Origin of the sequence: Superficieibacter electus (assembly GCF_002915575.1) — a bacterium.
GTDB classification, from domain to species: domain Bacteria; phylum Pseudomonadota; class Gammaproteobacteria; order Enterobacterales; family Enterobacteriaceae; genus Superficieibacter; species Superficieibacter electus.
In genome coordinates, this window is sequence record NZ_PQGD01000028.1 from 1 (window position 1) to 57671 (window position 57671).

At 43.2% G+C, this 57671-nt stretch carries 55 protein-coding genes (1 of these 55 running past the window's edge); 32 read left to right on the forward strand and 23 right to left on the reverse strand.

The window, feature by feature from the left end; translation table 11 throughout:
- Window positions 1-77: 77 nt before the first annotated feature.
- Entirely contained in the window at window positions 78-716 is a 639-nt protein-coding gene (locus CHU32_RS24235; RefSeq protein WP_012695436.1) for a hypothetical protein, read from the reverse strand.
- 11 nt (window positions 717-727) lie between these two features.
- Window positions 728-1765 (reverse strand): plasmid segregation protein ParM domain-containing protein, encoded by a 1038-nt coding sequence (gene parM / locus CHU32_RS24240; RefSeq protein WP_000818954.1) that lies wholly within the window; start codon window positions 1763-1765, stop codon window positions 728-730.
- Window positions 1766-2128: 363 nt separating this feature from the next.
- Between parM and CHU32_RS24245 the strand changes: the two genes are divergently transcribed.
- The 4 genes from CHU32_RS24245 to CHU32_RS24260 are packed head-to-tail and all read left to right on the forward strand — an operon-like array spanning window position 2129 to window position 4809.
- A complete protein-coding gene (locus CHU32_RS24245; RefSeq protein ID WP_000718595.1) occupies window positions 2129-3076 on the forward strand; it encodes a metallophosphoesterase in 948 nt (315 codons plus the stop codon).
- A complete protein-coding gene (locus tag CHU32_RS24250; protein ID WP_000700976.1) occupies window positions 3073-3909 on the forward strand; it encodes a hypothetical protein in 837 nt (278 codons plus the stop codon). Before CHU32_RS24245 ends, CHU32_RS24250 begins: the two co-directional genes overlap by 4 nt.
- Window positions 3902-4423 (forward strand): hypothetical protein, encoded by a 522-nt coding sequence (locus CHU32_RS24255; protein ID WP_000598517.1) that lies wholly within the window; start codon window positions 3902-3904, stop codon window positions 4421-4423. The genes CHU32_RS24250 and CHU32_RS24255 overlap by 8 nt, the downstream gene beginning before the upstream one ends.
- Complete coding sequence (locus CHU32_RS24260; RefSeq protein ID WP_000815011.1) at window positions 4420-4809, forward strand: hypothetical protein; 390 nt, start codon at window positions 4420-4422, stop codon at window positions 4807-4809. The genes CHU32_RS24255 and CHU32_RS24260 overlap by 4 nt, the downstream gene beginning before the upstream one ends.
- Window positions 4810-4870: 61 nt before the next feature.
- On the opposite strand, the gene CHU32_RS24265 is transcribed toward CHU32_RS24260, so the two are convergent.
- The 14 genes from CHU32_RS24265 to CHU32_RS24330 form a co-directional block, all read right to left on the reverse strand.
- The gene (locus tag CHU32_RS24265; protein ID WP_001278838.1) at window positions 4871-5875 is read right to left on the reverse strand and encodes a ParB family protein; all 1005 of its coding nucleotides are present in this window, start codon (window positions 5873-5875) and stop codon (window positions 4871-4873) included.
- Complete coding sequence (locus CHU32_RS24270; RefSeq protein ID WP_001050364.1) at window positions 5872-7125, reverse strand: ParA family protein; 1254 nt, start codon at window positions 7123-7125, stop codon at window positions 5872-5874. The genes CHU32_RS24265 and CHU32_RS24270 overlap by 4 nt, the downstream gene beginning before the upstream one ends.
- A gap of 1128 nt (window positions 7126-8253) precedes the next feature.
- The gene (locus CHU32_RS28340; protein ID WP_001371949.1) at window positions 8254-8415 is read right to left on the reverse strand and encodes a hypothetical protein; all 162 of its coding nucleotides are present in this window, start codon (window positions 8413-8415) and stop codon (window positions 8254-8256) included.
- Between the two features lie 2299 nt (window positions 8416-10714).
- Window positions 10715-13396: a TraC family protein gene (locus CHU32_RS24275; protein ID WP_000387412.1), complete on the reverse strand. Its 2682-nt coding sequence runs from the start codon at window positions 13394-13396 to the stop codon at window positions 10715-10717.
- Window positions 13397-13404: 8 nt separating this feature from the next.
- The gene (gene trhV / locus CHU32_RS24280; protein WP_001022588.1) at window positions 13405-14355 is read right to left on the reverse strand and encodes an IncHI-type conjugal transfer lipoprotein TrhV; all 951 of its coding nucleotides are present in this window, start codon (window positions 14353-14355) and stop codon (window positions 13405-13407) included.
- 9 nt (window positions 14356-14364) lie between these two features.
- Window positions 14365-15117, reverse strand: a complete 753-nt coding sequence (htdT, locus tag CHU32_RS24285; RefSeq protein WP_182911723.1) for a protein-disulfide isomerase HtdT — start codon at window positions 15115-15117, stop codon at window positions 14365-14367.
- Between the two features lie 118 nt (window positions 15118-15235).
- Complete coding sequence (locus CHU32_RS24290; protein ID WP_000377632.1) at window positions 15236-15718, reverse strand: hypothetical protein; 483 nt, start codon at window positions 15716-15718, stop codon at window positions 15236-15238.
- A 7-nt stretch (window positions 15719-15725) separates the two neighbouring features.
- On the reverse strand, window positions 15726-17081 hold the full coding sequence (trhB, locus tag CHU32_RS24295; protein WP_000351841.1) for an IncHI-type conjugal transfer protein TrhB: 1356 nt from the start codon (window positions 17079-17081) through the stop codon (window positions 15726-15728).
- The gene (gene htdO / locus CHU32_RS24300; RefSeq protein ID WP_000521242.1) at window positions 17071-17532 is read right to left on the reverse strand and encodes a plasmid transfer protein HtdO; all 462 of its coding nucleotides are present in this window, start codon (window positions 17530-17532) and stop codon (window positions 17071-17073) included. Before htdO ends, trhB begins: the two co-directional genes overlap by 11 nt.
- A 1-nt stretch (window position 17533) precedes the next feature.
- Window positions 17534-18805 carry a TraK domain-containing protein gene (locus CHU32_RS24305; protein WP_000592092.1) on the reverse strand — a complete coding sequence of 424 codons (1272 nt, stop codon included), beginning with the start codon at window positions 18803-18805 and terminating at the stop codon, window positions 17534-17536.
- Entirely contained in the window at window positions 18805-19593 is a 789-nt protein-coding gene (locus CHU32_RS24310; RefSeq protein ID WP_000783153.1) for a TraE/TraK family type IV conjugative transfer system protein, read from the reverse strand. Before CHU32_RS24310 ends, CHU32_RS24305 begins: the two co-directional genes overlap by 1 nt.
- Window positions 19594-19604: 11 nt before the next feature.
- The gene (locus tag CHU32_RS24315; RefSeq protein WP_001447770.1) at window positions 19605-19955 is read right to left on the reverse strand and encodes a type IV conjugative transfer system protein TraL; all 351 of its coding nucleotides are present in this window, start codon (window positions 19953-19955) and stop codon (window positions 19605-19607) included.
- Between the two features lie 17 nt (window positions 19956-19972).
- Window positions 19973-20326, reverse strand: coding sequence for a hypothetical protein (locus CHU32_RS24320; RefSeq protein WP_000423602.1), 354 nt, complete (start codon window positions 20324-20326; stop codon window positions 19973-19975).
- A gap of 1148 nt (window positions 20327-21474) precedes the next feature.
- Window positions 21475-22350 carry a RepB family plasmid replication initiator protein gene (locus tag CHU32_RS24330; protein ID WP_000594611.1) on the reverse strand — a complete coding sequence of 292 codons (876 nt, stop codon included), beginning with the start codon at window positions 22348-22350 and terminating at the stop codon, window positions 21475-21477.
- Between the two features lie 476 nt (window positions 22351-22826).
- On the opposite strand from CHU32_RS24330, the gene CHU32_RS24335 reads away from it, so the two are divergent.
- The 4 genes from CHU32_RS24335 (at window position 22827) to CHU32_RS24350 (ending at window position 25901) form a co-directional block, all read left to right on the forward strand.
- On the forward strand, window positions 22827-23879 hold the full coding sequence (locus CHU32_RS24335; RefSeq protein WP_001065778.1) for a hypothetical protein: 1053 nt from the start codon (window positions 22827-22829) through the stop codon (window positions 23877-23879).
- A 19-nt stretch (window positions 23880-23898) separates the two neighbouring features.
- Window positions 23899-24099 carry a hypothetical protein gene (locus CHU32_RS24340; RefSeq protein WP_000594930.1) on the forward strand — a complete coding sequence of 67 codons (201 nt, stop codon included), beginning with the start codon at window positions 23899-23901 and terminating at the stop codon, window positions 24097-24099.
- Entirely contained in the window at window positions 24096-24812 is a 717-nt protein-coding gene (locus CHU32_RS24345; RefSeq protein ID WP_000838219.1) for a DnaJ-like cysteine-rich domain-containing protein, read from the forward strand. The genes CHU32_RS24340 and CHU32_RS24345 overlap by 4 nt, the downstream gene beginning before the upstream one ends.
- 234 nt (window positions 24813-25046) lie before the next feature.
- Window positions 25047-25901 (forward strand): hypothetical protein, encoded by an 855-nt coding sequence (locus CHU32_RS24350; protein ID WP_000970401.1) that lies wholly within the window; start codon window positions 25047-25049, stop codon window positions 25899-25901.
- A gap of 8 nt (window positions 25902-25909) precedes the next feature.
- On the opposite strand, the gene CHU32_RS24355 is transcribed toward CHU32_RS24350, so the two are convergent.
- The gene (locus CHU32_RS24355) at window positions 25910-26722 is read right to left on the reverse strand and encodes a DNA adenine methylase (RefSeq protein WP_001121574.1); all 813 of its coding nucleotides are present in this window, start codon (window positions 26720-26722) and stop codon (window positions 25910-25912) included.
- Between the two features lie 369 nt (window positions 26723-27091).
- Here CHU32_RS24355 and CHU32_RS24360 point away from each other — a divergent pair, with 369 nt between their 5' ends.
- The 5 genes from CHU32_RS24360 (at window position 27092) to CHU32_RS24375 (ending at window position 31139) form a co-directional block, all read left to right on the forward strand.
- On the forward strand, window positions 27092-28255 hold the full coding sequence (locus CHU32_RS24360; RefSeq protein ID WP_000114860.1) for a hypothetical protein: 1164 nt from the start codon (window positions 27092-27094) through the stop codon (window positions 28253-28255).
- 247 nt (window positions 28256-28502) lie between these two features.
- Window positions 28503-30194 carry a DUF4942 domain-containing protein gene (locus CHU32_RS24365; RefSeq protein ID WP_000096325.1) on the forward strand — a complete coding sequence of 564 codons (1692 nt, stop codon included), beginning with the start codon at window positions 28503-28505 and terminating at the stop codon, window positions 30192-30194.
- Window positions 30191-30367 carry a hypothetical protein gene (locus CHU32_RS28345; RefSeq protein ID WP_000070862.1) on the forward strand — a complete coding sequence of 59 codons (177 nt, stop codon included), beginning with the start codon at window positions 30191-30193 and terminating at the stop codon, window positions 30365-30367. Before CHU32_RS24365 ends, CHU32_RS28345 begins: the two co-directional genes overlap by 4 nt.
- 60 nt (window positions 30368-30427) lie before the next feature.
- Window positions 30428-30871, forward strand: coding sequence for a hypothetical protein (locus CHU32_RS24370; RefSeq protein WP_001805248.1), 444 nt, complete (start codon window positions 30428-30430; stop codon window positions 30869-30871).
- Complete coding sequence (locus tag CHU32_RS24375) at window positions 30858-31139, forward strand: hypothetical protein (protein WP_000535423.1); 282 nt, start codon at window positions 30858-30860, stop codon at window positions 31137-31139. Before CHU32_RS24370 ends, CHU32_RS24375 begins: the two co-directional genes overlap by 14 nt.
- A gap of 57 nt (window positions 31140-31196) precedes the next feature.
- Here the strand turns inward: CHU32_RS24375 and CHU32_RS24380 are convergent, their stop codons facing one another.
- Window positions 31197-31823, reverse strand: coding sequence for a hypothetical protein (locus tag CHU32_RS24380; RefSeq protein ID WP_000966518.1), 627 nt, complete (start codon window positions 31821-31823; stop codon window positions 31197-31199).
- A 372-nt stretch (window positions 31824-32195) separates the two neighbouring features.
- Here CHU32_RS24380 and CHU32_RS24385 point away from each other — a divergent pair, with 372 nt between their 5' ends.
- Both CHU32_RS24385 and repHI2 read left to right on the forward strand, forming a co-directional pair.
- Window positions 32196-34652 carry an Ig-like domain-containing protein gene (locus tag CHU32_RS24385; RefSeq protein WP_001232713.1) on the forward strand — a complete coding sequence of 819 codons (2457 nt, stop codon included), beginning with the start codon at window positions 32196-32198 and terminating at the stop codon, window positions 34650-34652.
- A 1107-nt stretch (window positions 34653-35759) separates the two neighbouring features.
- Window positions 35760-36848, forward strand: a complete 1089-nt coding sequence (gene repHI2, locus CHU32_RS24390; RefSeq protein WP_000159528.1) for an IncHI-type plasmid replication initiator protein RepHI2 — start codon at window positions 35760-35762, stop codon at window positions 36846-36848.
- Between the two features lie 2077 nt (window positions 36849-38925).
- On the opposite strand, the gene CHU32_RS24400 is transcribed toward repHI2, so the two are convergent.
- The 5 genes from CHU32_RS24400 to CHU32_RS24420 all read right to left on the reverse strand — a co-directional run bounded on the left by CHU32_RS24400 (window position 38926) and on the right by CHU32_RS24420 (window position 44405).
- Window positions 38926-41346, reverse strand: coding sequence for an Ig-like domain-containing protein (locus tag CHU32_RS24400; RefSeq protein ID WP_000681217.1), 2421 nt, complete (start codon window positions 41344-41346; stop codon window positions 38926-38928).
- 464 nt (window positions 41347-41810) lie between these two features.
- Window positions 41811-42398, reverse strand: coding sequence for a hypothetical protein (locus CHU32_RS24405; protein WP_000491820.1), 588 nt, complete (start codon window positions 42396-42398; stop codon window positions 41811-41813).
- Window positions 42399-42441: 43 nt separating this feature from the next.
- Window positions 42442-42705 carry a hypothetical protein gene (locus CHU32_RS24410; protein WP_000149862.1) on the reverse strand — a complete coding sequence of 88 codons (264 nt, stop codon included), beginning with the start codon at window positions 42703-42705 and terminating at the stop codon, window positions 42442-42444.
- A gap of 93 nt (window positions 42706-42798) precedes the next feature.
- Window positions 42799-43560, reverse strand: a complete 762-nt coding sequence (locus CHU32_RS24415; protein WP_001447802.1) for a methyltransferase — start codon at window positions 43558-43560, stop codon at window positions 42799-42801.
- 80 nt (window positions 43561-43640) lie between these two features.
- Window positions 43641-44405, reverse strand: a complete 765-nt coding sequence (locus tag CHU32_RS24420; protein WP_000277498.1) for a hypothetical protein — start codon at window positions 44403-44405, stop codon at window positions 43641-43643.
- A 331-nt stretch (window positions 44406-44736) separates the two neighbouring features.
- On the opposite strand from CHU32_RS24420, the gene CHU32_RS24425 reads away from it, so the two are divergent.
- The 17 genes from CHU32_RS24425 to CHU32_RS24510 all read left to right on the forward strand — a co-directional run.
- Entirely contained in the window at window positions 44737-45252 is a 516-nt protein-coding gene (locus tag CHU32_RS24425; protein ID WP_012695482.1) for a hypothetical protein, read from the forward strand.
- 103 nt (window positions 45253-45355) lie between these two features.
- The gene (locus CHU32_RS24430) at window positions 45356-45787 is read left to right on the forward strand and encodes a hypothetical protein (RefSeq protein ID WP_001251242.1); all 432 of its coding nucleotides are present in this window, start codon (window positions 45356-45358) and stop codon (window positions 45785-45787) included.
- 221 nt (window positions 45788-46008) lie between these two features.
- Window positions 46009-46212, forward strand: a complete 204-nt coding sequence (locus tag CHU32_RS24440) for a hypothetical protein (RefSeq protein WP_012477421.1) — start codon at window positions 46009-46011, stop codon at window positions 46210-46212.
- Window positions 46213-46244: 32 nt separating this feature from the next.
- Complete coding sequence (locus CHU32_RS24445) at window positions 46245-46496, forward strand: hypothetical protein (RefSeq protein WP_000115760.1); 252 nt, start codon at window positions 46245-46247, stop codon at window positions 46494-46496.
- A gap of 401 nt (window positions 46497-46897) precedes the next feature.
- Window positions 46898-49288 (forward strand): Ig-like domain-containing protein, encoded by a 2391-nt coding sequence (locus CHU32_RS24450; protein ID WP_000694552.1) that lies wholly within the window; start codon window positions 46898-46900, stop codon window positions 49286-49288.
- Window positions 49289-49721: 433 nt separating this feature from the next.
- Window positions 49722-50192, forward strand: a complete 471-nt coding sequence (locus CHU32_RS24455; RefSeq protein ID WP_000170639.1) for a hypothetical protein — start codon at window positions 49722-49724, stop codon at window positions 50190-50192.
- 49 nt (window positions 50193-50241) lie between these two features.
- Entirely contained in the window at window positions 50242-50538 is a 297-nt protein-coding gene (locus CHU32_RS24460; RefSeq protein ID WP_000581857.1) for a type II toxin-antitoxin system RelE/ParE family toxin, read from the forward strand.
- Window positions 50539-50582: 44 nt separating this feature from the next.
- Window positions 50583-51728 (forward strand): hypothetical protein, encoded by a 1146-nt coding sequence (locus CHU32_RS24465; RefSeq protein ID WP_000339750.1) that lies wholly within the window; start codon window positions 50583-50585, stop codon window positions 51726-51728.
- 405 nt (window positions 51729-52133) lie between these two features.
- Window positions 52134-52511 carry a hypothetical protein gene (locus tag CHU32_RS24470; protein WP_000645320.1) on the forward strand — a complete coding sequence of 126 codons (378 nt, stop codon included), beginning with the start codon at window positions 52134-52136 and terminating at the stop codon, window positions 52509-52511.
- 91 nt (window positions 52512-52602) lie between these two features.
- Window positions 52603-53031 (forward strand): hypothetical protein, encoded by a 429-nt coding sequence (locus CHU32_RS24475; protein WP_000069824.1) that lies wholly within the window; start codon window positions 52603-52605, stop codon window positions 53029-53031.
- Window positions 53032-53095: 64 nt separating this feature from the next.
- Window positions 53096-53353, forward strand: coding sequence for a hypothetical protein (locus CHU32_RS24480; protein WP_001290639.1), 258 nt, complete (start codon window positions 53096-53098; stop codon window positions 53351-53353).
- A gap of 155 nt (window positions 53354-53508) precedes the next feature.
- Window positions 53509-54117, forward strand: coding sequence for a polyamine aminopropyltransferase (locus CHU32_RS24485; RefSeq protein ID WP_000833775.1), 609 nt, complete (start codon window positions 53509-53511; stop codon window positions 54115-54117).
- A 170-nt stretch (window positions 54118-54287) separates the two neighbouring features.
- Complete coding sequence (locus CHU32_RS24490; RefSeq protein ID WP_000104393.1) at window positions 54288-55538, forward strand: site-specific DNA-methyltransferase; 1251 nt, start codon at window positions 54288-54290, stop codon at window positions 55536-55538.
- Window positions 55539-55832: 294 nt separating this feature from the next.
- On the forward strand, window positions 55833-56153 hold the full coding sequence (locus tag CHU32_RS24495; RefSeq protein WP_000834113.1) for a hypothetical protein: 321 nt from the start codon (window positions 55833-55835) through the stop codon (window positions 56151-56153).
- Between the two features lie 242 nt (window positions 56154-56395).
- Window positions 56396-56722: a hypothetical protein gene (locus tag CHU32_RS24500; protein ID WP_000556022.1), complete on the forward strand. Its 327-nt coding sequence runs from the start codon at window positions 56396-56398 to the stop codon at window positions 56720-56722.
- A gap of 65 nt (window positions 56723-56787) precedes the next feature.
- Entirely contained in the window at window positions 56788-57045 is a 258-nt protein-coding gene (locus CHU32_RS24505; protein ID WP_001052325.1) for a hypothetical protein, read from the forward strand.
- A 229-nt stretch (window positions 57046-57274) separates the two neighbouring features.
- Window positions 57275-57671, forward strand: the 5' portion of a protein-coding gene (locus CHU32_RS24510; RefSeq protein WP_000774871.1) for a hypothetical protein. 395 nt of this gene lie beyond the right edge of the window; only the first 397 of its 792 coding nucleotides appear in the window; its start codon is at window positions 57275-57277; its stop codon lies off the right edge, out of view.

Genomic DNA, 57671 nt, shown 5'->3' on the forward strand with positions numbered 1-57671 from the left:
GAAAGCGTGCGTATTGCCTGAAAACACAACCCGCTACGGGGGAGACTTACCCGAAATCTGATTTATTCAACAAAGCCCTATCTTGCCAAAGTCGCTAGTCGCTTGTTTGCCTTAGCTTTAGATTTTATGCTTATGGAGGCGGTTTGATTTTCATCCGATACTTTTTCTAGCACTGGCACCACAGAGGAAATGGACTTTTCTTTTGAAATTTTGGATGCACCTGAAGAAAGTGGGCTTTCAGATGGTATAGAGGTATCGCTTCCCTCATTTTCAATCTTCACACCAAAGCAGGCATGTTCCTTTTGTACAAGGAAGGTTTCTTTTACAGAAACAGAATCCTGCTTTGAATTATCTAATTGTAGAGGTGTTAAATACTCCTTAAACTTTTGATCTAAGACATTCTCTAGCAATACATTAATAGGAGGCTTAGGTTCAGTATCTATAGTATTTCCATCATTCAGAAACCTATTAAGATCTGCAAGTGTTAATCTTTCGTTTAAACCATTTATAAAATTTGCCAAGTCAGGAAATAAATTATTTAATACCAACCCGGTACTAATAGCCGACCTAATTAAATCCAGTTGGTCACCCCTATGACAAAGTTCTGTTTTTTTCAAGAAACTATAAACATAGGGTGCTTTTCTTTCGGATATCCAGAAAGACCGGATCTGAATCCGGTCGTTATCTGCCTTATTTGAGATAGGGTATTTAGCCATGTTCTAGCTCATTATTCTGAATAAATAGTATCAGCAATTGCCAAAGATAATGCGAACTGCGGATTGTCTACCATGATAACTTTAGCCGTTTCAAAATGTTTACGAATAGCTGTTTCGATGAGATATGAACCTCCCCCAACAAGGAAAACATTATGAGGCCTCTCTTCGACTTGTGTAACCGCTCTGATTACTTTACTTTGCAACTTCTGTACCGCAGAGTTTACCGCATCAAAAACACCGTCACGCTTGTCCTCTGCAACCTTCAAAGCTGATTTATCATGACGATTATCAACAAGATGATGAATGTAAGCATTACTCGTATTCAGTTTCTCAGATTCAAGATACCTGCTGATCTCATCGTAAACAATAGAACAACCAATACGGTCAAAACCTTTTACTTTCGAAATCTGTTCTAATTGCCCAGTAATACTTGCAACATCAAGAGTAGTACCACCAAGATCAATTACCAAACTTGATTCAAATGAAGCAATATCCTCAATTTCATCTGCCCGGGTCACAGCTGGTAAAGATTCAGGGAAAACAGTCACAGACAAAACGTTAAAAGAATAGCGTTTACCGTCAAGATAACGCTCTACTGGTTTCATCAGATTATCTTTTTTTCTCTGAATATTTTCAATATTCGTTTCCCCTAAAGCAGTATAGAACTGGCTAAGTGGTAAAGTAACAAAGAGGTGAACATCCTGAGGAACTAAACCAGAAGCATGAAGTGCATGGTGAACATTTAACCGGCTAATTTCATCGTATTGGTGAGATACATCAGTCGATTCCAGTGAGTTACTAGATTCGCTGTGATGCGAAAACCTTTCCAGCCCATCAATAAGATAGTTAAAAGGATTGAGACCCTCATGGCGAACACGGAAATCTGGAACAAAACTATTTTGTGTAAGCAAGGGAACTAATTCGTTTCTTTCATTAAGACAAACCAGTTTTGCAGCTTTACTTCCATCATCGACAACGATTTTTAAAGCTTCAGTGATATCCTGCACTGATGGTGAAACAGGACTTTCAGATTTTAATAGTTCAGCCATAAAAACTCTCTTTTATTAATAGGACCATATTAGATATTAACTTTATACATTAATGGTGACCTATTATCAACATTAACACTATTAAAAAAATACGTAAGTCTATGTTATTTCAGCATCCTTCCATTTTAAATACCTTACCGTTAAATTTCCTGTATTCATGTATTAACCATGTTTATAAAGGAGCCAATTATAATCAGAAAGTTACTTTGCATCCTAAGTATGAACTGTTTGAGAGCCAGGACTGGGGCCTTTACCTGTAAGTAACAAAGGTCCTTAGGCTTAGAATCCAAAATGACGCCTTTTTGTAAAAAAATCATAGTTCGAAATACCGTATCATCGATGTAAACATACGTAGAGGAATTTATGGCAGCTGAGCACGTCCAAACTATAGACCTTACAAACTTCTCCGGAAGGATTTTCTTTCTGGCAGATCCTCATGGACATTACTCTGCGCTGTGCAACTTGATCCAATCAGTTACAAAGCCAGAAGAAGAGATAGTAATTTTCTCTACTGGAAATTTGTTTGACTATGGGCCGGAACCCATAGAATTGATGAAGGCGATAAACAGTGGCTTTTTCGATGGACGTTTTGTGAGGCATTTCTCAGCTGCCGGAGCCGGAGAAGAAATGTTAAAAAAATTGTTACCATTAAACAAAGACCGGAGAACATTTTACCCCAGCACATACCTCAATGAGAGATGGTGTGTAATGGGCGGAAAGTGGCATAAAGCTGTGAATCGTTACTATTTAGAGGAAGAGGTAAAAAAACTTCTTAATACCCAGCTTGGTACGATGATGCAGATTTTACTAAAAGGCGATATAAAAATTGGGGTTTGCCCTTCTGATTACGCCCCTATCCGCACATCATTCACTGATACTTATAATGCGCTTCAAGCATTCAACTATGCCAATGTGAATATTTTTCAGAGCCAGTTTCTATTCGGTATGGACCATGCCGTAATACCAATGATGATAAATGACGTCAACCTTATGGTCCTAGGTAGGAATCCTGTAAACAGCATTCGAAAAGCCCATGGTCGTACTCAAAACAATCTTCCAGTACTGATCGGTAATTGTTTGCATATAAATACTGGATCACTCTATATGTCAAAATTAGAAGACCAGGTAATAGTTGCTCCGGGTATACCGCAAACTGACTCACCAGCACTTACATTAGTAGAAATAATCATGAAGAACAATCCAGTTTTATTGTGTCATCAGCTAATACAAACAACAAACAAGTTTTATTCACTTAAAACCTATCCTTTAGAACTCGATTCGATTGAAAACAACATTGAGGTAACAAGATGAAGATAAATTGGAAGATTATCTCAATTTCAACATTACTTTTGCATCTTCACGCAGCAGCTGCACCACATCAAGAGAAAGAGCATAGAAAAGATGCTTTTTCTTCTGCCGCACAGAAAAGTGATTCACTTATATCTGCTAAAGCGGAGCTTATAAACGGAAGGTGGTTTATAAATGGTAAATATAGGCCTGTTCTAAAGACCAGCATGACCAAAACCAATTTCTTAGAAATCATGAATGTTTCAAATAAAGAATCACTTTTTATTGTGATACCAAAACTTGAGTATAATATCATTGCCAAAAATAAAATCTTACTAAATGAAAAAATTGCATTAAGCGAAGGCACATCCGGAAAAAGCATTGTTTGGGTCGAGCCAAAATCAAGTCTAACTATATCGTTTATAAATGACCTTGCTAATACGCCCCTTCAGGCTATCGTTTCGATCACAAGAAACAACAAAGATATAATTGCCATCTTTGGACCGGATCAGGGTAAAGGGTTTACTCTTCCCGGAAATACGTCTAATGATCAAGTGTCCGTTCCTGACTATTCTGACCTAAATATAAAAAAACTTAACATACCTCAAAGTGTTGGTAATCCAGTAACCATCAATCCTAAAGAGAAGAATTACCTCTTAGTTGGACAAGGAAAATATGAAATCTTATCTCTTCCTAAATATCAACATTTAGTATTTTCTGAACCCGTTTATATTGAGAAAAGAAAAAATATCCTCGGTGGTTATGGTTATTGGACGAAAGAAACAATTCTCTACCCCGGTGAATCATTATCTTTTATAACGAGCGCCAAAAACAATCTAAGGAAGCGGGATGATTAAAGTTATCACACTTTTATTGTTTGCATTACTGACTGGTTGTCAGTCAGTAGAAAGTAAAATCGAAGAACTCCCGACAGTTGGTTTTGACCCTATTCTATACAATAAAAGTGAGGCCTTTACTGACGGAAAAGTTACTTTACGTGTCGAAAGTTCAGGAACTGATGTTTGGCTTGTCGCCAAGAATGGAACCAGAAGTTTTATTGAGCTTTCAGGCCTAACGCTAGGTGGTAGTCGTTGTGCTTACAATGCCCGTAGTAAGCAACTTTTGCCCCCAGGCAGCGTAAGCACATTCGTAGTTCCTACGGTTGGAATGCTTGGACTTTGCTTCAACAATGAAGATCAACTTATGTTTATTAACCGTGCTTTTAGCAGAATCTCTCCCAAAGCAAAAGGAAAAGATTCGCTTTCGCTTTTATTTTCTGTTAGTTACGATTTTCCCGGAAAAGCGGACCTAATTACTAACCACGATTTTCAAGAGTTATATCTTTTATTTTTGAATGAGGATAATCTATGAAACAAACATTAATTGTTATTTTAATATGTTTTTGTCACACGGCTTTAGCATATCCATACCGTATCTATACTGTCCCGGAAGGGGCATTAGTAAAAAACATACTAACTAATGAATATCTAGGAAAAACCCCTGTGGTTGTGGACGTGAGCAATACCGAAGCTGGTTCTACTTTTGGGATTTCATTATTTAGACATGAAAATGTTGCTATAAAGATTTTTACAGTAATGCCTTCAGCAGAAAATAATTTTGCTGTTTCTGGACCTGACGTTGCAACTATGTCATTGCCGGGAAAAGCACCTTTAAACGTAGTAAATGATGGGAATGGCGCTTCTGTTCATATAGAACTAAGACCTTATATGTCTGAACCTGCGCACACCCCATATTAATATAACAAGAAATTAAAAATATAAATCATATGAACTGCATCATAAAGATGCAGTTCAATATTTATTCTGATACTTTTAATTTTTCTTTTATGAACTCCTCTAGTTCCTTAATAAAACCCGCATTTATCCTATTGAATTCAAAGCGAATTTTTCTACCAGTATTGTTTTTACTGATTCTTGCATACTTATCTTTGTTATCAAAAGTAATAAGATCACTTGTTTCCCATTTTGTGGAATAAGTTTTTTCACAAACACTTTCCACAGATTGTGTGATTTTTTCCATTACAACTTTTTGAGCAACCTGGAGATCTCCAATGTCTAAATCTTTTGTTTCCTCTTTAACATTATCTATTACTTCATCTAAAGGAAATAGATTTTTTTGCACATATTTCTGTAAACGAGACAAGCGACTATAATAGGAGTTCGGGATTCCTTCATAATCCGGGAATAAAGAGATTAATGTTTCGTCAATACGGGCCGCCTGGATTCTTTTGGCTACCGATACATGACTAATCCCAAGATATGCTGCGAGTTCTTCATTAGTAGAAAATCCTTTTTCTTCCATTTTTTTGATAAATTGAAACCCAACTTCTCTATATGAAAATTTTCGAGATGTTTGTGCTGCGGATATAATTGAATTTATATCATCTTCGGTTAGTTCATCCGGAAGAACCCACAGGGGGAGATCCTTTTCTGCCTTTATACAGCAGAAACGTCTGCGACTTCCTTCTATTAATAAATAAACCCCATCTCTTTTTACAGCGATCCCTTCGGTATCGACCCCTCTTTCTTCAATCTGCTTAAGAATATCTCTAACAGAATAATCTGTAAGGGCTTCTTGATTTCGTGGGTTCGCTGGATGGACTAAGGTCTCCTTCTCCACTCTCTGGGCTGGAACAATCACATGTTCCGCTTCAAGTCTCCGGCCCTTATGAAGAGTGAATAACTTTTTTATGCGAGGTGCTGTTTTCAAACCCGCAAGACCTGAACGGTGACCGACTTCTGTCCGCTTTGGTGCGTTTAAATATCGAGATTTATCATTCCCGATATGTTGCTCATCGCTCATGCGTTAACTCCTTGCTTAGCTGAAAAACTTTTTATTTCATTTATAAATTGCTGATATACCTGTAATACAGATTCTTCTGCGACATCAAGCTGCTTTGCGGAACAAAGTTCCTCTGATTTTTTGATATCAAGCACTGTACGCCCTTTGGAAGCAGCTGCCTTAAATGCTTCAGAATTTTTTATGTTAGCGGACATCAAAAGGTCCTGAACAGTTCTGATTAATTTATCCAAAACTATTCTTTCATATGGACTTTTGTCATCTACATTGACAGCAAGAACTTTGAACCATTTTAAATTGTCGCCCTTACTTGGTGATTGTTTAAACCTTTCACTTATTGTAAGCATGAAGTCTGTAGTAGAGGCGTAATCATATTCACGTGGTGACACTGCGACAAGAATCCCATCGGCCGCTTCGTCAGCAGCCCAGATCAAAGGTGAATCTTCAGGTGGAGTGTCTATAATAATCAAATCATAGTTCTGCTTCAGTACCGGTAAGATAACTTCCTTGAAACGTAGTAACAAAGACGTACGTTCTTCTCTAGAACATTGCCAGTATTTATCTTTAAAACGAGCATCTGTCGGAAAAGCCGTTATTACGTCCAAGTTTGGCAGATGCGTTGAAAAAGGCATATTAGTGATGATTTCTTCTTCAGAGAATCCTGAATCTAAATATTTTTTATACTCAGAATTTTCTTCATAAATTCCAAGGATTGCATCAATTGCTGTAAGGAAGACATCATCTTCTGAGACACTTTGAATCATGCTGCTTCCAATCGAACCTTGTGGGTCCCATTCGATCATTAATACACGTGCATTGAGTTGTAGATCTAAAGCAGCTGCTACTGCTAAAGCTACAGATGTAGTGCTTTTCCCTGTACCGCCTTTATGATTCTGAGTAACAATAGCTCTGCTAAAGTAATGATCGCGGTACTTGGGATAACCCAGGGCATCCATTATTTTTTGAACATCCCAGCGGGTGTAAAGATGATTTTTGTTTTGATAAATAGGTGCACCAACAAGTTCTTTTTCTTCTAAGTCCGAAAGTATTTTATTGAACGTTACTCGTGACTTCCCAAAAAAATCAGAGAGATTTTTTTTATTCAAACAGTGGTTATAGATCAGTCTATCAACACCATCAACACTATCATCAGAAACAGATACTCTTGATGAAGCCATCAGAGATTCCTTTAGAGAAATCTGCTCGCTTTTCATGCGCTGACCAACGAGGGCGATCTTTTCAAGTAAATTCATGGTTATGACCTTTTTGCACTGAAAACCGACTTTTACGCATATATGTAAACTTTACGTATAATGCGTCCATTTCCTTGTTATGCGTACAATTCTATCCTTAGTTTCAATCTTAAGCTAATGTTTGTTTACTTTTTTATGATTTTTTGTGAGCTTAACTTGCAGATGTGAGCTCAGACTCTCTAGTCCATACCTAATGCACAACCTGTTTAAACCACGATTCTTGTCTCCTTCTCTACGCTTTGAAGTTAAGAGCTCCATTAATGAATCTTCACGCCTACCCTATTTCTTGCTTAGACCCTAAAATCTATCTCACCGGTGTGCTGATATACGTTTCCTAACTGTGAACCGTTGTCGTCAGTCCAGTCTAAAGATATGAGGTGTTAATCTCTTGAGGAGGCACACTACGAATTATGGGAGCAGAGTTAGCAACCTCACCCCGAAATGAAACCCAACTTAAGGAGGCAACCCCAGTGTGGAGATTAAGGGGGTTAAATCTGCCAGCGGCTGACAGTGTCCCAGCTGCTGCTCAGTCACACCACGCCCTGATTTAATCCCCTGCCCGGTATTGTAATGACCGAAAAAAACCCGTGCACTGGTGTCGGCAGACCGGCATGCATGAATATGACGTTAATCTGTATCAGCAGGCACTTTTCGCATAATGGGAGCAAGTGATAGCAACGCCGCCCAGAACGGAATGCCAACATCAGGACTGAACCCAAGTTTGGCGATTAAGGGGGTTAAATTTGCAAGCGGATGACAGTGCCCCCAGCTGCTGCTCAGTCACACCACGCTTGATTAAATCTCTCGCCAGGTCTTGTTTTGACCGAAAATAGCCCAAGCACTGATGTCGGCAGACTGGCATATAGGAATATGACGTTAATCTGTATCAGCAGGTACATTTCGCATTATGTGAGCAAGTGATAGCAACCCAGCCCGGAACTGAAGGCCAGCATGAGGACAGAACCCCAGTTTGGCGATTAAGGGGGTTAAATCTCACAGCGGCTGACAGTGCCTTCAGATGCTGCTCAGGCATACTACTCTCCCTGATATAATCTCCCATATGTTCTTGAGATCGTCGGAAATCGCCCATGCACCGGTGTCGGCAGACCGGTATGCAGTAATGTGAATTTAATCTGCATCATCAAGCACATTTCGTATTATGGAAGTAAGTGTTAGTAAACCAAAGCCCGCCCAGAACGGAAGGTCAACATCAGAACAGAATCCCAGTTTGGCGATTAAGGGTGTTAAATCTGCAAGCTGCTGACAGTGCCCCAGTTGCTGCTCAGTCACACCACGCCCTGATAGAATCTCCTGCCCGGAAATGTGATGACCGAAAAAAGCCCGTGCACTGGTGTCGGCAGACCGGCACGCAGGAATATGACGTTAATCTGTATCAGGAGGCACATTTCGCATTATGGGAGCAAGCGATAGCAACCCAAGCCCAGAACTGAAGGCCAGCATCAGGACAGAACCCCAGTATGGCGATTAAGGGGGTTAAATCCGCCAGTGGCAATAAGATCCCGAGCGGTGTTTAAGAAATATTTCCCGAAGGACAATCTTCCGCTCGTACGATGAATATAGTGTTCAACCCGGGAGAGGGATCACTTAACCTGCTTAGCCTAAATCTTACGTCATTCTCTAAACGGAGTTTAAGCTTAATGGTCCTGAGAAAGTTAAAAGGACTACCCATAATGACGGTTTGAGATGGCGAATAAGGGTTTTTTCTGCCAGCGGCTGACATTGCCCCAGCTTCTGCTCAGTCACACCACGCCTGATTAAATCTTCCGCCAGGTCTTGTTATGACCGAAAATTGTCCGTGCACTAGAGTCGTAAGACCTGCATACAGGAATGAGGCGTAAATCTTTATCAGGTGGCAAGGTTCGCATCATGGGAGCAAGGGTCTTGAACTGGAGGTTAACATCATAAAATCCCAGATTGGCGATTAAGGGTGTTAAATCTGACAGCGACTGAAAGTGCCTTCAGATGCTGCTCAGGTATATTACACCCTGAAAAAATCAAGCATCTGTGCTTGCGAATATCGGAAAAGGCCATGCACCGGTGTCGGCAGACCGGCATGGGCAATGAGACGTTAATCTGTATCAGCTGGCGCATTTCGTATCATGGGAACAAGTGTTAGCAACCCTCTCCAGGACGGAAGGACACTATCAGGACTGATCCCAGTTTGGCGATTAAGGGGGTTAAATCTGCCAGCGGCTGACAGTGCCTTCTGATGCTGCTCAGACATACTATGCACAGATATAATCACCCGTCCGTCCTTGTGATTATCGGAAAAGGCCATGCACCGGAGTCGGCAAACCGGTATGCAGTGATGTGACTTTAATCTTTATCAGCAGGCGCATTTCGTATTAAGGGAGCAAGTGTTAGCAACCCTGCCCAGGACGGAAGGACACTATCAGGACTGAACGCCAGTTTGGCGATTAAGGGGGTTAAATCTGCCAGCGGCTGACAGTGCCCCAGCTGCTGCTCAGTCACACCACGTCCTGATAAAATCTCCTGCCCGGTAATGTGATGACCGAAAAAAGCCCGTGCACTGGTGTCGGCAGACCGGCACGCAGGAATATGACGTTAATCTGTATCAGCAGGTACATCTCGCATTAGGGAGCAAGTGATAGCAACCCCGCCCAGAACTGAAGGCCAGCATGAGGACAGAACCCCAGTTTGGCGATTAAGGGGGTTAAATCCGGCAGCGTGAGTAAGTGCCCGTGCTGTGTTAAAGAAATATTCCCTAAGGACAATCTTCCGCTCGGCCTTTTGTATAAAGTTGTCACCCCGGGAGCGGGGATCACTTTACCTGCTTAGCCTAAATCTTACGTCAATCGCTATCCGGAATTTTAGCTTAATGGTCCTGAGTAAGTTAAAAGGGCTACCCATAATGACGTCCCCAGATGGTGATAAAGGAGTTAATTCCGCCTTCGGCTTACAGTGCCGCAGCTGCTGCTCAGCAACACCACGCCCTGATTAAATCTCCCGCCTGTCCTTGTGATGACCAAAAATAGTCCGTGCACTGGCGTCGTAAGACCGGCATACAGGAATGAGGCGTTAATCTTTATTAGGTGGCAGGATTCGCATCATGGGAGCAAGGGCCCTAGAACTGTAGACTAACATTAGAAAATCACAGTTTGGCGATAAAGGGGGTTAAATAAGTTAAAAGTCTTCGGTGAGCAAATTGGATAAATTTTCAGAAACCAAACCGTTAATAATAAACTTTTAGAAGAATGATTAAAGGATATTAAGTTTTGTATGCAAAATGACACCAGTGATCTGTTTTCACTAATAATGCCGCGCTACTTTGATTACCTTTGGTAAACAAAAATGTAATTTACGTGATTTTCATCTTATAATGTCAGTATTGAAGTTATAAATTTTGTTTACTTAATGCGTACACAACCTAACTGCGATTTGTATTTATGTCACTGTTTTTACACCACATTAATTATAAAACCAAAATTTGCAGCACAGTGATGAACTCATTAAGTCACAACCTCATTTGTTTACTTAAGGCATACAATAAAAAACCAGATTCTTATGAGACATCTGGTTTAATTATTTTTGCTTGAAGATATTTACTCTACGCGGCCAAACCCGCTGCTACTTCTTGAGCATAGAGAATTTCTATTGCCTCGCCATAGCTACAATTCTCGCGGCTTTGAATTTCCCATAATTTACTCCTGTCAGCACTATCCGTAGTAAAACAAAGCTCCATTTTCCGGTCTACGTATAACCGACAGATCTCTTGGAAGTTTTCGAACCTGACTAACATCTCTGAAAACACCTTTTTGACTGTACGAATATTTTTCATACGTTCATATTCTGCATCTGAAGTAGAAAAATATTTATTAGCCTTCATTGCTTCAATGCTTTCTTTTTCTTGTTTCATGATTATCTTCCAAGGCGAGTTAGCAGTCAGGGCCCGGCCAACAGAAGAAGTAAAATAATCTTCAAACGACTGTGTGATACAGATGCCTGCGCAGTTTGTTTTCCTGAACCTACGCCATGCCGCTTCGAGGAAGGAAGAGAAGAATTGGTTTGATTGATTTCCGGCACCTGATGAATTATCAGGACGAATGTACTCCCATGCTTCATCAAGGATGAACAAGCGACGACGCCCATCTTTTTTGATGAACATTGCATGCTGAGCAGCCTGAATGATAGACATTAATACAACTGTCTGAAGGTGGGGGGTGCCTTTTAGCTCCTCCAGTTCCAAAACAATAAATCTGCTGTCGAAGTTGATTGGAGGCAACGTATCGGTAAACCGGTGCCCATAAATTCCACCTTCGCACCATGCTCCGAGTTGCTCCCCAATATCCTTTATACGTTTGTCTTCATGCTTCTTGCAACGCAGAGCAAAGCCGGTTATTGAACCGGTCCGACCTGATTTTCTGGATTCTTGGTACTCTTCTGCAATAAGCTGAAGCATCACTGATTGTTGATAATCATCGATAAGGCCTTTCTCTGAAGCCATAATTTTTAGCTGATTCAAAACCATTATGGTCTGAGCAACTTTGTCTTTTTCTGCATCGTTTGAAGTTGATTCACCGGTAAATTCAGGTGCTTCGTTAAATACATCGTCGTTAACAGTGATGTCAGTTAGGAAGGCAAAGGGATTTAGGGTGAAGTCAGGGGTTTTACCGAAATCAATAAATTGACTGTTTGTATATTGTTCCGCAATCCCCTGGTAAGAACGGCCCACGTCCACAACAAATACTTGAGCACCGTCAGGATCATCATCTGGGTATTCGTTTTCTAAAAAATGCTTAAATGTTGAGCGATAATGAACGAGGTTATTAGATCGCGGTCCAGCTCCAAGATAGTTATTGATTAGATATGCTGTCCAGAATGACTTCCCTGCACCTGACGTTGCACCAATAACCATGTTATAGCTTGCAGAAGTCTTGAAAATATCAAGTCCCATGAGTTGACCTTCACGAGAAACTAAACTCAGTACTGGTCTATCTGTATTACCTTTCCAGGGCCCAAAGATCGGTGTCATATGAGCCGCTCCGGTGTTGCTCACTACTTCGGAACGGTCAAGGTCGAAAATTGTCTTTGGGTCATTGCACATTGGCAGACATGACATAAATGACGGGAAAACGATAAAGGAATCATCTGCTACTTTGACCCGGCTTTCGAGGTAAAAGGATTTGAGATCGTTAGCTGCTGTCTGCACAGAATTGGCATTACTACCCATAACAGTGAAAGTAAGATACCCTCTTAAAAGCTTTGCGCCATCCTCAAGCTCGCGAGTTACGGCCATGTAGTCATTATCCATATCCCGCAGGCGAGGGCAGAATGTGACAACTGAAGGTATACTTGCCTGTTTATTAGTGATTGCTTTGTAGCGGACGTTTTCTTTTGACAACTTGAGCGGATCGGCAAACTGAACAGTCTGAGTGATCATAAATGGGCTGAAAATTGTCTTACGTCCATGCATCCAGTTAACTACTAACTCATACATACAACCGAAATTGACGTATTCAGGAAACTTTACAACGGAAAGTTGTTTGAAGTAACGATGCTCAGATTCGTCGTCACTTTGTGTGACTGATGAGAAATGATTTTCTGTGACTGTATACTTACGGCCGGGAACGTTAACTTGTTCATTAAGCCTTTTCATAGTGTTAACGTCTATGAAACCTTCAGCCCACCGGGAGTTCTTTCCGGGGTTTACGACCTTATCTATACAATAGAGCCAGTTTTCTGCATCGACCTTAAACGGATGCAATCCAATCGTAATTAACTTACTTACAAGTTCAGAGTAAAGTGAATCGATACGCGAATGTTCCAGCTCGGTAGGAAGGGCAGACTGTAAAGGAATCGATAGCGAGATCCATACCTGAAAATCCCTCAACATAAGGTTATCATGATCAGGTTTTAAAGGCTTATGCATACTTCTGTCGTAGTAGTCCAACTGATAACCATTAAGCAGATCTGCTTTAAGCTTATCGTTCCCAGTCATACGCCCACCTCGCACAGCTGACCAAGCACTAAGCTGTAAAGTCAGGTCTGGCAATGCAGTCAGAGATATTTGACAGACAGTATCTGTAGGGAAATCCATTTTGAACATTTCAGCAAGAACATCTTGCTGATTATCAAAAACTCCAGGGGATGGATTACAGATAAACATAAACCCTAATCTGTTGCCATCAATCAAAAAATAGTGAGTCCCTGCTAATTGATCGTAAACAGGGATAAACCCACCTAATTGATGGCGATTTAAACCGCTATTGTAATTATTGATAGCTTCCATATTTGACCTTACAGTTGTCTAACAATGCCGTTCGAAGAGACAGCTTTAGTTGCTTTTTGTTGCTGCTGCATATTTTCCCGGGCCGCATCCTGTACTTCTAAAGGAACTATGCGAGCTGGGTTTGAGGTCGAATTCTTGCCAGCAATCCATGTTTGCGGTTTTACGTTGACATAAACGTAGCCGGGAAGATTAAGCGCATCGTTATCATCGGTATAAGGTGCAAAAGTAATTCTCATTACTTTCCCCTGTTGCAGAACAGCAAGTGGTTCAGGAGCCACTACAGCTTGTTTATAACCTTGCGAACGGTATTGCTGGATCTGCCCAGGGTTGAGAGTCGGGTTAACGGGCTGGCCATTGTAAAGAGAGTACATATCCTTACCAGGGCTGATATCAGAATTAGGTGCAACGTAGCGTGGGGCATTTCCAGCAGAAACCGGATAGCTTGTTTGTTTAACGACTTCCGCAGCCGGATGAACGAAAGGGTTACCAGTTGAAGAGGCAGTGCTATAACTGCTAGTCATCCTTACGTTTGAATTAACCGGTACACCAGAAATAGGCCGTGGTCCAATGGATGAAGTAGGGGCACCCATTTTTAAAGTTTTATCGTACATGACAGGTAACTGACCAACTGGCTTAATTTCGGTTTTTGAATAAGCCACAGGCTGATTTTTAAGGGTAGTAGACTGTGGATATTTGACTTCCCCTGGAGGGCTAATTTCAGTTGGATAACGGCTGTCATTGACAGCCGATTTCTCCTTTCCCGATTCCGACTCTTCCCCCGCCAGTGCAGACAGATCATCTCGATTATTAGTTAACTCCATAACTTCGCGAGGACCTTTACAGATAACGCCCTTTTCAATGCCTGGACATTCGGATTCGGAACTACCGATGGAGCACCCCGTAAGATATGAGGATGTACCTACAACCAGAGCACTGAGTACCAATCTTTTGATGTTCATAAACTAGCCTTAATTTGTCTCAAATGGATTTTTTAAGAGAGGTTCAACGCTTTGGTTCAACCAGTAGTCGAAATCTTTTGGAATGCCATTACCAGCCAAACCATCCTGTCTGACAACTGAAGGTACACCCTGCAATTTATAAATTCCTGCGAGCATCAATGACGCTACCAAAGGTTCCGCCGGACATTCTTCTGCTTCTTTTTGAGAGAGCAATCTTTTTTCAATGTCGGATTTGCTTCCCATTAGCCAACGAAGAATATCGAGGTTGTTTATTTTTCCTTTTTCTTTACTACACCAGAGCCTTCTAAGCTCTTCTTTTGGCTCACCGGGTGAGGGAACTAAAACAATATCTATCCGATACTTGTCCCGATCTGCATAGAATTTCTTAACAAGTTCCATGCAACCGTCACAATCAAGTGTTATGAAAATGGCTGCTTGTCTTTTAAGCTTTGAATTTCCCAGAGGAATGGACGCTACAGTTTCCAGAGGGAAGGGGGCCTCATCAAGACTAATAAAATAGGAATTCCTGATTTCTTCTACAGTCAGAACAGGTTTACGTTTAATTACATCAACAAGGCTTCCCCCAGTAAGGGAGTATCGGCCATCGGTCGTTACTGCCATTAGCTGCGAACGTTCGTCCTGAAAGAGGTATAGCCCACCAGAAGGAATGTATATGGCATCCTTAGGTTTATATCCTTTCATTTTTGATAACACACCCGAGATCTGACTGGGTGAAACGCCACCTTCCTTTGCCTTTGCCATTAACGCAGCAGCATCACTATTAGTTAGGACCTGCTCTGAAGCATAAGTGACCGTATTCGCCATAATGGCGAAAGCCGCCATTAAAGGGAAAAGTAACTTTTTCACTATTGGGTGCCCTCTACTTCTTTGCATTATAAGAACTTGATTGTACCGCTTCAGAGCTATCTTCAAGTTCCATATAAGTGACGATTTCAACACTATCCGGTACAGTAACGGCAAGCGTTGCATCAATAATTAAATAGCCACGGTCACGGTAGATCTTCATTAATGTTCTGAAATATTCTTCGAATTGAGATCTATCATTGTCAGCAGTACGGCCTCCGTGATGCTTGAAAAATTCCTTACGTAATTCAGGCATGTCAAGCACTGCAATCTTGTACGAAGGCTGGGATTGTTTATTGAAGTAATCGTAAACATTCATAAAGCCTTTATAACCATAAATAATGACCAATACGGCAAAGGCGAAGAAAAATAAATACTTCAATATTTTTTCAATATCAATTTCGAAGGTAATTTTTTTTGTTGTCCTTTCTCGCACCATTTTTTTAGTGATTTCAGGTCCAGCTGATTCAGGCGATTCTTTTTTTTCTAAACTATCCATTTAAACCTCAGCGACTGGTCAGATTCGTTGGAATTGTAGTTCCGGTCTGAACGACAAATGTAATAGCTCGGCCAGGGCTAATTTCTACGATTGGCCACTGTTGTTCTGCAATTGCGGTGTAGTAATCGACGAGTCGATTAAGACCACCTTGAGCTGCACCAGCCCCGGCTAATGCCCCAAGTGCACCAAAATTAGGGGACTGATACTGAGCCTGTGAATTAGGGTCGATGTTAAGTGAAGATACCTTACTGGGACTTAAGCTACCGGCAAGTGAAGAAAGTCCACCGGCAAATGCAGCTCCTGCAATTGCGTTACCATTTCGGCTGATAAGCGTGCCTCGGATCCCATTTTTTCCGTCATTTTCACTTACAGCATATGCTTCCAGTTTTACGTCAAAAGCTTTCCCTTTTGAATTAACACAAGAGATAGAAGTGGCACGTATGTAAGCACGCTGTGACGCCAGATCACCAACAGCTGAACCCAGAAGGTTACAGTCACGCAAATCCATGGTGAAATTATTGGGCATGATGACATCTTTTTTAATACGCATCGTTACTGGCATTGGTTCTGATTTGGAAGAAAGGCTTGTAGGCGCTTCAAGCCCGGTAATCAGAACACCAGTGATAATAGATGTTGCCGGAAGAAACATTTCATCTTTTCGGGCAGCATGCCGCGCTTTGCTATCAACTGGCGCAGTACCATCACCTCGTACAGTCCGAGTTGGCGCTTTATCTCCTGCAATGACCTCTCTGCCTTCCTTGATTCTGTTTTCAGACACGGGCATAACCTGAATGACACCATCGGTACCATTAGTCTTAATGGAACTTTGTGTGATTGTTCTCATTGGGCTATTACGCGTAGGTGTGATAGAAGCGTAATTAGGGTTTACGCCATTAATCGGCGCATTAGCATTAAGCTGATAAGGAGCTGCCGGTGCCTGCTCATTAATCGTTTTACGCGAACTACCAGCATCCAAGTTACGATTGCCGTTTCGATTTGTCTGCATATCATTAATTTGCTGAGACAGCTGCTGAAGTTGAGAAGTTAAACTTGCAACTTGGGCTTTAGTTTCCTGTTGGGCTTTTTCTGCTTTTTCGCGGTCCTCTTTCGCCGCATTTTGGTCAAGTCGGTTTTGCTTAACCATTTCTTTATATACTTTCTGGCTTTCTTCATTACTCAATTTGTTCATTTGCGAATCATCTAACAACAAATTGGTCTGCATGTCTTTTTTCTGTGTTTTCTTTTCTTTCTTAACTGGTGTGGAAAAAATAGACTGGCTAATAATATAAACAATCACTACCAGCAGAGCGCCAATAACAGAAAGTCTGACGGTCTTATTTTCCCAGGCCTTTTTAATGTCCATGATTAGCTCCACTTGTAGGTTTCTGGAATCGTTTAATTTTTAGATTTCGTTCGCTGTCAGACATCTGAGGAACGATATAGGGTTCACCTGCTCTGGCCCAGTTTTCACGAACAGATGGATGATTCATTTCAGCTTTATCTATCTGGCTCGTTCTAGATATTTCATGTTTGTAATTAGGTTCCAAAACGTTACTTTTGTGATAGTCAAAAGCATTCTCCTCATTAATATTGCCCTCTCCTACAAATTTATCAATAAGAGTTGGATCGTTCATTATTACTGTCTGAACGGGAAAAGCGTTACTGCCATCTTCGATACTAATGGGTGCGTCCGGAACGATTAATACACTCCTTTTTGGTATATATTCTGACCTGTAGTAAAAGCTGGTTAAAGCAAATACGACAAAACCAATCACGGTGGCCCCAAGCAGAGCAGGCAAAGTAACTTTTCCCATATTATTTTCTGATTAGACTTGGTCTGGTTGTAACCCGGGCCTCGCGTTCCTTGAACAATTTATCCCGGACTATGTAAAGCTCTGTTTCTTCTCCCGGTTGCAGGTATGCTTTATCAAATAAAGCACTTGCAATAACGCCTTCTGCCATACACTGCTGATCAGCAACGATTTGACCGTATGGTTTATCGTTTTTCACAAGAATTACATCAATAAGTTCACGTGAGCCAACCAGTCTCTGACCGAGCTTTGCATACATATTAAAGTTACATGGTGACTGCTCTGGCGCAGGAATACGAGAAAGTCGGTCCTGTTGTAAACTGAATCCTGAAGGGACCTCACCAAGAGCCACAGGAGTCAATAAATCAATGATTCTTTGTTTATGATCGTCTTGTTTTGGATCCGTTGGAGCCAGTTCTTCTGACTGGGAGCGGGCCAACATTTCCTCATAGTTTTGCTTATCCAATGAGGTTTCACGTTTGGCTTGCATAGATGGGCTTAAAGATGTAGTAACTGAAATCATCGCACCGGGAACATCAAGCGGTACCAGGGTCAGGTTATAGGTCGATTCAGGTACCTGATCTTCAGACAACATAATCCCGATTGGTTTATCGGTATTAGTTGAAATAAAGACATCGCCACCATTAACAAATATGCTTGCCTCTTCAGCAGGGGTAGAAGTACTGACAGAAGCATTCTTGAAGCTGGTCGATATTCTGTTTTGAAGTCCTCGTGAAACTGGCAGTACCACATTCCCACCAGGCGGCACATTTACACGCTGAACTTCTTTATATCGGTTACGAGCTTCGACATAAAGTTCATCGGCTTTTGACGTGGCGGTCGCATTGGTTGCATTCTGCTGGGAAGAGGTACCTGTTGGTCTCCCATAGCTATCAATTGCACCAGATCGGGTCTGTGCGTCAAATCCGGGGAGACTAGGATTATTTGATAATGCTCCAGTAATAGCGCTTACCGCAGGCGAAGCATTGCTGGCTGGGGAAAGTTGCACGGTAGGGAGATCAGTTGTAGGTTTTTGTCCCTGCGCATTACCGGCTTCACTAAGGTTTGTTTGTGCACCTGACTGTTCAGAACCAGCTTGACCCGGAATAATGGCTTTTGCAGCTCCATTCTGAAATCCGTCAGCACCAACTGGCATTACAACCGGGTTATTAATTGTTGCTGGCAATTGGTATTCTTCAGCGATTACGCAGTTCGAAGTCGTGAGCATGATCAATGCTGTAATTGCGTTGAAGCCTAAGCCCTTTTTTTTAATCATCACTTGTTACCTGTAGACGGTGGCGGATTATCCAGCGTTGCCAGTTGCTCTTTGCCGTTTATCGTAATTTTTTTAATATTCGGTGTTCCGGAATATTGATTTACATATGCAATTCTTGGGCGACCATTTTTCATCCCGAGAACCCATTCATAAGTCCATTTCGATGATTCAGTTTTGTCCGGAACATTTACAAGTCGAGTCGTTTTGGTACCCCAGACATAGACCATGTCATTTTTTGGATCAAAGTAAATATCATTAGGCTTAAAGGTCTGCTCAACACCACGAGCCTGCATGATATTTATCTGCTCCTGTAAAGACTCACTCGTTTTAGCCTGTAGTTCAGGTGAAAGGGCATCGAGGACATAGGCCGTCACAAAGGAAATATTAGTTGGATTAATATTCCCTAAAAGGGTACTAAAAAAGAGAGCCCATTGTGTTTTATAAGATTCCGATGCTTTGTTACCAACAACCGTGATCTCTTCATTCATGTTTGGAGGGGTAACAATCGTCACTGGGTCAGTGAAAAAAAGAATCTTTGCAACCAATAACCCAATGACGGCTATTGAAACAGTATTAATGCGGATAAGTTTTGTATCACGATTAATCAGGGCGCTGTATGTAATTCCAGCACCTGACGCTTCAGCTTGTGGGCTAAATCGTTTTTTAATGTCCAAAAAACGTCCCTTAGCACTTTCATCTTTCTTTACGTATGACTGTTCAAGATCACCGTTTTCATCCTTTTTAGATTTTTTGAAAAAAGGGATGTTAATGCCACTTAGCATTTTCATTCATAGCTCCATCAAGAATACAAATCTCTGATAAATGGATCGTTGAAATAACGGCTACTAAAAACTGCTTTACCTGGCAAAAAACCGAGCCACCAGAGTTTGTGTTTTAGCAATCCTCTTATTCCTGACTCAGCTGCTTTGTTATACGCAATCCAATACACAACCGCTGCTACAACAGAAAACCCGAAGCATTCGAAGATATTCCCAAATGCAACCAGAATGAATGCAAGCCCTAATTTTTTGGCATCCCAAAACAAAATCAGTAGAGGCATGTTGATCCTGAAAGGGAATCTATAGGTATGCTGAGGAACGTCGTTCTGCTTACTCATTAAAAATCCAGAGAGGGGGATGAACCCCCTCATGCATGATTAACAATAAATTACAGCGGTACGCCAGCATCCATAAAGGTGCTGATAATTTTCTCGCCGTTGGCCATTACCAGCATCATGAATAATGAAACCAGTGCCAGGCCCGGGTTAGGCTTAAGGACAGAGAAATATACGCTTGAGATCAACATCGCGGCTGCCAGAATTTTGCCCGGAGCTCCAGTCATACTTTCACTCATGTATGACCAAATATCTCCCAGTGCCCCATCATCTGAACCCGCATATGCCAGACCGCAAAAAAGCACGGTCAGCAGAACAAACAAAATCACTTTTGCGCTTTTTGTTTTAAAAAGTGCAGCCGTGTTAGATTTCTTTTCACTAAGGCCAATATTTAAAGAAAGTTCCATAATTACTCCGTGTAGATTTGAGTTCACGTAAACGCGAATGAATAATACTTTTTTATTCCGATCCTTCCGTTCGCATAAACCCCCTTTTTTTAACGTTTAGCGATTGGTGAATTTTTAAGCAAAGGGCCTAAAGCATAATCTTTGAAAGGTACCAGTGAACGCTTAGTAAAAGTTTGAAAGAGGGGAGGGGGTAAGATTACGTTAAGCTCAATCCTGAAGCTGATGAGACTCCTCAAGCATAAAAGTCACTTTTGATGGTTTGAAAAGCTCTAACTAGATATCGGGCAGGTAACTAAGCTTCATATCTAATCTTTTTTGTTCCCTTATTATCTATCTCTTGATTCTGAGAAGGCCGCATATCACTGTGCTCCCTGGTTCGGCAACTATCAGTTGGAGAAACTACATACAATCCTCGGGCCGGTGCGTCATTCATCTAAATGCCTTTTACACCTCTGGGCGTGAGTGGGACTTTGTCTTGTCCATACGAACATCATTCATTCGAATGCTTTTGGCCAATGCTATTTAAGCAAATGCTTTCTGGCTGAGTCCTTTTGCGAATGAGTCTTTGATATAACTGCATGAATTTTGGGTTGTTTGGTGTACTAACAAAACAAAGGCATTTCTTTGAATGCCATTGGAGTTGTGATGCTTCTGATATTTTTTTGATCTCATATCAAGCACATAGTCCTTCTGATGCCCAATGTCATAGATGTCTTGGACCATTCTCGCTCTTAACAAAGCTGAACTGTGTGTCATTCGACCTAATGCCATTCACCAAAATGCCTTTTTATACCACTGCATAGCTATGCTCGGGATACAGTGGCAAACAAAAGCATTTCAATGAATGAATTTTTGGGATACCGACATCAAAAGCATTTGTATGAATGTAAGAGGCGTAATCCACAAAAGGCATTCACGTGAATAGAGTGCGCACGAAACCATCTTGCTCAACGGCATTTAATGAATGGGCTAGCATGTACGCTTGAGTCAGAAAGGCATACAGATGAATAGTCAGGAGTTCGTTTGAAAAGTTACTTTTTTGCACATTAAGCCGAGATGTAAGACCAGTAGTAAAAGAAGCACTAAGCATAGCACTGATAAATAACTTATTTTTCAGCAGGTTATAACCAGTGCATACCAGATAGCTTTCAACCTTGTTTGGCAAGGGCCAGCTTAGGGCTTCTTTTGAAGATCTGAAATTGTATGTCGCGACCTTTCTTAACTTCTTGATAATCGAGATATCCGATAGATTCAAGTTCCCGCATTGCTTTACGAATTATCTGGTTTTGCGTACGAATAGGGGTTGTAAGAAGCAACCTTTCCCTCAACCGTTTCATATTAACGAACAACGTACCAGCTGGCATTGCTTCAAAATAAATATAGAGAGATTGCGCAGCTTCTTTTTTAGCCAAAATGTATAGAACCTGAAGGCTTAACAATGTCTTATGGTCGTAACGATACAGTTCCCACATAGAAGGATCCCCAACCAGCTCAACAGTATCGCTTTTTGGATCAATCATAGCCTTCTGCACCAGATGCGTTACTGTGAACCGACCACTACGAGAGTCTGAGAAGGCAAGCACTACCGATGCAAGGTTCATTAATGACTCTTTAAAGCGCGCACGAGTTCGTTTGTTGATGTTTGTTGAACTGATACCACACATCTTCGCAAACTCGTTAAAAGTCAGGCTAATCTTCTCGGAAGTAAAACCATATTTACTGAAAGCCATGATGATCCCGAGCCAGCACTTAAAGTCGGTAGACATAGATAGTTTGACACCAGTTATCTTGATGTCGTCATAACCCTCCGATCTTGCAATTTCCATACACGAAAGCTCATCAGAGGCATCAACTTCAAAGTTTCGGTCGCGGTTTTCTTTTGTGCCGACAGGGGTAAATACACTCAATCTCAGCAGGGCCACGGGCTGAACCGACTTGGACGAGTTAGGCGTCAGTTGATAAGTCTTACCTGATTCATTACTGGTTACGTCAAAAGGATGGATTAACTCGTTGTTTTTAATCATTAACTTAACTCGTCGGTGATAAGATTTTCATTTGGCAAACTGTTTATAACATATTCTTGCAAATGCTTTTTACGCATTTACCTAAATGCCATAAGCATTCCAGTAAATGCCTTCCTTATTCATTCAAATGCTTTTCGCATGCATCCGAATGCCGGATCCTTTCATAAAGTTACTATAATCAATGAGTTAAAGATGCCGTGATCTTTACTTGAACTCTATTGATCTTTAGTGATCTAAAGAATTGATCTAACCTGTTGAAAACAATGATAAGTCCATATAAAACAAGGAATAGCGCTCCTTTATCAATATCTACAGATCGCAAACGGAAATGAAAGTGGGTTTACTATCATTGTTTTATTCAAGACAGTTTTTATTTTAATTTTATTAAGCAAATTTTTTGAGTTTACCTTTTAGATGTATCAGCCCTATTTGGCAAATTTGAGGTTCATGTATCATGTAGTAAACAGGAGGAAGATATGAACAACAGCAAACATACAGTCATTGAAGTGGATACTAATCTAGTTGAAATTGAAAAGGGATTTAATCCCCGAGAGGCGGTAATCGGAGATTTGTGTTACGAACAAGAACCTGTCAAATCGATGATTGTGTCAATCAAACAAGCCTTTAAGGAAGGAAGGCAGGTTGATATGATCAAGGTCGTAAAAAGAAAAGGTAAATATTTAGTTCGTCAAGGTCATACTCGTTTTCATGGCTTAAAATTAGCAATTTCTGAAGGTGCTAATATTCCAAAATTATCTGTTATCTTAATCGATTATAAAAACGAAATTGAAGAATACCTTGAGAACCTCGATGGTAACAGAAGCAATGGGCTAAATCCGGTTGGGCAAGCTCATGCATTAGCTCATGCTGTTAGTCTCGGGTATTCGGTTGAAGAACTAGCAATGCGATATCAACGATCAACTACCGCAATTCGTAATATGCTAAAAATCCTTGATATGCCATTAGAGCTTCAACGTTTGATTAGCCTAAATCTAATCAAAAAAACGCTCGCCATTGAAATAATGTTAAAATATTCCAACGATCACAAAATGGTTTTAAAACATATAGAAGGTTTCTTACCTGGCGTTAAGAATATTGAGACTACAACGAGCAAAATTGTAGGCATACCTGAACACAATGCAGCTGGAGCAGGACCAGACACCTTAAATAAAGGCGGACCAGAAAAGAAAAATTCGGCAGTCACACGTAAGACTTTGGGTATTAAGCGCCTCTCGCATAAGAAAACAGAACGGCTAAAATCTGAATTTCTTGAGCTTGTGGAAAGTACACATACGGAATCTATAACGAATACTCAAACAGAACTAAAATTTGGTAGAGATAGTGCACACTTGTTCAAAAATGTTGATAGTAAAAATGTAATATTTTCTGATGATGGTGTTCAAATAATCTTGAATGATGAAAAGCTAAATATTTTATTGTCTTTACTTAACGACGAAAATACAGCAATCATTCTTTCTAAACCAAAATTAGAAGAGCTTCTGGAAATTCGAGATCTCCTTAAGGAATAAAAAACCGAGGATTAGTTGAGTGATTAAACCTATAAAGCTGACTCTTATCGATAATTATAATGATTTGCTTCTAACTCATGAAGTCCTTAAACGCAACATGGAAGAGTTAGAACACGGTAAACGTTTTGACCAATTTCCTGAAGGGCATGACCACTATGAAAAAACTGTGAAAGAAGCTGTAGCAATCGTAGAGGCACGTTTGGAGGTGTTTCGAAAATGAAATCTCTTTTCTTTACTCTTGATGGTCATATGGTACCAGCCTCAGTGAATGTATCCCTTAACGGAGATGGAAATTATTATGCACCTATCGAAAGAGAATGTAACGAATGTGCGGGCACAGGCCACAAAGGGGCTGATGTATGTGAAAAGTGTCATGGGGTGCAAACAGTTGGACCCATTATTGAAAAATTAGTGGTACTAGAGCCAATTACCTTTCTCGATAACATTCCGGAACTGCGTGTTAACCCAACACTCGAAGCATGGAAATCCAGAAACCACGTACTTATTGAGAAAGCAAAAAAGGCTAACACTAAGTTTTCTAATAGTATATTGGCGCAACTAGACAATAACCGTTTTTTGACAGAACGCCAGCTGGATTGTTTCTTTACAACCTTTGATGTGATGTTGTCTGAAACTCCGGAAAATGAACAAGAAATTTTAAAACATAGCTACAATATCGGCCAGGTCATAAGCATTGAACTAACATTTACTGAAGTCAGGGCCGCGTACGCAAAAAGTAAAGGGAGTTATTTTTTTACATTTACTGGTAAAGTTAGAAATGACGGGATCGCTTTAACGGCCGATAAACAGGATCACATTTTATTGGGTGAACGTTATCATTTGACTGGAAAAGTCAGAAAATTCTATGATTTTGATTCGAAAAATTATGCTGCAATAACAGTTTTTAAGTTAAGTAAACTCCAAGACAGTTAAATGTTTTACTGCTTAAATATAGAGCCAAGACTTAAACTGTCGTTAGGACTCACTCACGTAATATTGTTGCTTACGCAATGGGTTTTATCCCTCATAAAGATCTGCGAGTATAAATCTTTTACATTTAAATTCCCCTCTATCACAACCTTTTCAATAGTAAAAAAATGATAATCTTATTAATTATAATTTTTAATTTTTTGTATACCAATACCATACAGTTAAGGCTAAAAGGTGATGATGGAGATGGACTTTAAAATGCACAATGATCTGGGTCTCGGTTTCATTTGTAAAAATGCAAGAACATCGTCAAAGCCAACGTTAAGAAAAGTTACTTTTCCGGTAAGCGCATATGAAACGTCTAAGCTTTCTTTAACCGGTTTTCAATGCCCCACAGCCTGCCGATTTCCTTTTTTTGTGCTATGCATGATAATCCATAACCATCTTTCGTCTGCATGCCCTATCAACCAAAATGAATGTTCAAATCATATATCGCAATTTTCTATCGACATTAAAGTACAAGATTGGCTTAGCCGTTCAAGAGTAGCGTTTATTGATTTCCATAATCTAAGAAATACAGATAAAACCACATTAATAACAGTGGAACATCTTGAAGCTTTACTTACTGTTATGTCAACTACTCTTGTCGCTTACGCTCCATATTCAAAAAAGAGACTTAACTTTAGCTTTCTAAATTCATTTACTTTGTCTAAAACTTCTCAAAGTTACACATTAACTTTCCCGGTAGTTCTCAGTCCGCTTTTAGATGCTCTTGGCGGTTTCATTCAGGAATGCATAACCGAAAAATTGTTAAAACGACGAAATTCGAATTTCATGGTTTACGAGTATCTTAAACGTTCAGGCCAGAGCTCTCATAAAGTGGAGGACATTAATAACGACTTACAGCTTAAAACTCTAAATATAAGACTTATGAGCGTCCTTACTGGGCTTTCTCAGCAAGGACTCATTTCATTTATTTGCGAAGGAAAGAGGGGCGACCGGAGAATAGAAGAGCTTCAGTTTATACCTTATGTTCAACGAACTCACCCTGAGGTATTAACTTTTCAGGAATGGATTAGCCCCGTTGATTAGAATTAACTCTATTTCAGCACGGCCAGTATTTCTGTTTCCGTTTTCCGTGTATTTGGCTTACTTCCTACGGATCGGTAAGCGCTGAGTCTGTGTATGACGAATCCACGCTCTTCATAGAGGCCCAAAGTGAATGGTGTCAGGCTATTTGATATCGCAACAGCAGCGCCTTTTCTGTGAGCGTCAACGAGCATATTTGCTAACAGCACGTGGTCGCTTTGGCTGAACGGTTTACCATCGTAACTGACAAAACTAGTTTTGCTTGTTTTGTCATATGGCGGATCACAATAAATCTGATCTCCTTCGCCGGTTGCGGCCAGAGTCTCCTCAAAACCAGCGGTGATCAGTTCAATACCTGAAAGACGAAATGAAAGGTAGTCTATTTTATTGAAGTCAAGCTTCAGTTCTGTATGTTTCCCCCAGGGCACTGAATAGATTCTTTCTGAGTTATAGCGGCACATACCGTTATAGCCCAGGCGATTCAGGGAGTAAAACAAAGCCGCTCTTTGAAGCGGTTGACCAGAAATACAGGTTTTGTTGAAACGGTCCCTCATCTCATAGTAGTCCTTTTCGACAAAGGTTTTATCCGCTAGGTTTTGGACCTGATTTATAAAGTTAGTTTTCTGTCTTTGAATAGTCCTGTATAGGTTGATCAAGTCTGGATTGCTATCTGCAAGCAATGCATTTTGTGCAAACATGTTCAGAAAAACGGCACCACCGCCTATAAAGGGTTCTACCCACCGGCAACTATGATCGTGTGGGTAGTGATGGCTGATGAAAGGCATCAGTTTCGTTTTTCCACCAGCCCATTTGATTATCGGCATGTGTCTGAGATGTCGAGTCAAAGTGTCTATACCTGAGAGAGAAATTTAGGTGCTGGTATCGTACCTAACCACGGGCTTTAACTAATAACTTAGGGAGCAAAAAAAAGTTGTTTAAGACGCACAGTTTTGACTTTCAGCATTGCGGATTTATAAGATTTTTCCTCACTGATACCTGAACTTTATGTTTTGGATTTATGTCTTTGTTTATGAAGCGATTTTGATGCCATCACAAGAAATGGGGAGCCCTCTTTTTTTGTGAAAAATCAGAATAGGCTCAAAAAGTACCTTTTTTGCGAAAAATTATGGATTTTTTTTTCGGTAGTATCCCCGCTACGCAGAAAGTAAGCAGAAAAATGTAACGGAGCCCCTATGAGTGTTTTACTGACAGAACCTACACAGCAAGCTAATGACAAGGTCTTTAAAACGGCCCATGTTGCCTTTTCAGTAGTTACTGGCACAGGTCGTTACGTCACTGGGCTTAAACAGTTCCGTGATGCAAACCCTGAACTTTGTACTGAAGTAAGTGACCAGAAAGCATGGGCTATCCACCCTTCAGTAATTCAGGTCACGCCAGGCTTCAACTCCCGCGAAATGGGAATGGGTGACGATTACTATAAGCTCCCTGAGGTTGAAGAACACATCTACAACATCAAGAATGCCTACATTCGAGGTGACTATGTAGACCCTATCCGAGTACGTGTCATTGATGGGGTACCTTTTGTTCGCCAGGGGCACTGCCGTTTAAAAGCCGCAATGATGGCATGTGATGAAGATCATGACATCACAATCCTTTGCGTTGAGATTAAAGAAGATGAAATTGGCTGTGAGCTCGCGACCATTGATGGTAACCGTGGTCTTGCGCTTTCTCCTGTTGCGCTTGGCGAGTCCTATCGTCGCCTACATTCTCTTGCTGGCTGGTCACTCGAACGAATTGCTCAACGTGAAAATAAAAGCCCGACGACCATCAGTTCTCTTATCCGCCTGACAACCTGTTCTGTTGTTATCAAGAAATGGATTCATGCTGACGCTATTTCGTATGTTAACGTGCTTTCACTGATCGATGAGCTCGGTGAAACAGAAGCAATTTCACGTATCAAGAAGATGATCGCGGAACTTGAGCAGGCCGATGCGAATGGCATCACGGTGAAAAAAACCCAACATGGTCAGGTACGAGTCAGACCTTCAGACTTCAAGCCAGCACGGATTCCGCCGGTTATTGCCACAAAAGCCGTAGAAGGCGTCAAACTCATCACCACCAGCTTATTACAGAAACTGGGGGATATTGAATTGCCGGAGATGACAGATTCAAGTGCTGACGAAGAAATCAACATTACGTTGAACCGCAGTACTCTGGAGATGCTGAGAAATCTTTCAAAAGAGATCACAGAATCAGAGAACAAGCAGCTTCGCCGTGCGGAGAATCGTCAGGCAAAACTTAATGGTGAGAAGCCAAAATACCCACGTAAAAAAAATGCTAAGAAGGCAGGGGAAGAGACCGATCAGGATACTGACCCACAGCCGGACGCAGAATAATTTACTTTTGGCAAAGTGTTGGTTTTGTCAGAGTCATTAAGGATTCAGGCTTTTTGCCCGCCTTTTTTAAACCTCCATGTATCGTTCTTGCCCCGTTTATGCGGGGCTTTTTTTTTGCTTCTTTCTATGAGTTGACATCTTTAAGTTTTATTCAGAGACATAAAAAACTTTTTCGTGTCACTGAACCTATTAGGTTACAGAGCGACGTTGCTATCCTGGTAAAAGTTTTTTCTAAAGGACCGGTAAAATGTCATCTCTTGATTCTGAAGCTAAACCCGATAATGCAGGTCACAGCGTACTGGCTTTAACAACCTCTCATAGCCTGGTGGTTAGCTCTTCTGAAACATTTCTTCCAGATATGCGCAAAGAGCTCGGCATTATCGCGGATCTTGTTGAGTCCTATAATGATGAACTCTGCTTGTTGAAACACATGGCTGTCCAGTTCAAAACCCACAATCACCAGAAACTTTATTCTTATCTCTCAGGCTACAACCACAGTATCTCTGAAGCGGATGCCTTGTTCGCGGAAAACGCTCTGAGATCTGAATACTGGAAACGCGTTATGGCACTCACTGATGTTTTGCCTATCATGTCGGATGCCAAACGTAACGAATGGGATAAGCAGTTTACGGCCGACCGCTATATTATGCCGCCTCAGGTGATCCCTGATTTCACAGCTGACGCTGTAGTAGGCACAGTCGTTGCTTTGCTTAATGACCGCAATCAATTTATTAAAGAAAGGGTTTACGACGTCTTCCAGTCTCTGAGCCGCAGTCATAAGACAAACAAAGCTTTTGGGTTCTCCACCCGCATGATCACTACCGGAGTTTGCGAGCCGTCTAAATACCCCTGGCAGAAATTAAGGGTGGATTTTAAAGAGTCTGGCATTTCACCACTGAGCGAGCTCCGCGTTATATGCGCATTCTTCCGTGGCGAACAGGTGAAGGCGATCCATAACACCAAATCATTGGTTGAGGCGTTGGTCGAACATGAGGGGTTCAGAAAATGGATCTGCATCGATGGCAACAGTATTCGTTTCAGGGTTTACAAAAATGGATCAATGCATATTGACGTCCACCCTGATATCGCCGAGCGGCTTAACAATATTTTATCAGCTATCGTACCGCTGGCATTACCTGCCGACCGCATGGCTCATAGCAAGAAATCTTTGGAGGCATTCCCTGTACTTAAGCAGTGCATCGACTTTGATACCCGGATGCAGCTTTCTGAACTAATGTTTAAAAATGACGGGGACAATAAATGGAGTTGCTGGACATCTTTAGGGTCTCTCGCCGAACGCAAATCTTCGAGTGTTGCCGCTGACACCCTTCGGTTCTTAGGGGCAACAGTAACAAAATACGATGTGACATTTTCCTATGATCCGTGTGAGGTTATTCGTTACATCGGCCAGATAGGGGAGATGCCTGATATTGTATCGCATCAGTTTTACCCTTCATCTTGCCGAATCAGCGAATATGTATATTCCCTGCTCGGTGCAGGGGAAGGGGATACCCTCCTGGAGCCTAATATTGGCCATGCGGATTTGCTTAAATCATTCCCTGCCGGTGTGATCGTTACTGGCATCGAGCTTGATACTTTGAATTGCCTTATCTCCCGGGCTAAGGGATACGATACGACAGAAGCTGACTTCCTCACATGGTCTAAGTCTAATCAACAGAAGAAGTTTGATTATGTCGTGATGAACCCACCTTTTGCCGATAACCGGGCCAGGCTGCATCTCCAGGCAGCTGCATCTCATCTCGCAGCCGGGGGATCTCTAGCAGCCGTTCTTCCATTATCTCTTCAGGGGCTCGATAACCTTCTGGGGGAAGAATTCCGGACGGAATGGATGGACGTTTTTGAGAACGAGTTTGAAAACACGACCGTTTCGGTTCGCATCCTGTACGCCGAACGTATTCAACAAGAGGAAGTCCTATGAGCAACCAACCCACCAGCCTGCCAGAAGAAGATATTGAGTTTGTTATGGATACCTTTCAGAGGAGCATGGGTAAATCCAAACCTGTCAGGGATACTCAAATAGAGGGCGAGAAACCGCAAAGTAAAGAGTCCGCAAACTCAACTGAAAACCCCGGTTATGAAGAATTCTTTTAATTACGCTCATGATATCCTGGTGCAGTTATTTAGAATGATATTTGAGGGATGGGGGACATTGTGATTAAAAGGCGTAACATTCGACGATCAGTTTATGGATTGCTTATTGTTCTTATCGCCGGAAATGTGTGGTTAGGCCTTAGAGCTGATAAAATTCATAAAGTGCGTTATCAGGATTTCTGGTCACCGGCAACTGTGATTAAAGTAACTGTAATGCCTTCAACGAATGAAATCCAGCTCAGTGGTAAAATCCCTAAATCGGTAAGAGTTTCAAACAATTATGTTGAGTACTCGTTACCGGGCACACTCTCGGACAAGACCATTTACCGAAGCGTGTTAGAAGATGAGATGCTCACTTTGCTTAATGCTGGAGGTCAACTTGAAGTTAAATACACTCTGGACAAGCAGACAAATCGAACTAAGGTATGCACTAAGTGCTTACGGGTGATTAAAGATATTAACCATCAATATTCAGCCACTGAGGTAAAGCATGGGCAGTCCTAAATTTGAAATTGCTGAGCAAATTAAAATGTGGATCGTTGTTTATCTAGTTTGCTTTTTAGCACTTTACTGTGTGTTAAGCGCTCTACATGCGCTTTATGATCCGCTAAATTTACCTGCCCTGACGTGGCCTATCAGCTGGTTCGTGGTGCCTGAAATGACAAGTTTTGGCAGTGCATTATTAGCTTTTGTCCTAACGCCAGGCCTTTGCTCTATAATTGCTGTTTTATTCGGTAAGTCTACCTTTAAAAAAGCTAAAACAAAAATATAGAGTTAATTAGATTGGTGGCTCAGGTTTATAAAACCTCTCACTAGAGAGGTTTATTTATTATTTTTGACTGAGATTAACAGCGTTTTCCATAAATGTATCAATAACAACCGTAAGAGACTGGCTGGTACCATGGCTATACTCAGGCCAAGGTAAAAAAGGATATGAAGAATACGCCATCAACATGATACTGGTTGGGCAACGCCAGTCCGTTGGAACACCTTTACTGTAATGGACAATCATAGCCGGGCGACTACAATCAATATCTCCAGCGTTTTTATCGAGTACGAAAGTAGCCAGAACGCCGGTGTCCTTCTGGGATACGAAAACAAGGCTGTCAGTAAAAATAAAGGCCATTAAGGAAGAGGCCAGGAAAGCGCCAGTAAATAAGGACTTCTTCTCTTTCCAAACGCGTCGAGCATATAACCCCATTAGCGCTACCGCTGAAACCATTCCGGACCACTGAGCACCCAAAGAAAAATCTGTTACTGTTTTAGATGTCATACTTTCATTAATAGTAATCATTGCGACAATGAATGGTGATGCAATTCCAAGTGTTGCTAGGACTATCAGCGATATTTCAGACCGGTTTTCTTTAGCGGATCCTTTACTTATTGCAGACATTGCTCTGAACATAACGAATGTACTGTTGAGCATCAGAAAACAGCATAAGAGCATGTATAACATTGGGTTTCCTCAACCTAGAAGTGATGGTTACCCTGTTATTTTACATAAATTTGACTCAACAGATGCTTTTAAAATCTCGCTTCCTTGAATTTAAAAACATATCAGCACAATTGGCAAACATAAAGGAGCAGCGTCTATCAAAAGTTACTTTTATGATTGGTTGAATACTCATTTTGAAGGCTAAAATCCAAAAAAGTGGGTACAAAAAGTTACTTTTGCGTCATCCAGATGCACTGCCGCCATTTTGCATTCTGTACGTTGGTTGCTTTCTCACTTGATGTCTCTTTTAACAGGCAAATTATCACTTTATCCGACCGGACCTTGTAGGCTGAATCCGTAGAATAAGGCTATAACCTATTCCCGGAGCATCATATGCGTAAAACTCTAATTGGCTGCATGGTTGCAACTGCCCTTGCTACTGTATCTTCGGCACATGCTCAGGTATTTAGCTACTCATTTACAGATACCAATAAGGCTGTTCGGAATATTAAGCCTGCAACACAAACATATCTTAATCCCGCTGGTGTTTTGACTCTGAACTTGATATCGGGTCTTGATCGGTACGAGCGAGTGACGGTCACACGAGACAGCGATAAAAAGGTTATGTATTCCTCCGTCTCGACCAAAACGAGCGTTGCAGATCGTATCGTTGCTGCCGATGGAACAGAATACTATGGAAAGGATATGGTTCTACCGGCGCTCGGAGAAGGGACCTTTACTGTAGTCAATGAAACTCTGGATATTCGCCAGACTGTAGTGAGCACATCTACTTATCATTTCATCGTTGATACAACTCCTCCACGCTATAAGAGTATTTATCCGAGTCAAAACGCAGGTTACGACATGGTACTTTCTGGGCCACTTTGGGAGTTGGGCCGAGGCGGTAGTGGCCAGTTTTCTATATTTGCAGACGGTATTGAGGATGCTAGTGGAATTGCCAAGATCCGTCTTGTCATTAAACGAAGTAATGGTTCTGTGGTCTCCGACAATAACCTGAGTTATGACACAGCCAATAAACGTGCGTTCTATCCGTGGATTAAAGATATGAACACCCAGGCTGGCATGCCCTCAAGTGATCTTGATGAAGAATTCACCTTCAATTTCATCGTTACGGACCTGGCAGGAAATACGCTTAACATTCCTCCCCAGCGGTTTTTATATGACGATCAAATGGGAGAATTTACGCCATTTGCAGTTCATGACTCACGTGTAAGCACCAGTGTTGTACCCGGCATTTCTTCGGGATACGTCCCGTTTAAACGAGGCCTTACAGTGCTGGAAAACCCCTACAAGTTGGTTATACGTATCCCAAGAACTAACTGGAAGCCATATCGAAATGGTGGCATGAGCATTACCAATAACTATGGCGGAGTACAGGTCCTTTCCGAAGATGCCACCTATGTCTACGTGGAAGTTAAGCTGCCACAGGGTGCCTTAGATGGAAACTACTATAGACCTGTGAATACATATCAATGGTCTGGAGGAGATCTTGGTCAGTATGCCAGCTGGCTCAACTGGGATCCTGCCTCTGTAAAGAGTCCGGCTTGGGGAAGTTCACCCATAGAACGACAAAAGGCTGATGGAACATGGTTCAACAGCGTAAACTGGAACCTGTTCAAGGCATCTGATATGCCTATAAAACTTACTAATATCCGGTTCAATGTACAGGCTAGGCCATATGATCAAAAAATCACTGGCGGAGCAACATGCAGTATTCCAGCTGGCTCAACAACCTGTACCGTCTCTTTGCCCCAGGATATTATAAATGGCACTACCGGCTATCTTCATAGTGGCTATGAAGTAAGGTCAACCACCGAAGCAACCTTCTTTGCCCCTATATGGGAGAATATAGCCTGGCATACACTGGGTCCCTCCGTCACTGGATTTGATTACATTGAAACCACCAACATTCTCCAGGTTTACGTGAATCAACCTGGAGATGGTTCATATTTCGACCATGTTTATGTAAATCGAGTTTGGTTGTCAGATAAAAACCGTAACAACGCAGAAATAAGCGTAACCGGCAAACAAACAGGTAGAAATATGGCGTCTGGGAACTACACGTATGAGTTCAACATGAAAGAGGTACCAGAAGGCAGTTATAACGTGGTAATTAATGCCCAAGATACATTCAACAATACCGGTAACCTCCCTTATCAAACTGTTGTCGTTGATAATACAGCACCATCTGTAAGTATTAGCTACGAAGGAAAACCGATCAGCAAAAACGTAACAGTATATGGGCTGGAGAACGTCCGTATACAGCTCACCGATGCTCTAACTAAACCATCCTTAAGCCGTATGACTCTTCGCGGTGGCCCTGTTTCTGATGCGGTGGAATTGTCTTGGGTGAATCTGGGAAACAACCTGTATGCACCTAATTATCCCAAGATCTTTCCGTCTCTTAATGAAGGCGAAACATACACTCTCACAGTTCAGGCCAAAGATGAGATGAACAACGTTAAAGAAAGCTCAGTCGAATTTAACTACCTTCCAAACAATCTCGTCAGGCTAGAGAATCTGAAAACCTTAGCTGTCAATGCTTCTCTCAAAACATCTGACAATACTCCTCTGGCTGTTCTGTATGCCAGCCAGCTGCGTAAAAAGGATGGTTCAATCGCTACAGGGCTTCAGGACGCAGTGCTTACTGTCCGTAAGGACGCTGCATTCGGCGTGACTGTAAATGGTGTTTCTGCGATGCCAGGTGAAAGCAAAGAGCTTCAACTGGATTTGGGGCTCGGGGACAGCCGTAGCTTTCCTATTTTCCCTGCTGTATCCGGCCTTACAGGCAGATCTGAGTTCATGATTAACATTGAAGAATTAAAATAAAGCAGGGCTGTTTTGCTGAAGCACAACGGCCGTCTTCTGATGCGCCGTAGCCCATGTTGTTGCAAATCAGTCCGACGTTCATTGCGTAAGTAACGCTTACTGCGGACCATGGTAGTGATTAGACTCACTACCATGGTCATTTCACCACATATCTTCTCTGCATTGCTCTTGTTGGGCAGACTAGTAACTCGTCACTAAATTGCAGCTTTTGTCTTGCTAAGTCGCTGGTATAACTGCACTACGAAATCGTCAAAAGATTTTATCCCTCATGTAGATCCAATAAATGATCCCAAAGGTGCCAGAGAGTACAAAGAAGATCCCGGTACGCTGTAGGCCGCATGGTTACTGGGCTGGAGCATTGTCACTGACAACAGTAGCGACATAAGTGACAACGGGAGTGACTTAAAAGACAATGGTAGAGACTATTTCGACGTTGGTAATGATTTTAAGTGACAATGGTAGTGAGGTTAGACTTAAACTTCCACTGTAAGGTAAGGTGACTCGCATTATTTAAATAAATTATTACTTTCAATTACTTGCGACACGAGTCTGCATGTATGCTTCTATTTCTCAAAAATTTATCCACCGAAAATGCCTGTGGCTGTGATTTAGCTTTGACGACAGTTTTTATCAGGGAGGCAAGTTGAGACCTGTATAAGAACTAAGCATTTATTTATCCCCATTTTCCACAAGGTAGTTCCAATAATTAGTACCTTAGTGTTCCTGATAGATCAAAAGAGATCCCCGCTGCCTCCAGGCCAGACGGCACAAGGCCTGAGACGTGATCAGTGACAACAGTAGTGATTATTTTGACATTGGTAGTGATTATTATAACGTTGGTAATGAGTTTTTTGACATCAGTAGTGATCAGAGCGACAATAGTAGTGACTTTTCATTAGATCTTTTTAACTTGATCTGATCCGTTGTTGATAAGAGTTGCAGGTCATTGTATGCAAAGAGTTTTTGCCAAGTTTTAATGAGTGGAGTCGTGTTTTTAGGTAGAACTTATGCACAGATATGGATCATCACAATGATCCATCCAGTGACATAGAGTTCGCTGGGGCTTACTATTCACCAATCTGTTTACACATTCAGTGATAACTTATTATGACTAAAGAGAAAGATACTGAGCAGCAGGACCTGGTCACCAGGGCTTTCTCTGTTAGAGAGAAAGAATCAGGTAAAGACATCATTTTGCGTCCTAACAGCAACCGTACGGTGCAGTCTATTGCTTTGATGCGGCTCGGGCTGTTCGTCCCATCACCAAAGAGTGTGGGGCGTCAAAATCGGGAATATAAAACGGTTGGCTTTGACGCAACGAAAGAGTTACAGACGCTCTCTTTAATGGAGAGCGAGGGGTTCACCAATATTTCAATTGTCGGTGAGCGTCTTGATATGTCAGTAGATTTTAAGACGTGGATGGGCATCATTCGAACCTATGCCAATCATCCGATTAACAATGACACGATAAGCTTAAAATTCACTGAATTCCTCAAGCTATGTACGCCTGAAAATTATCGCTCATCTACAGCGTCCAGAAAACGTATAGACGCCTCCTTACGCAGGTTAGCATCCGTTACCTTGTCGTTCACCAGTAATAACTCGTCCAAAGTCTATACAACGCATCTGGTACAGTCTGCCCTGTTAGACCCGGAATCAGATCAGGTTGTCCTTCAGGTTGATCCTAAGATTTTCGAGCTCTATCAATACGATCATAAGGTTTTGATGCAGCTGAAGGCAATTAAGGAGTTGGCCAAGAAGGAAAGCGCCCAGGCTCTCTATACGTTCATAGAGTCATTACCGCCAAATCCTATACCGATATCCCTTACTCGGCTGAAAAATCGTCTGAACCTCAAAACACGAGCAAATAGTCAGAATGCTACCGTGAGAAAGGCTCTTGAAGAGTTGGCATCGATAGGATACCTCCAGTACACCGAAATTAAGAAAGACGGAAAAGTATACTTCCAGATTCATAAGCGGGATCCCGATCTGAATTTGAACAATACTCAGCCTCCTTTAGAAGTGGTTGAAGATGAAGAAGAGAACTCAGGGTCTTCTGTTTTAGAAGGTGAGTTATGCCCACCAGCTGACCCGATAGACGGCGATGATGTTCTTACCGTCCATGATTTAACCGCTGAAGAACTGCGCTATATTCGTAGTCTTCGAAGCCAGAAAAAGAACAGCAACGCCAGCTAAAGTTAACCCGGCGGTTCAGGCTCCGGGTGCTAAATTACTTCTTCGATTTTCGTTAGTCCCAGCCCGCTCTTTCACGTCAACGGTAATGAGTCAAAAGTCATTACCGTTGTCATTGTTCTCTACCACCCTATGTAGATCGAGATTGCGAATTCAACGCTTTCTCCTGAGTCACCTGTTAACACCCGGTTTCTACGCTTTACTTCATTGGCCAGTACATCCAACGGAAAATATCGTAACGGGGTGACAATGGCAGTGAGTTGACCCACTCACTACCATCGACATTCAAATCCCGGCTTCTCTGGTAGCTATAGTGACAATGGTAATGATGTGTACCTTACTGGCATTGTCATTGTCCTCCGAGTGTGCGTTCAGCTTTGGGAGGACACCGGAACTTAATGCGGCGAGTCACGGCCATTGTGAATCTCGATTGGATTGGCGAATACGGCTTCCGGTTGGGCCAGATGTCAATGGTTATGCTTCATCCAGCTCATTACTGTAGTCATTGCCGTTCAGCTGAGCTGATGCTCCTCTCATTCTATGTGGCGACAACGGTAGTGAGCCCAGAAAGTGACTACCGTTGTCATGGCCGTCCAGTAGAGCGGGTCAACCTCTTAAATCACAGGGTGACAACGGTATTGAGCCCAGAAAGTCACTACCGTTGTCATGGACGTCTGGTTAAGCGGATCTACCTCTCAATTCACAGGGTGACAATGGTAGTGAGCCCAGCAAGTCACTACCGTTGTCATAGTCGTCCCGTTGAGCAGATCAACCTCTTAACTTACAGGATGACAACGGTAGTGAGCCTATTAAGTCATTACCGTTGTCATTGCCATCCAGAAGAGCGGATGATCCTCTCAATTCATACGGCGACAATGGCACTGAGCCCAGCAAGTCACTTCCGTTGTCATAGCCTTCCAGAAGAGCAGATGAGCCTCTTAATTAACAGGGTGACAACGGTAGTGAGCTCATTAAGTCATTACTATTGTCATGGCCGTACAGCTGAGCTGATCATCCTCTCAATTCACACGCCGACAATGGTAGTGAGCTATTAAAGTCACTACCATTGTCATAGACGTCCAGTTAAGTGGACCATCCTCTCAATACACACGGTGACAACGGTAGTGAGCCATTAGAATCACTACCGTTGTCATTGCTTTTCAGGTGCACTGATAAGGCTCTCAATAGACACGACGACAATGGCAGTGAGCAATTAGAGTCACTTCCGTTGTCATTGCTTTCAGCTGAGCTGATAAGGTACGTCATTTACACGATGACAATGGCAGTGAGCCAATCGAGTCACTACCGTTGTTAATGCCGACCAACCGAGGGAAGGGTCCGCTCAAAGAACTGAGTGACAACAGTAGTGAGATCATCCAATCACTACCATTGTCAGCTTAAACCTGTAGGACGAAGAGGCTTGTCCGATAAAATGACGACAATGGAAATGAGCCTATCCATCACTACCACTGTCATTAAAGTCCAGCGGTTCAACGTTAATCAGTAGCTCCGGATGACAATGGTTGTGAGTCAGGCAATTCCCAAGCATTAAGTGACAGCAGCGTAACACCTCTAAGCTCACTCCTGTTGTCAGGGGTTAGGGTATTGAGTCTCTACCGTCGTCAGTGTTTCTGAGACACCAGTATTGCAGATCACTACAATTGTCACTTAAGTATCGACGGGGGAATAGATGCAAGTGACTGGCTAACCAGTACCAGTTTAGATTCAAAACGATCCCATCTTTGTGGATGCACTTGAGTAAGCTCGTATGACGATATGTCAGAGAAGTGACAACGGGAGTGAGTTGCCGGACTCACTACCGTTGTCATCCCCGGTTGAAGGAAGAGGATCCCCGGGGCTGTATATTTACCGGGTATCCTTACTCAAGGGTTTCGACACTCACTCCCATTGTCGTAATCAACGAGTGTGCATTGTCTTTTAAAAGCATCGCTGGAAACGTACGATTAAAGTAACTTTTCTTTCGGTTCTTCCTTGCGAATCTCTGAAGACGTACTGGCTGATCGGAGTCAAGGAGGGCAGTAAAATTGAAGCCGTCAGTTTTACTGTCGGCTCCGGGTAGTTACTTCAACTCGTCGATCTGAATCATGAATTCTGAGGTGCCAACTTTCCCATTTTCGGAAGGATAAACGGGTAACAGAAGATTATCCCCCTGGCCCATATCTATTTGCACCTCAACTGACTCACCTGGAGCCGCCTGTGCCCCGTTAAATTTAATACCGAAGGCTGCATCCTTCCGCACAGTCAGCGTTGCGTTCTGGACCCCTTTAGCAATTTCTCCATTTGTCTTACGCAGAACGTTAGTGGACAGGTACGCAAGGGGTACGCCATCTGTCGTTTTGAGAGGCGAACTGACCGATAATGTGCGTAGATTATGTAACTGCACAAGGTTATTCGGTAGATAACTGAACTTCTGAGTATAGGTTTTGGTATTCGACTGACTATCGGCAACTGTTACGCTAATTGAATAATTTTCAGATGGTTCGAAATTTGGGAACAGCCTCGGATACTCAGGCATGTATGTATCTTTGCCTGCCGGTGACCACGTAAGCTCAACGTTATCAGCTGTGGGGCCACCTACGAGCTGAAGACGGGTTATCCTCGGGGTTGTCAGATTATCTGCCAGAGCGATCCTGAGGTTCTCCAGGCCGTACACTACCGTATCGTCTTTTACCGGCTTTCCGTCGAATGTTATGGCCACTGTCGGAGGAGTGTTATCCAGAGCAATTTCTCCGAAAGTTTTATTGGTCTGGTTCTGGAAGAAGTCCCTGATGTTGACCTCAACGTTGTATTTTCCTTCAGACTGACGGGATAAATCATAAGCAATCGTGTAGTTACCTGAGATACGAGATTTGATTACGCCTGTGGGTGACATCCGGGTACCGGTGTTCTTATCGGAAAGATAAAATTCCCTCAATGAGACCGAGTCGAACCAGTTACCATCGCCTTCAAGTGACGCCAGTACATCCAGCTGCTTGTTAGTCTCGTCATATGATATCGAGTTTATTACCGGCAGTTGTTTATTGTTCCAGCGTGTCATAATCCATTGCTCAGACCGCAAAATGGGATTGCTGATGCTGCGAACGAAGTAAAGGATCCTATTGTAGCCCTGGGTACCCAAGGCCATATCAAACGTCTCAGGCGCTTCACACGAGGTTTTTCCTGCCGGAATGGTGCAGGTCGCCTTACCGCCGATCTCTTGTGCAAAGGGCCGGGCTTCAACGTTAAAACGAAGTCGGGAAATTTTAATTGGCAGTCGTGATGAAGCCACACTCTCAAAATCCTTCCACTTAACCCAGTTCCCCTTGTCATCGAGGAAATCTACCCAGGTACCCGCAAATGCAGGCGTTTGGTTTGCAGATGGGTTTAGAACGAGGCTGTATGACGGATAATACCCTCCCCACTGGCCAAAGTTCGCCATACGAGCCATATCCCCATTAATTGAGCCATAGGGAAGAGTCATTTCAACATAAGCATAAGTGCTGTCTACAGCTATCTCTTTGGGGGCGGAATATTGATTGATGAACTGAAGCCCACCTTCTGAATAAGCACGGTAGTTAGATTTTGGGATCCGGTAGACTAATCGAATAGGGTTTTCGTTAACGACCATACCGGCTTTGTAAGCCGGATAATTAGAAACCCCGGGTACGACGCTGGAAGACGTATTTGGATCATGAACGGCCCACAGTGTCATCTCACCCAGCGTGTTGTCGTAGCGAAATTTTTGAGTTGGCAGCGTTCGGCTATTACCTGCGTTATCGAAGATAACAACTTTTGCAGTAAAGTCTTCATCCAGGTTGCTGTCTGGTATTCCGGTTCCCTTAACTGAATTCTTAGAGTAAGTGTGGTACATCTTTTGGCCGGATACGTCATACTGCATCTGTGTAGTGCTGTAGAGGCTACCGTCCTGCCTGTAAATATATATTAGGCCCTTATCAATACCATTTGCATCACTTACGCCCGAAGAGGTGAAGTCATACTGCCCCGTTGCCTCTAATCCAAGCTTCCACACGTCACCAGCGGTAGAGCCAGAACCAGTATTAGCGGTAAGAGCATTTGCCGCTGGAGGGGTGACATCAATTAGCCAGTTATAGTTATAGGTCGCTACAGGCTTCTGATTGAGATCTAACACGTTTATCTGAACGACAAATTTGCCTTCACCCAAAGCAGGCAAAGTTACTTTTTTGCCGTAGAACTCACTACCGTCAGCAGCTGTTAGTCGGTCTGATACACCCGTCCGTGTAGTCGTAGTATTAAGAATGACAGTTCCAGTGTCTTTCGTGACTTTGACATTAACGAAACGATCAAGACCTGAAATAAGTGTCAAAGTTACCGGTGATGCCGGATTAAGCATAAGACGAGAAGACGGGGCGTGGATCTCAATACCGTTCGTGTCTTTAAAGGCCGATTCATATATCTGAGCTGGGGCCTGAACAGACATACCGAGTCCGGCTACAGCAGTAATAAAAGCGAGATGTTTCATTCTTATTCCCCTTTAGGTTTGGTGTTATTTTAAGCTTTTCCTAAAGGTCACTATGTTCGTAAAAGTATAAAAAACTTCTCCATATGGTGCTCGAAATTACAAATCTATAATTTGCCTTTCGACAAACCTTATTGTGCGTTCAGGACGGAAATCTTTCTTTTTGGAATTACATCTGACATTTCTGTGGTGTCCAAACTGGCAACGATTGCAAAACTTATAACATTAGCCTGAAACTATCGGCATCCACATATCGCATTAAGTGATGCTTTTACTTTATGTAAAAAAGAATCAGGATAAATTAGGTATGTCAGATATAAATGCGTTAACGGACGGCATATATGAATCAAAACCTGGCGGCATTACGCCACCAGTCGAGAGGGGAGTGAACCTCAGTCAGTACGTCTACCTTCGTTCCGCAAGGCGCTTCTTGTTGTGAATTACAAACTGCCCTGGCGAGAACTGCATCATTTCACCCCTAGCAACACACGTGCCTCTTCAACGGTTTGCCAAGAAGGCATTGCTACGCCAGATTGAGTGCCGTTGCCCCTGCGCTCACCTGTGTCACATTCTACATAAAGACGCATCAGCATCGCTTCTGTTTCAGCGGCCCGGCTATTATCCATTACCAGTTCTGCTGCGCGTCGTAGCTGTTCTGGAATGTCATTCCACATTCCCGCACCACTTCTGTCTTTGTTAGTGAGCAAGTCTTCAATAGCAGATGAAGCCATGTTAAGCAGGTCAGCCGAAACTAAAGGCATCGGCGGGGCGGTATAGAGGATTCGACGTCTTCCGCGTCTGTCTGGATCGTATTTATCATAAAAAGCTTTGTTCACATCTTCCCAGTGCCACTGAAGTTGCCCGGTTGCGTCATGGTGGCAAAACTCGCACTGATAAACAGGCGCAATCGACATAACTGCCTTTCCAATACGTGCCAGTACAGCAACTTCGTCAGCTCTGAGACTCATTGCTTCGCTTGGGTTACTACCCTCGGCAAATTCCAAAATTTGTTCAATACGTTCTGGTGTGAAAGTGGTCATAGGCTTTGAAAACATATTTTTCCAGTTGTGCTTACCATATCATCAGGCATTAGGAGCGTTAGCGAATAATTAACAGGTCAGGACCAAAACTAAATCCTTCCCCCATACGGTCTTCATGACGGGAGACATATGCCTTACCGTATTTCTCCAGATCCTGTAAGCGATCTTTTGCCAGATTCCACGAGTATTCCTGGCCCCACACGGGTCCGTCACGCCCGTCAAAGCGGTCAGGTTTACAATTTGCTTTCAGAAGAGCGTAGACATGCTCCACCGTGGGTAGCTGCAAAGCACTATTAGCCTGAGAAACGGCAGTATGCGTCATTTCTGTTCACTCTTTATTGATTTAGTCAGTTAAGCCGGTCAGGTAACTTTAACCGGCTACTCGTATTAAGATTTCTTTCCGGTTGCTTGTCAGTTAGCGGCGAAGATCAATTTCAAGGCGGGCTGTTTTGACCTTTGTTCCGGACTCCCTAAATGTATCATCCGGAAGAGGCGAAATTTGTCCGCCAAGTTGTTTGACTCGCTCCCTGAGCGCTTTTGTCAGTGTGTCTTCCCGGAACAATACCCCAGCTGACAGAATGGCCTGTAAGCGACCTCGCTTAGCGAGCATTGCGATGGCATGCATGACATGTTTAACGTCAGAGCGTTTAAGGAATGGTGGATTCATAACGATAACATCAAAAGTTTCATCGGGCTGGTACCCAAGAAAGTCGGTATGCACCAGCTCGACTCCTGTGCTAAGGACACTATCGTTCTTCACTGCAAGGAATCGCTCATCGTTCAATTCGATCCCGGTAATCAATGCATCCGGAGCCGCCAGTTTTAAGGCTTTCAGAATGCGGCCATCACCAAACTCTGGCTCCAGTACACGCTCCCCGGCAGCTGGTTCAGCGCGTAGAACCATATCTGTGACTAAATTCTCAGGTGTAGGGAAGAAATTGAACAGATCTCGTGGGATGTCAACCGAACCTGTCAGAATGATTTGCTCGATACGCTCAGCTGCATCCGCCGTAAAAATATGTGCCTGCTCTTTTCGGTTCCATTTGCCACCGGCGGCTTCGAGCACTTTGTTTGTCTTAACATAAATGCTGCGGTCGAGCTGGTCGGCCAGGAAAAGAAAGTTCCCTTCAGCACGGCAGCGAGATAAGACGTTCAGAACTTCAGTTGAGATTTGCATTAAAACTCCATTAAGAGGATTTACCCGCCTGGCGGCAGCGGGTTGGTTACTTAAACGGGACAATTCAGATTTGGCCTTGGTTAGTCGGCAGACAACAGCAGGGATGGGCTGTTATAAGAGAAGCGGTCAACGGGAGCCTTATCAAATCGCTGACCGCTTGCATCAGGGGTCAGAACGAGTCCGTTATGGGCGCAATGAATGTGGAGCAACATATCCCCGCCGGTGTTGATGTGTAAGGCAGGCACACCCTGATCGATTTCGAACATGACACCAAAACAGGGGTTACCTTCCTTGTTAACAACTTCACAGTGGATGTTATGTTGGCCGGTAACGCTGACCTGATAGGCCTGACTGTCCTCTTCTGGCAGTGTTTCCTCCTCCAGGCGCCAGTCCTGAAGTGTGAGGCTAATTTCAGGGGTGTCATGCTCTTTCTGAAGAGCCTGGATACCTTTACGGAACAGCTGCATCATTTCAGGAGTAAGGCAGTCTTCCTCAGCTCCAAAATGTTCTTTCCAGCCTTCAGGATCTGCATACATCCAGACGTTTTTAGCGAGCGAAGGTAAGGAAGCATCAGGCTCTACAAGGAGGTGAGGGATGTTCTCTTTGATTCCGAGATAACGTACCGGCTGGCCATTAAGCGGTAACCCATCCGACACTGTAACTTCTGTTCCTGGCAAGACGACGCTGTTTACCAGACCTCCACAATGTTCGGCCACCACGCGGCCTAAATCTGCCATAAACATCCGATGCTTTTCTGGTGAGTCCAGCTCACCAAGGAGTTCAGGTTTAAGCAGTAAACCGGTAATAATCTCAGTCAGTTCACGAGGAGATACTAATTTATACATTTTGTTTTCCTTTTCTGTGTTGGCTTTATATTACCAATCCAGATGCACGAGCTAATAACCTCCAGACAACTTTTTCAAAAATTATTTACTTAAAGCAGGGTGCTAATATGCGCAAGAAATGAATTTAGGAAGGACGGCTTCAAATTTAACTTTTTGGTTTTTTATTTTAGACGGACTTTAAAATAGCATCGTTGATAAAATAATAAACATGGTTTGTTTTTTTGTTTGTATTGACAATCAAATGGGTATAAATTAATTTACTTACATGGCGTATATTTAACGCCACCGCCCCGGCGGCACCGGGCATAAAAGGAAAACCATTTTGAAACCGATGCTCAAAAAAGATTTTTTTTCAGCTATTGAAAACCTTCTCAAAGCTGGCTTTCAACCTCGCTTTTACACTGTTAACAGTGGCCGAATCGGTCTCATTACATTCACTGATAAAAATGGAACAAAACAGGTTGAACAGGTTTATTCCTGCACTTCTTTAGCCGCCAATACTTTTGGAAAGCGCTTCACCACTTGGTTAGAAGAAATTTTTCAAAAGCATAATGAAGAAAAAGTAGCTGATTCCGGGTTCGAGGTTGGTAGCCGTGTCTGGGATAAATTGATGTATACGTTGCGCACCATTTCAGAAATTCGTGCCGGGGGGGTGCTGGTGCTGGATAACGGTGCACAGCGTACACTGGATGAAGTGCAAAAAACGGCACCTGAAACAAACCAGGTGGAGCCAAAGGAAATCTCTTCACTTCAGGAGCTGCTGAACGCTTCCAAAAATCTGGAGCCGACTTCGCCTGAGCTAATTGCGGCTCTTAATGAGGCTCTGTCAACCGCCATAAAACGGTGAATGCAACGGCAGTCTGGCACATCAGGCCTTGTCAGAGATTAGGCCTGAAAAGCACTTACGTACCGATATAACACCTAATTCCCCTCTAAGGAGATTGCCCTAAATGGCGATGAATAAAAAAGAACAAGCCGCGTATGATGAGCTGGTGGCACAGGCCAGAATAAACCGCGCTTTACGCTGGTCTGACTATGGCGTTGAACGCGATATGCCCGTACCAGAGGTCTCGGGGGAATACCAAAACGGCTGGAGCTTCAACACCGCCACTGGCACTGTTTATCCGACATGGAGCGGAACTACGGTTCACGGCACACGGGAAGAGGGAGAGGTTGTCGATGCAACCTCCCGCCGCATGCGAGGCATGAATGGTAGCCAGAACGGCATACCACAATACAGCACCAAAGAACGCGCCCTGAAGGCATTACGCTGTTCGCTTGAAATCAAGTTTGCCATGCAGCTGGATGCCATAGATAAAGCTATCGCAAAAGAAATAGAGCTGTCCACCGCTCGCCGGGAGAGCGATACATCAGATGCCTAGCGGTAAACCATCAATTCAGGCCCGTGATCAGAGGGGCCTTAACGCCCTGAAAGAGGCGGTTCCAGCGACGGCACAACTACAGATGCGGGTTACCCCTGAACGTAAACTGCGTTACGTCAATCAGGCAAAGGCCGAAGGTCTGGGTCTAACAGACTGGGTCCAAAAGCATATGGATAACGTGTGTGATCTGGCAGGCCAGCCTGAAATAACCATGTACAAAGATGATGGAGAAACAAGTGGCCAAAAATAACAACAGTCTCAAACAGCATGTCTTCAATATGCTGTCGGCTGGCAGCGAACTTAAAGAAGTGAAGCGTTTTCTCACCAGCAAGCGAGTTAAAGCCCGCCTGGCAGTGTCAATGATCCACGAGCAGGCGATTGCTGTGCAGAACACTGAATACCAGAATTATCCGGCTTATAGCTAACTGGTAACAACAATTACAGAGAGATACTTAAAATGAGCGTAAACCCAGAATACACCAGGGTTCAGCATGTCCAGATTATTCGCGAGCGAGATGGGCAGAAGGAAGTTGTTCGAGTCTATGATGAAGATGGCGACGTGGTTCTGTGTTTACCTGCCTACATTCAGGATGAGGAAATAAATCTTATTCTGCGCCGGTTGAATGACGTATATTCAGTCGGATATCGTGTAGGTGATGCAGCCCGCCGCCGCGCCATCAAAAAAGCGCTGGGGGATGATGAGGAGTAAGGCCATTTTTACTGGCAAGATATCTGTATACCGGAGTCTTTAGAGTACGTTCTAATGGCTCCGGATTATTAATACTGTTTTACTCATGCAATAAAAAGCAAACCAAAATTCTTTCGCTAATTCATTTTTAAATGCTCAAATCATTAAATGTAAGGAGCGTTATTTATCAATAGGTATGGCGTTCTTAATGGCTATTAAGCTAGTTCTGCTTTCGCTTGCTTCTGGAAATTAGGGAAACCTAATTTTACCCTATCAAAAAGTAACTTTTCTGGTTTTGTTGCATTCACGTAAACAAAAAAGTCCCGCCGGGCAGAAAAGAAAAACATCAAAAATAGCTATTTTCCCGAAAAGATCACGAACACTGAAAAAGTATCATGGGGAACCTGATCAGGAGACAACCCATGAAAATCAAACTAGCCCTGCTTATTGCATTTGCAGGTTTCAGCGCAGGAGCTTCCGCTGAAATCGCAGAATTCAGCTTTAAAGATACCCTGAACGTTAAAAAGACCGTATCGCCTGCATCCGTATGGATTAATCCGGTAACGAGCTTTGACGTTGCCGTTATTTCCGGTCTGGACCGTTATATTACGCTCAGTCTGCTGAAAAGTGACGGGAGCCTCATCTGGAGCACGAAAAGCAGCCTGGTTACCGTTGATGACCGTACCACATCTTCGACAGGCTTTGATTATTACGGCAAGACTCTGACCGTACCAGCGATGGGAGAAGATAGCTTCACCCTCAGAGAGGTGATTACCGACTTGCAAGGGAAGGAGGTCTCCCGGCAGGATTACCCGCTTGCAATTGACCGAACGCCTCCGGCAACGGGTACCATAAGTTATACGAGAAATGGGTGGAACTTTGGCAGCGAAGCGATCTTCACTTCAGTACCAGCCGGTATGCAGTACGCCAGCGTCCAGGCACTGGTCTTTAATGGACTGAGTGATAAAGGTTCCGGGCTTGCTAATGCTGAATATTTCATAACCGATGCCGCTGGAGTGGAGCGTAAAAAGCCAGCGGAAATTAATACAGTGGAAGGTAGCGTAACCGTTCAAGTCGCCGACGCAAGCAGCAATGCCCTGGCACCGGAAAACCGCTCTGAATATAAAGTGGGGATCTACCTTTATGACAAAGCGGGAAACAGGAGCGAACTAAGCCGCCGAAGCGTAATTGATCGGGTTAAGCCTGACGATATCATCCAGGTGCAGGACGCCACTACCGGATCATGGGTCTCCTATCAGTCTGGCATGACCGTCTTCCAGAACCCTATTTCCGTACGGGTATTAAGGAAGAAAAGTGACTTTACTGCTGTTAACGGTTCCAAATATGGCTGGGCGGACTCGAATTTCCAGACGTCCGATAGCACTTATAATATCTATACTTTCAAATACATATATCCAAATGTGGGGGATACTTATCATGAATTTCAGACTCTGGCGGGAGGAGTAAGACGAATTCATCATAACTCCCTCAACTTCACTCCAGCCCCGGCGATGGAAATAGCCCCGAAGATAGTGGCTAAAGAGATGTACCGGAGTGATACCAGTGAGTGGTTAACTCAGGCCTCAATCAGCGTTAAAACCGCCACCATTAGCCGCATAAAGGTAACCGCAGAACCCCGACCATACGTGCAAAAGTTCAGAACGGTAAAAAATGCAGCCTGGTTCTGCACTATTCCTGTCGGACAAAGTTCATGCGAGATGACGGTTAACTTCAACTACACCAGTGACAAAGGATTTGAGTATCTGCATCTTTACTCGGGAAAAGATGGTGACAGCATATTCGATGCGCTTGCTGGTAATTTTACGGTTATCTGGGATAACAACCCACCGGTGGTTAATGTCGCTCAGGTAAACAAGGCCTCCAAGACAATCACTATGACGGCCACCGATAATGATCGCGTCAACGCCTGGAACATCAGCTACTGGGATACCAAAGTTTTCGAAGCCACCCTTAAAAATGCCCGGGGGGAAACTTTCACCCTGAAGCCTGTGACTGTCAGTGAAAGCGATTATAAAACCAAAAACGCCACTTTCTCATACGCTGGTCTACCGGACGGGGATTATACGGTTGTTAGCGTGTCTGCCACGGATCTTGTTGGAAACACAGGAACCAAAACGCTTAATGCACCGCTGAAAATTGACTCAACGCTTCCGGTTATTGCGTTCAGCTTTAATGGCGCAGACGCAGAAGGAAAACTGGTTAAAGGGCTTGAGAACCTACGCATAAGCGTTACTGATGCCTCTGGGGATGCTTCCCTGATATCGCTTCAGCTCGCTGGTGGACCTAACTCTGAAAAGGTCACCCTTGCATTCACGCCGCTATCCAAGGATGTCTTTATTCCTGAATACCCCAGAATCTTCCCCAATACTGACGAATCGGGACAGATGTATCATCTGGAGGCTCTGGCTATTGACGAATCAGGTAACCGGACCACTAAAACGCTTAATTTTACCTACCAGCCAGCTAACCTGATTATGCTGGATAATCTCAAGACGCTGGCCACAGCCGTAGCACTGAAAGCAACGGACAACACGCCGCTGGCCATCATCCGAACCAGTGTGTTGCGTCGTCAGGACGGTTCTATCATTACCGGACAGTTAAACGGAACCCTGACTGTTCAGAAAAACGCCCAGTTCGGCGTTACGGTTGCCGGAGTTACGGTCCAGCCTGGTGAAACTAAATCGCTGTCACTGGATCTTGGTAATGGTGAAGAGCGCACATATCCCGTTACTCCCGCTGTAAGTGGTCAATCTGGCACGGCCACATTTACTATAGAATTCCCTCAAACATAAACCCTACACAAGGGTACGGTAGTATGCCGTACCCTGTTACGCCATCCTCAATGTAAAATGTAGAGTTGAGCATGACTTAATTATTACTTTCTCATTAAGTGTCTCTTAAACTGCAAACGGGAAAGTAATATTCCCGAGACGGGAAGGACTCCTTCCTTTTGGTTATAATCTATGATGCTAAACTGTGTAATTACACCGGAACAATGTCCTCGTTTAAATCGCTGGCACCAGTACATGATTTATCCATGAATGCTTTTTGATGCAATTTTACTTCAGAATGCTCTTAATTTTTTAAACAAATTATATTTGAATCCTTCGTGTATAAATTTGCAGCCCCTCTCTCAATGTTTTTTTAAAATATTTACTCTCAGGTTATTAGCCAGTAGATTCATTCTGTCATGATTACTCCAGAACTAACCGGAGGAATCACATTATGACCAAATATTATGATCGCAGTGGAATTGAAATCTCCAGCGCAAAAATCCGCTGTGTTGATTCTGTAAAAGGTACTGCGGAATATACTTTTCGTATTGTTTGCGATAAATGCAATGGGCGGGGAGAGCGTAAGCATTTTTATAGAAGTCGCTGTATGGCTTGTAAAGCCACGGGTTACAGCCTCGAAACGACCCGTACTGCTTACACGCTGAATGCGCTGTACCGCATTAATGCGCAAGCTGCCCGCAAAGTGTCAGCATCCCTGCAAGACGAGCGTTTAAGGACTGAAAGCGCCCACAGTTCTGCGTTCACAGCATGGTGCAGGTCTCATCAAAAAATGGTTGATGCAATCACCCAACAATCCAGTAGTAATAATTTTCTGGAAAGCCTTAAGTCTTCTTTAACCCACCAGCGTCAGTTAAGTGATAAGCAGCTGGCAGTTGCCGCCCGCATTTTAGGTATTCATTAATTCAAAGCCCTTTTAATTTAATTTTAAGGTCAATTATTACGGAGGAACTATGATCCATTCATTTAAAGACAGACGGCTTGAAAAGTTCTTCCGTAATGGAAAAACAACGGCAGGTATTCCTTCTGAAATTATTAACGCGATTCTGTGTCGACTTGAAACGCTGGATAATGTCCAGAGTGAGCGGGAGTTATTATCCAACAGCTTGCGTTATGAACGCTTAAGAATGACGTCAAACCGTTATTCCTCCATTCGAGTAAACTCTAAGTATCGATTATTCTTTGAATGGAATGATGGCGCACATAATGTTCATTTGTCTGCACATGACTATAAATCGCTCATCCATTAAGGTTAAAAATGAAGCTATTTTCAATTTCATCCCGGGATACAAGCATGGACGCGATGTTTTATATCCAGGCCAGTACTAAACAACAGGCAAGTTACATATTTAGTACCCTTTCCCCGAAGCCTACTGCGAACTGCCAGCTTACAGATTTGCAGAATGAGACGGTCGTCCCTTCCATAAGCCCTATTTCGCTTTCACTTAACCCCTGGTCGATCAATTCCCAGTCCCGAACCCGGGAACTGCGTATGGCCACGCATGGTCTTAACCTGATCTGTGCAGTCACGGATGAGCATACCCGTCAGATAGTTGACTTTTGCGATAACCTTGGACAGCAGCTTAAGGATCCGGACGACAAAAGCGCCTGGGTTAAGCTCATTAATTCTGAATGCGCTTTGCTTAATTCTCCGCGTCTCTATCCCGTTCTGCTTGAGCCGGATACACCGGCACAATTTGAAATCTTTGTGCCAGCTCCGGAAGATGGAGAACACGACACGGTCATAGCCAGCGTTGTTAAAGAATGTTTCGGAGATGAATGCCGGTACAGAGTAACGGACAAAGCTTTTGCAATGTCGGAAAAGCCAGTCATCAGGCTGGAAGCTCATTTCAATGACAAACGCGAAAAGGTTTTAGAACTGACCTTTTCCTGTTTCAATCTTTCACTCTCAGCGTCCGTGCATGAAAACCAGCTACGTCAGATTTTGTTACTTTGCGAAGACTTTGGCGTAAGGCTTCAGGGTAGAGCAGGGGCATCCTGCCACGTTAATATGCGCAGTGCTTACCGTCGTCTTGCTCATGTTGGCACCGGCTCTCGCCCAGGTGATGACAGTGATGTGCGGGTCTATACCTCGTTAAAAGAAGAAAAAGATGTTAAGAGGCTGCTTGATAAGTCAACCAGGGGAAGTGAGCTTGTACCGGCGAGGCACGGGCAGCAGTTTAACGGGGTCTTAGTGAATGCCACACCCGCATCGGCCACTACTGGTTTCATTTACCTTTCGCATGATTTTCCGGAAGGCCAGTTTATGATGACAGCCGAGGTGTTGCATGTTGGAATTACACCAGGCGGTATTTACTACATTGAAACACTGGACGGTTACCGGTTTATCGTGACAGCGTTTGAGAAGGGATTAATGAACGGTTTGAGGGAGTTTATAGCTGCAAATGAGGAATATTTTAAGTATTACCGCTGGTCTTAGTATCTGAGCTGAAACCGGTAGGCCAGGGAAGGCAACCGGGAAAATGCAATTTAACCTGATCCTATACCTACGACTATCTTTATCCACTTATAATAGCCTCACCAAATTATAATGCCCGATCACCGCATTTGCTTAAACCTCACATATTCTTCTTATGCTTCCCCTGATAATCTACGACCGAAAGACAAAGGAAAGTGAATACGAAATAAGATTTATGAGCACATAAAAGTTACTTTTCCTTGGTGGCACATCACAAACATTGTGGGTTTCATAATCCTTTTTGTTATTTAAAAAGGATGTGTTCAATTCTAATTAAAGGTGGTATTTTTTTTGAAAGTTTGCTGGGAGGTTATTAGCTGGGGGGATGGGTAACAGTATAATAAGTACAGATGAAAAGGAGGTTTTATGAAAGCGTTAGACGTGGTTTCAACTCAACTCAACTTTATTAATCTGTTGGATCAGGCAGGATATGCTCTTTCAGAAATTGTTGTAAAACGCTTCAGTGCTGCACCAGCCTTTAACGAAGGGCACTGGTTGTTCATTGCAGAGCAGGATAACCGCTACATTGAAGTGGTCTGTATTCTCTCTTTAGCTTCAGAAAGCGGAGAGCAGCATATTGATGTTTTTATTAATATGTTCGAAGACCCGATTGATGATGTTATTTCACGAAACATTGAAACCAAAACCTTTGCGACGCTTTATAAATACATTGAACGTATACCTTTTACTCCGGGTGTAAAGAAAGAATTCTTGAGCAGTATTGAGAACATCAATTTTAGTTAATCAAAAACCACAACTTTTTGCCACCAAGTTATTAGGTAATGCTATCAACCTGATATAATTACCTTAACATGAATATGAGCGGAGCCGGGTTATGTCTAATAATACTGAAGTCATTAGCTGTGATTTATTTTCAACTCTATCTTCACTTAATTTTAGCACCGAGGATATTACAGGTTTGACTCCGGCCAACTTTCGAAAGGGAGCTTTCTTACATGCAAAAATTTCTGCTAGCCAGGCCACGCGAGCGACTGATATTTCCATTCAATTACTCACGGATCGTGTTTCAGGTGAAATGAACTACGTAATAGTAATTGGCAGGCACGAAGGACTCCTGCAAAGCGAAGCAATTGACCCAAACGCTGATAAGCAATACCGGGAAAACCGTTATTCTCGCCATTTTATCTCAGTAACCGATGCCAATACCAAAGCCCTGAAAAAAACCTGCAAGGTAATGAAAACATATATCAAAGAGCAGGCATTTAAGCCTAACACCTGGGGGCACAGTTTCATTAAGGGTTGATTTATTCTTGCCCCGGTGAGCCGGGGCAACGCTAAATTAACCTCAAACTGTGCTGGAGGCACAAATGTCTGAAAAACACTTTATCGTTAAAATCCAGAACCGAAACGGCGACCATGAGAATAGCTATGTTCGGTTACTCGTCAGCGATTGTGAGAAAAATGCTTGCCAGACGGCACTCATTTCAGAGTGCCATGGCGAGCTTGAACAGCTGAGTTTTGAAGACGGTGGGGTTTACGACTACAACGGCGAAAATCACTACAGTGTCAGGAGCTGCGTGGAGGTTGCTCCAGAAGACGTTGCAACTTTGCAACGCTTCCTTTAACACCTGCGACATTTGATTAAATATCGGGCGTCCGCTACAGGATGCCCGTGATTTAAACGATTCCTCAAAGATCGCTGTCACTCCTGATAACTGTATTAAGAGCAGGTTTGTGATAGGTTCAGCGTAACAACATTACTGGAATTTTGGTTGCCTTGATGAAGAGCTGCTTTTCTGATTTACCCGTTAAAGACGGCACGTCCGGAACCTGGAAACTGGACACATTCGAAATTACCGCAGATAAGGCGATGAGCCTCGCCCTTCGTGCCGAGTATACAGGTAATACAGACGAGTTTATCCCGCCCGGTAGATATCGGCGTTTGTCCAACGGCTGGGATGTGGTGATGTCCAATACCCCGATGGAGATCAGAACCTGCCAGGATTTTTTAGAGCGAGCCACCGGGCGCGTGCTCATTAATGGTCTTGGTCTGGGGATGGTGCTTCACGCCATTCTTCAAAAAGAAGATGTAACCCATGTAACAGTAATTGAAAAAGAACAGGACGTTATTAACCTCGTTGCGGCCTCGTTTGCAAACGATCCTCGCGTTGAAATTATCCATGCTGATGCAATGATGTATTGCCCACCAGCAGGCGTCACGTACAACGCATGCTGGCACGACATATGGCCAGACTTCGCAACAGCTAACCTCTCACAGATGGATAAGCTGGAAATTAAGTACCGGGACATCTGTGAATGGCAGGGCTCGTGGGGCAGGGAGGAGTGTGAGCAAAAGCACATTGAGTTTCAAAATCTTGGGGCTGATTGAGTACAACTTTTGAAGGTGTCTCCGCTAAAGAAGACTGGGTCTCTTTGCGCATGCCCAGCTGTGCTGCATGACCTGACAAAGCCTATAAATAAACAGATCGGTTTGATTTAGTAATCCCCCTTCCAACCATCAGGCCGATATTTAAACTGCATCTCCATTAAGGATGGCTGATGAGCACGATTTCTACGGATTTAATTGCACGGATCTACGCAGCCTCCGAATTGCCGTTGAGCAACGACGAGCTTTATCGCGAAGTGCAGCGTGAAACTGGCATGTCGGATGCCGAATTGCACGAACTGAAAGAATTTGGGTCAGATAAAACCAGAACCAGCGGCGTCAAACACAAAGTACGCTGGTTTCAGCAGACTCTTCGGCAGGCCGGAGTCATCGAACGCGTTCCAGAAAAACGGGGCGTCTGGAGATACTCCTCTAAGACGAAAACAAACCTACACGAGTCATGGGAAAAGCTCTGTGTTGTCGGTTTCTCAACTTCTCTTGGGGCATCGGTTTTTGGAAACGCCTATGCCTTCTTCAGCAATATCACAGAGCAAATTCATCTTTGCCTGACCTCGCCGCCTTACCTCCTTCGAAATTCAAGAGACTACGGGCATGGCGGGGGGCGTGGCGAGCAGGTTTATATTGACTGGCTTCTGCGTATCCTCGAACCGATCGTGAAACAGCTTGTACCCGGCGCAAGTGTGGCATTGAATATCACTCAAGATAGCTTTAATAGGGGCAGGCCTTCACGTTCTCTGTATCTGGAGCGTCTGACACTGGCATTATGTGACAAGCTGGGGCTTGAGCTCATGGACAGGCTTCAGTGGGTGAATCGCAGTAAGCCCCCATCGCCAACGCACTGGGCATGTAAGCAACGAGTGCAGCTCTGCTCATCGTATGAGCCTGTGCTGTGGTTTACCAATGATGCGAGTAAGGTTCGTTCAAACAACTTACGTGTACTGCAACCGCATTCAGAGCAGCATCTTAAATTGCAGGCAGCAGGCGGTGAAAATCGCACGACCTTTTATGGTGATGGGGCGTACCAGCTTAAAAGCGGATCCTTTGGAAATAAAACAGAAGGAACGATCCCCAAAAATACTTTGTTTTACGGCAATAGCTGCGCTGATACGAGATTTTGCCATTCCATTGCCCGCGAGCTAGGTTTTCCGCTGCATGGTGCAACGTCTCCTACCAGGCTTGCAGCGTTTCTGATTGAGTTTTTGACAGAGCCGGGAGATCTTGTTGTAGATCCCTTCGCTGGCCTGCATAAAGTTCCCATCGCAGCCGAGCGACTTGGCAGACGTTGGCTGGCGACGGACAAAATCATGGAATGGCTGGCGATTTCCCGAAACCTTTTTACGGCCGCACCGGGATATAAGAGTAACCCCATGCTGGACGAGCTCGCCGAACTGTATCGGGCTTAATGCAAGTTAACGGTTTTGATAAAGTGGTTTGAAGCGACAAGCGGTTTATTCATTTTGCATTGTTTCTACCATAAAATGACAATATTAACGGCTTAGCATACGCCGCAGAGATAATTAGGGTGCCATTCATTTCCGGTTGTCTGTATTAACGAGTGTATTCAATATTCACTTGTTTCTCCGATATAGACCCAACAAAAAAAACTGATGGTTGTGATACAGAACTTGTTGAATTAACATCCGGTACATTAACTATATTGGTAATTTAGACGGTTTCTAAATTAAAGTTGGACAGATATGAAGTCAGATACAGAAATGGTTTCTCCTATCGAGTTGCACATTGGCGATCATGTCCAGCGGCATGGTGCTTTATTTGAGGTTATGCATATTGTTGAATCCGAATGCGATATTCCCGGCGGCATCCGGGTAGCAGCATGCATTTCACGGGTTATCGGTGACGTTACGGGCAATATTCCTCGTGGTTGGCTGGAAACACCGAAGCGTATGGCTGAGCGAGGAGTTAAGTGGGCGACGAGTCTGCCTGAGGGGCTTTACTTTAACATCCAGGGGAACGCACATGCGAAAGTAAGCCGGGTTATTCGTAATGTGACTAATTGAAACTTTTTTCTGAATTGCGGTGTAAAAGTTACTTTTCACCGCATCGTTTTCCCTAACTACTAAATCAGAGCTTCTCTGAAATAAGCGGATTTAACCGCTAGCGATTTATTCAGGCCATTTTATTCTAATCATTATCCTACACTTCAAAAATATTCATTATTTTTTCTTCTGACCTATTAGCCAGAATTCTCGATTCGGTATCATTTACTTACGGTAAATCTTTTGAAAACGAGGTAAATGGCATGCATTCTCAGGATCCTATCACGAAATTAACCCAGACGTTGCAACGCGACGATGGTTCTCAGGTTCGTATTGTAGCGCAGCGGGGATATGGAAGTGGGCTTACAGCCTCGCTTGATGTGTACGTTCTCCGTCGTGATTCCTCTGAAAGCAACTGGTCACTGTGCGGAAAAGATCCTCACCCAGAGTGGAGAAAGATGTCAGTAGATGAGTATCAGAAATTTGGACGCTCTGAAATGCTGCGTTATGCCACACCAGGTGAAATTCTCAGGGTGGCATCCGCTATTGGCCAGCCAATGAGCTTCCTCGATGGCAACCCTGCGTTTTAGCCCGAACCCTGGCGACGCCTTTTAAACCGGCGTCATTCTTTTTACGAGCAACAGACGGAGAAAAAATGAATCTGAACGAACGAAGCACGAGCGCAGCAACGCCAGATTTGAGCCGACTTTATCTCATTTCCGGGCGCATTATGTTTGATGATGATGATCAGGCCTACCTGGTCGAAGCCGACTCCCCTGGTGATGCAGAGGAGGCTTTCCGGCATCATATTGCTGACAGTGCCGACGACTTAGAAAAGGTGATTATAGTTTCCTCTACAAGTTTCGCTTCAGCTCACAGCAGTCGCGTAATTTGTCGGCCTGCCGTGAAGTAATTTCAACTTCCAATGATATTTCCCTCTTTATAAAAGCCGCCGTCTGGCGGTTTTTATTTGCAAAAATGAATATTAATCCTGAATGATATTAATTTAAGATGAGGTAGTGTTCATATTCTTCTTCTTAATATTTTTTCTAAAAAAACGCCTTCAGGTTATTAGTTGGTATTAGTGTATTTGTTATGATCTTCTCATCAAATACATTAATTAAATAATCAAGGAGTCAACTGTGGCAGATAATTATACTCAGGCGTCGTTTATTATTCCCTGCACTCAGGAGCAGGCAAAAATGGCACAAGAAGCAATCACATTCGTTACCGAAGCAGAAATTGCAGAAGGTGAGCGTTTGCTTGATAAGCCACTGACAGATTGTTCTCTGACTGAGAAGCTGATCCTCAGTATTATCGAGAACCACCCTGAGTATGACCCTTCTGAGCCGAGCTTTGGGCAACCATCCTGCCCAGACTGCAATTATGAACTGTTGTTCGCAACAGAAGTTACCAGCAGTGGGCTGGCAGTTTTTCATGGAGAGACCATTGATCTTGACCATGCAATTTGCCTCACAACTGCCGTGCTGTCGGTATTCGACCTCTCGGAAATGGTAACAATTACTGCTGCATTTACAT

What these genes read in the sequence shown, in the direction of transcription:
- CHU32_RS24235 (WP_012695436.1), bottom strand. Translation starts at nt 716, where the DNA reads ATGGCTAAATACCCTATCTCAAATAAGGCAGATAACGACCGGATTCAG.
- parM (WP_000818954.1), bottom strand. Translation starts at nt 1,765, where the DNA reads ATGGCTGAACTATTAAAATCTGAAAGTCCTGTTTCACCATCAGTGCAG.
- CHU32_RS24245 (WP_000718595.1), top strand. Translation starts at nt 2,129, where the DNA reads ATGGCAGCTGAGCACGTCCAAACTATAGACCTTACAAACTTCTCCGGA.
- CHU32_RS24250 (WP_000700976.1), top strand. Translation starts at nt 3,073, where the DNA reads ATGAAGATAAATTGGAAGATTATCTCAATTTCAACATTACTTTTGCAT.
- CHU32_RS24255 (WP_000598517.1), top strand. Translation starts at nt 3,902, where the DNA reads ATGATTAAAGTTATCACACTTTTATTGTTTGCATTACTGACTGGTTGT.
- CHU32_RS24260 (WP_000815011.1), top strand. Translation starts at nt 4,420, where the DNA reads ATGAAACAAACATTAATTGTTATTTTAATATGTTTTTGTCACACGGCT.
- CHU32_RS24265 (WP_001278838.1), bottom strand. Translation starts at nt 5,875, where the DNA reads ATGAGCGATGAGCAACATATCGGGAATGATAAATCTCGATATTTAAAC.
- CHU32_RS24270 (WP_001050364.1), bottom strand. Translation starts at nt 7,125, where the DNA reads ATGAATTTACTTGAAAAGATCGCCCTCGTTGGTCAGCGCATGAAAAGC.
- CHU32_RS24275 (WP_000387412.1), bottom strand. Translation starts at nt 13,396, where the DNA reads ATGGAAGCTATCAATAATTACAATAGCGGTTTAAATCGCCATCAATTA.
- trhV (WP_001022588.1), bottom strand. Translation starts at nt 14,355, where the DNA reads ATGAACATCAAAAGATTGGTACTCAGTGCTCTGGTTGTAGGTACATCC.
- htdT (WP_182911723.1), bottom strand. Translation starts at nt 15,117, where the DNA reads ATGGCAAAGGCAAAGGAAGGTGGCGTTTCACCCAGTCAGATCTCGGGT.
- CHU32_RS24290 (WP_000377632.1), bottom strand. Translation starts at nt 15,718, where the DNA reads ATGGATAGTTTAGAAAAAAAAGAATCGCCTGAATCAGCTGGACCTGAA.
- trhB (WP_000351841.1), bottom strand. Translation starts at nt 17,081, where the DNA reads ATGGACATTAAAAAGGCCTGGGAAAATAAGACCGTCAGACTTTCTGTT.
- htdO (WP_000521242.1), bottom strand. Translation starts at nt 17,532, where the DNA reads ATGGGAAAAGTTACTTTGCCTGCTCTGCTTGGGGCCACCGTGATTGGT.
- CHU32_RS24305 (WP_000592092.1), bottom strand. Translation starts at nt 18,805, where the DNA reads ATGATTAAAAAAAAGGGCTTAGGCTTCAACGCAATTACAGCATTGATC.
- CHU32_RS24310 (WP_000783153.1), bottom strand. Translation starts at nt 19,593, where the DNA reads ATGAAAATGCTAAGTGGCATTAACATCCCTTTTTTCAAAAAATCTAAA.
- CHU32_RS24315 (WP_001447770.1), bottom strand. Translation starts at nt 19,955, where the DNA reads ATGAGGGGGTTCATCCCCCTCTCTGGATTTTTAATGAGTAAGCAGAAC.
- CHU32_RS24320 (WP_000423602.1), bottom strand. Translation starts at nt 20,326, where the DNA reads ATGGAACTTTCTTTAAATATTGGCCTTAGTGAAAAGAAATCTAACACG.
- CHU32_RS24330 (WP_000594611.1), bottom strand. Translation starts at nt 22,350, where the DNA reads ATGATTAAAAACAACGAGTTAATCCATCCTTTTGACGTAACCAGTAAT.
- CHU32_RS24335 (WP_001065778.1), top strand. Translation starts at nt 22,827, where the DNA reads ATGAACAACAGCAAACATACAGTCATTGAAGTGGATACTAATCTAGTT.
- CHU32_RS24345 (WP_000838219.1), top strand. Translation starts at nt 24,096, where the DNA reads ATGAAATCTCTTTTCTTTACTCTTGATGGTCATATGGTACCAGCCTCA.
- CHU32_RS24350 (WP_000970401.1), top strand. Translation starts at nt 25,047, where the DNA reads ATGATGGAGATGGACTTTAAAATGCACAATGATCTGGGTCTCGGTTTC.
- CHU32_RS24355 (WP_001121574.1), bottom strand. Translation starts at nt 26,722, where the DNA reads ATGCCGATAATCAAATGGGCTGGTGGAAAAACGAAACTGATGCCTTTC.
- CHU32_RS24360 (WP_000114860.1), top strand. Translation starts at nt 27,092, where the DNA reads ATGAGTGTTTTACTGACAGAACCTACACAGCAAGCTAATGACAAGGTC.
- CHU32_RS24365 (WP_000096325.1), top strand. Translation starts at nt 28,503, where the DNA reads ATGTCATCTCTTGATTCTGAAGCTAAACCCGATAATGCAGGTCACAGC.
- CHU32_RS28345 (WP_000070862.1), top strand. Translation starts at nt 30,191, where the DNA reads ATGAGCAACCAACCCACCAGCCTGCCAGAAGAAGATATTGAGTTTGTT.
- CHU32_RS24375 (WP_000535423.1), top strand. Translation starts at nt 30,858, where the DNA reads ATGGGCAGTCCTAAATTTGAAATTGCTGAGCAAATTAAAATGTGGATC.
- CHU32_RS24380 (WP_000966518.1), bottom strand. Translation starts at nt 31,823, where the DNA reads ATGTTATACATGCTCTTATGCTGTTTTCTGATGCTCAACAGTACATTC.
- CHU32_RS24385 (WP_001232713.1), top strand. Translation starts at nt 32,196, where the DNA reads ATGCGTAAAACTCTAATTGGCTGCATGGTTGCAACTGCCCTTGCTACT.
- repHI2 (WP_000159528.1), top strand. Translation starts at nt 35,760, where the DNA reads ATGACTAAAGAGAAAGATACTGAGCAGCAGGACCTGGTCACCAGGGCT.
- CHU32_RS24400 (WP_000681217.1), bottom strand. Translation starts at nt 41,346, where the DNA reads ATGAAACATCTCGCTTTTATTACTGCTGTAGCCGGACTCGGTATGTCT.
- CHU32_RS24405 (WP_000491820.1), bottom strand. Translation starts at nt 42,398, where the DNA reads ATGTTTTCAAAGCCTATGACCACTTTCACACCAGAACGTATTGAACAA.
- CHU32_RS24410 (WP_000149862.1), bottom strand. Translation starts at nt 42,705, where the DNA reads ATGACGCATACTGCCGTTTCTCAGGCTAATAGTGCTTTGCAGCTACCC.
- CHU32_RS24415 (WP_001447802.1), bottom strand. Translation starts at nt 43,560, where the DNA reads ATGCAAATCTCAACTGAAGTTCTGAACGTCTTATCTCGCTGCCGTGCT.
- CHU32_RS24420 (WP_000277498.1), bottom strand. Translation starts at nt 44,405, where the DNA reads ATGTATAAATTAGTATCTCCTCGTGAACTGACTGAGATTATTACCGGT.
- CHU32_RS24425 (WP_012695482.1), top strand. Translation starts at nt 44,737, where the DNA reads ATGCTCAAAAAAGATTTTTTTTCAGCTATTGAAAACCTTCTCAAAGCT.
- CHU32_RS24430 (WP_001251242.1), top strand. Translation starts at nt 45,356, where the DNA reads ATGGCGATGAATAAAAAAGAACAAGCCGCGTATGATGAGCTGGTGGCA.
- CHU32_RS24440 (WP_012477421.1), top strand. Translation starts at nt 46,009, where the DNA reads ATGATGGAGAAACAAGTGGCCAAAAATAACAACAGTCTCAAACAGCAT.
- CHU32_RS24445 (WP_000115760.1), top strand. Translation starts at nt 46,245, where the DNA reads ATGAGCGTAAACCCAGAATACACCAGGGTTCAGCATGTCCAGATTATT.
- CHU32_RS24450 (WP_000694552.1), top strand. Translation starts at nt 46,898, where the DNA reads ATGAAAATCAAACTAGCCCTGCTTATTGCATTTGCAGGTTTCAGCGCA.
- CHU32_RS24455 (WP_000170639.1), top strand. Translation starts at nt 49,722, where the DNA reads ATGACCAAATATTATGATCGCAGTGGAATTGAAATCTCCAGCGCAAAA.
- CHU32_RS24460 (WP_000581857.1), top strand. Translation starts at nt 50,242, where the DNA reads ATGATCCATTCATTTAAAGACAGACGGCTTGAAAAGTTCTTCCGTAAT.
- CHU32_RS24465 (WP_000339750.1), top strand. Translation starts at nt 50,583, where the DNA reads ATGGACGCGATGTTTTATATCCAGGCCAGTACTAAACAACAGGCAAGT.
- CHU32_RS24470 (WP_000645320.1), top strand. Translation starts at nt 52,134, where the DNA reads ATGAAAGCGTTAGACGTGGTTTCAACTCAACTCAACTTTATTAATCTG.
- CHU32_RS24475 (WP_000069824.1), top strand. Translation starts at nt 52,603, where the DNA reads ATGTCTAATAATACTGAAGTCATTAGCTGTGATTTATTTTCAACTCTA.
- CHU32_RS24480 (WP_001290639.1), top strand. Translation starts at nt 53,096, where the DNA reads ATGTCTGAAAAACACTTTATCGTTAAAATCCAGAACCGAAACGGCGAC.
- CHU32_RS24485 (WP_000833775.1), top strand. Translation starts at nt 53,509, where the DNA reads ATGAAGAGCTGCTTTTCTGATTTACCCGTTAAAGACGGCACGTCCGGA.
- CHU32_RS24490 (WP_000104393.1), top strand. Translation starts at nt 54,288, where the DNA reads ATGAGCACGATTTCTACGGATTTAATTGCACGGATCTACGCAGCCTCC.
- CHU32_RS24495 (WP_000834113.1), top strand. Translation starts at nt 55,833, where the DNA reads ATGAAGTCAGATACAGAAATGGTTTCTCCTATCGAGTTGCACATTGGC.
- CHU32_RS24500 (WP_000556022.1), top strand. Translation starts at nt 56,396, where the DNA reads ATGCATTCTCAGGATCCTATCACGAAATTAACCCAGACGTTGCAACGC.
- CHU32_RS24505 (WP_001052325.1), top strand. Translation starts at nt 56,788, where the DNA reads ATGAATCTGAACGAACGAAGCACGAGCGCAGCAACGCCAGATTTGAGC.